Annotated in this window: 50 protein-coding genes and 1 tRNA gene (2 of these 51 only partly in view); 34 read left to right on the forward strand and 17 right to left on the reverse strand. The window is 37.9% G+C overall.

Annotated features, from left to right (window positions below):
• Together aroB and V3565_RS03585 are read right to left on the reverse strand one after the other, a co-directional pair.
• A protein-coding gene (aroB, locus tag V3565_RS03580; RefSeq protein ID WP_455477848.1) for a 3-dehydroquinate synthase crosses the window boundary here: on the reverse strand, positions 1-816 show its 5' portion. It extends 318 nt beyond the left edge of the window; 816 of the gene's 1,134 nt are visible here — the first part of the coding sequence; it begins with the start codon at positions 814-816; its stop codon lies beyond the left edge, outside the window.
• On the reverse strand, positions 806-1,423 hold the full coding sequence (locus V3565_RS03585) for a shikimate kinase (RefSeq protein WP_455477849.1): 618 nt from the start codon (positions 1,421-1,423) through the stop codon (positions 806-808). The genes aroB and V3565_RS03585 overlap by 11 nt, the downstream gene beginning before the upstream one ends.
• Positions 1,424-1,680: 257 nt before the next feature.
• On the opposite strand from V3565_RS03585, the gene V3565_RS03590 reads away from it, so the two are divergent.
• From V3565_RS03590 to V3565_RS03600, 3 genes are all read left to right on the forward strand, one after another.
• The gene (locus V3565_RS03590; protein ID WP_455477850.1) at positions 1,681-2,619 is read left to right on the forward strand and encodes a site-specific tyrosine recombinase XerD; all 939 of its coding nucleotides are present in this window, start codon (positions 1,681-1,683) and stop codon (positions 2,617-2,619) included.
• Between the two features lie 84 nt (positions 2,620-2,703).
• Positions 2,704-3,660 carry an acetyl-CoA carboxylase carboxyltransferase subunit alpha gene (locus tag V3565_RS03595; protein WP_455477851.1) on the forward strand — a complete coding sequence of 319 codons (957 nt, stop codon included), beginning with the start codon at positions 2,704-2,706 and terminating at the stop codon, positions 3,658-3,660.
• A gap of 39 nt (positions 3,661-3,699) precedes the next feature.
• A complete protein-coding gene (locus tag V3565_RS03600) occupies positions 3,700-4,446 on the forward strand; it encodes a L,D-transpeptidase family protein (protein ID WP_455477852.1) in 747 nt (248 codons plus the stop codon).
• A gap of 628 nt (positions 4,447-5,074) precedes the next feature.
• Here the strand turns inward: V3565_RS03600 and V3565_RS03605 are convergent.
• The 3 genes from V3565_RS03605 to V3565_RS03615 form a co-directional block, all read right to left on the reverse strand.
• Positions 5,075-6,178: a D-alanyl-D-alanine carboxypeptidase family protein gene (locus V3565_RS03605; protein WP_455477853.1), complete on the reverse strand. Its 1,104-nt coding sequence runs from the start codon at positions 6,176-6,178 to the stop codon at positions 5,075-5,077.
• 103 nt (positions 6,179-6,281) lie between these two features.
• Positions 6,282-7,070 (reverse strand): lysophospholipid acyltransferase family protein, encoded by a 789-nt coding sequence (locus tag V3565_RS03610; protein ID WP_455477854.1) that lies wholly within the window; start codon positions 7,068-7,070, stop codon positions 6,282-6,284.
• A 620-nt stretch (positions 7,071-7,690) separates the two neighbouring features.
• Positions 7,691-7,765, reverse strand: a tRNA-Gly gene (locus V3565_RS03615).
• A gap of 197 nt (positions 7,766-7,962) precedes the next feature.
• Between V3565_RS03615 and V3565_RS03620 the strand changes: the two genes are divergently transcribed.
• The 6 genes from V3565_RS03620 (at position 7,963) to V3565_RS03645 (ending at position 13,960) form a co-directional block, all read left to right on the forward strand.
• Positions 7,963-8,928 carry an ABC transporter substrate-binding protein gene (locus V3565_RS03620; protein WP_455477855.1) on the forward strand — a complete coding sequence of 322 codons (966 nt, stop codon included), beginning with the start codon at positions 7,963-7,965 and terminating at the stop codon, positions 8,926-8,928.
• Positions 8,929-8,982: 54 nt separating this feature from the next.
• Entirely contained in the window at positions 8,983-9,879 is an 897-nt protein-coding gene (locus tag V3565_RS03625) for an ABC transporter permease (RefSeq protein WP_455477856.1), read from the forward strand.
• Positions 9,872-10,666 carry an ABC transporter ATP-binding protein gene (locus V3565_RS03630; protein ID WP_455477857.1) on the forward strand — a complete coding sequence of 265 codons (795 nt, stop codon included), beginning with the start codon at positions 9,872-9,874 and terminating at the stop codon, positions 10,664-10,666. Before V3565_RS03625 ends, V3565_RS03630 begins: the two co-directional genes overlap by 8 nt.
• A gap of 4 nt (positions 10,667-10,670) precedes the next feature.
• Complete coding sequence (gene holA, locus V3565_RS03635; RefSeq protein ID WP_455477858.1) at positions 10,671-11,714, forward strand: DNA polymerase III subunit delta; 1,044 nt, start codon at positions 10,671-10,673, stop codon at positions 11,712-11,714.
• A gap of 313 nt (positions 11,715-12,027) precedes the next feature.
• On the forward strand, positions 12,028-12,960 hold the full coding sequence (locus V3565_RS03640) for a prephenate/arogenate dehydrogenase family protein (protein WP_455477859.1): 933 nt from the start codon (positions 12,028-12,030) through the stop codon (positions 12,958-12,960).
• Positions 12,961-13,120: 160 nt separating this feature from the next.
• Positions 13,121-13,960, forward strand: coding sequence for a YihY/virulence factor BrkB family protein (locus V3565_RS03645; protein ID WP_455477860.1), 840 nt, complete (start codon positions 13,121-13,123; stop codon positions 13,958-13,960).
• Between the two features lie 327 nt (positions 13,961-14,287).
• On the opposite strand, the gene V3565_RS03650 is transcribed toward V3565_RS03645, so the two are convergent.
• The gene (locus V3565_RS03650) at positions 14,288-14,986 is read right to left on the reverse strand and encodes a TlpA family protein disulfide reductase (protein WP_455477861.1); all 699 of its coding nucleotides are present in this window, start codon (positions 14,984-14,986) and stop codon (positions 14,288-14,290) included.
• Between the two features lie 31 nt (positions 14,987-15,017).
• Here V3565_RS03650 and argH point away from each other — a divergent pair, with 31 nt between their 5' ends.
• The 5 genes from argH (at position 15,018) to V3565_RS03675 (ending at position 21,461) form a co-directional block, all read left to right on the forward strand.
• Positions 15,018-16,418 carry an argininosuccinate lyase gene (gene argH / locus V3565_RS03655; RefSeq protein ID WP_455477862.1) on the forward strand — a complete coding sequence of 467 codons (1,401 nt, stop codon included), beginning with the start codon at positions 15,018-15,020 and terminating at the stop codon, positions 16,416-16,418.
• A gap of 61 nt (positions 16,419-16,479) precedes the next feature.
• Complete coding sequence (locus tag V3565_RS03660; RefSeq protein WP_455477863.1) at positions 16,480-16,659, forward strand: hypothetical protein; 180 nt, start codon at positions 16,480-16,482, stop codon at positions 16,657-16,659.
• Between the two features lie 8 nt (positions 16,660-16,667).
• Positions 16,668-17,942 (forward strand): diaminopimelate decarboxylase, encoded by a 1,275-nt coding sequence (lysA, locus tag V3565_RS03665; RefSeq protein ID WP_455477864.1) that lies wholly within the window; start codon positions 16,668-16,670, stop codon positions 17,940-17,942.
• Positions 17,943-18,052: 110 nt separating this feature from the next.
• Positions 18,053-20,470, forward strand: coding sequence for a TIGR02302 family protein (locus V3565_RS03670; protein WP_455478861.1), 2,418 nt, complete (start codon positions 18,053-18,055; stop codon positions 20,468-20,470).
• A 256-nt stretch (positions 20,471-20,726) separates the two neighbouring features.
• Entirely contained in the window at positions 20,727-21,461 is a 735-nt protein-coding gene (locus tag V3565_RS03675; RefSeq protein WP_455477865.1) for a class I SAM-dependent methyltransferase, read from the forward strand.
• Positions 21,462-21,719: 258 nt separating this feature from the next.
• Here V3565_RS03675 and V3565_RS03680 read toward each other — a convergent pair whose 3' ends face one another.
• Together V3565_RS03680 and tsaD are read right to left on the reverse strand one after the other, a co-directional pair.
• Entirely contained in the window at positions 21,720-22,136 is a 417-nt protein-coding gene (locus tag V3565_RS03680) for an EVE domain-containing protein (protein ID WP_455477866.1), read from the reverse strand.
• A 453-nt stretch (positions 22,137-22,589) separates the two neighbouring features.
• Complete coding sequence (gene tsaD / locus V3565_RS03685; protein ID WP_455477867.1) at positions 22,590-23,684, reverse strand: tRNA (adenosine(37)-N6)-threonylcarbamoyltransferase complex transferase subunit TsaD; 1,095 nt, start codon at positions 23,682-23,684, stop codon at positions 22,590-22,592.
• Between the two features lie 399 nt (positions 23,685-24,083).
• Between tsaD and V3565_RS03690 the strand changes: the two genes are divergently transcribed.
• From V3565_RS03690 to V3565_RS03700, 3 genes are all read left to right on the forward strand, one after another.
• The gene (locus V3565_RS03690; protein ID WP_455477868.1) at positions 24,084-25,259 is read left to right on the forward strand and encodes a COG4223 family protein; all 1,176 of its coding nucleotides are present in this window, start codon (positions 24,084-24,086) and stop codon (positions 25,257-25,259) included.
• Positions 25,260-25,270: 11 nt separating this feature from the next.
• On the forward strand, positions 25,271-26,824 hold the full coding sequence (locus V3565_RS03695; RefSeq protein ID WP_455477869.1) for a heme biosynthesis HemY N-terminal domain-containing protein: 1,554 nt from the start codon (positions 25,271-25,273) through the stop codon (positions 26,822-26,824).
• Between the two features lie 94 nt (positions 26,825-26,918).
• Positions 26,919-27,665, forward strand: coding sequence for a glutamine amidotransferase (locus tag V3565_RS03700; RefSeq protein WP_455477870.1), 747 nt, complete (start codon positions 26,919-26,921; stop codon positions 27,663-27,665).
• 433 nt (positions 27,666-28,098) lie between these two features.
• Here V3565_RS03700 and V3565_RS03705 read toward each other — a convergent pair whose 3' ends face one another.
• Positions 28,099-32,808 (reverse strand): NAD-glutamate dehydrogenase, encoded by a 4,710-nt coding sequence (locus tag V3565_RS03705; RefSeq protein ID WP_455478862.1) that lies wholly within the window; start codon positions 32,806-32,808, stop codon positions 28,099-28,101.
• Positions 32,809-33,043: 235 nt separating this feature from the next.
• Here V3565_RS03705 and V3565_RS03710 point away from each other — a divergent pair, with 235 nt between their 5' ends.
• From V3565_RS03710 to rpsP, 4 genes are all read left to right on the forward strand, one after another.
• Positions 33,044-33,703 (forward strand): carbonic anhydrase, encoded by a 660-nt coding sequence (locus V3565_RS03710; protein WP_455478863.1) that lies wholly within the window; start codon positions 33,044-33,046, stop codon positions 33,701-33,703.
• Between the two features lie 247 nt (positions 33,704-33,950).
• Complete coding sequence (gene ffh / locus V3565_RS03715; protein ID WP_455477871.1) at positions 33,951-35,510, forward strand: signal recognition particle protein; 1,560 nt, start codon at positions 33,951-33,953, stop codon at positions 35,508-35,510.
• Between the two features lie 21 nt (positions 35,511-35,531).
• Positions 35,532-35,864 carry a chorismate mutase gene (locus tag V3565_RS03720; RefSeq protein ID WP_455477872.1) on the forward strand — a complete coding sequence of 111 codons (333 nt, stop codon included), beginning with the start codon at positions 35,532-35,534 and terminating at the stop codon, positions 35,862-35,864.
• A 16-nt stretch (positions 35,865-35,880) separates the two neighbouring features.
• On the forward strand, positions 35,881-36,243 hold the full coding sequence (rpsP, locus tag V3565_RS03725; protein ID WP_455477873.1) for a 30S ribosomal protein S16: 363 nt from the start codon (positions 35,881-35,883) through the stop codon (positions 36,241-36,243).
• Positions 36,244-36,374: 131 nt separating this feature from the next.
• Here the strand turns inward: rpsP and V3565_RS03730 are convergent, their stop codons facing one another.
• Positions 36,375-36,590 carry a DUF1674 domain-containing protein gene (locus tag V3565_RS03730; protein WP_455477874.1) on the reverse strand — a complete coding sequence of 72 codons (216 nt, stop codon included), beginning with the start codon at positions 36,588-36,590 and terminating at the stop codon, positions 36,375-36,377.
• A gap of 85 nt (positions 36,591-36,675) precedes the next feature.
• Between V3565_RS03730 and htpX the strand changes: the two genes are divergently transcribed.
• From htpX to purH, 4 genes are all read left to right on the forward strand, one after another.
• Positions 36,676-37,719, forward strand: a complete 1,044-nt coding sequence (gene htpX / locus V3565_RS03735) for a zinc metalloprotease HtpX (protein WP_455477875.1) — start codon at positions 36,676-36,678, stop codon at positions 37,717-37,719.
• A 33-nt stretch (positions 37,720-37,752) separates the two neighbouring features.
• Positions 37,753-39,120, forward strand: a complete 1,368-nt coding sequence (locus V3565_RS03740) for an RsmB/NOP family class I SAM-dependent RNA methyltransferase (RefSeq protein ID WP_455477876.1) — start codon at positions 37,753-37,755, stop codon at positions 39,118-39,120.
• Positions 39,121-39,184: 64 nt separating this feature from the next.
• The gene (locus tag V3565_RS03745) at positions 39,185-40,882 is read left to right on the forward strand and encodes a heparinase II/III family protein (protein ID WP_455477877.1); all 1,698 of its coding nucleotides are present in this window, start codon (positions 39,185-39,187) and stop codon (positions 40,880-40,882) included.
• 169 nt (positions 40,883-41,051) lie between these two features.
• Positions 41,052-42,668: a bifunctional phosphoribosylaminoimidazolecarboxamide formyltransferase/IMP cyclohydrolase gene (gene purH / locus V3565_RS03750; RefSeq protein ID WP_455477878.1), complete on the forward strand. Its 1,617-nt coding sequence runs from the start codon at positions 41,052-41,054 to the stop codon at positions 42,666-42,668.
• 576 nt (positions 42,669-43,244) lie between these two features.
• Here purH and V3565_RS03755 read toward each other — a convergent pair.
• A complete protein-coding gene (locus tag V3565_RS03755) occupies positions 43,245-44,003 on the reverse strand; it encodes an SURF1 family protein (RefSeq protein WP_455477879.1) in 759 nt (252 codons plus the stop codon).
• Positions 44,004-44,271: 268 nt separating this feature from the next.
• On the opposite strand from V3565_RS03755, the gene rpmB reads away from it, so the two are divergent.
• Entirely contained in the window at positions 44,272-44,568 is a 297-nt protein-coding gene (gene rpmB, locus V3565_RS03760; protein ID WP_455477880.1) for a 50S ribosomal protein L28, read from the forward strand.
• A 548-nt stretch (positions 44,569-45,116) separates the two neighbouring features.
• Here the strand turns inward: rpmB and cobT are convergent.
• The 3 genes from cobT to V3565_RS03775 form a co-directional block, all read right to left on the reverse strand.
• Positions 45,117-47,003 (reverse strand): cobaltochelatase subunit CobT, encoded by a 1,887-nt coding sequence (gene cobT, locus V3565_RS03765; protein WP_455477881.1) that lies wholly within the window; start codon positions 47,001-47,003, stop codon positions 45,117-45,119.
• Between the two features lie 21 nt (positions 47,004-47,024).
• Positions 47,025-48,005, reverse strand: coding sequence for a cobaltochelatase subunit CobS (gene cobS, locus V3565_RS03770; protein WP_455477882.1), 981 nt, complete (start codon positions 48,003-48,005; stop codon positions 47,025-47,027).
• A 185-nt stretch (positions 48,006-48,190) separates the two neighbouring features.
• On the reverse strand, positions 48,191-48,811 hold the full coding sequence (locus V3565_RS03775) for a J domain-containing protein (RefSeq protein ID WP_455477883.1): 621 nt from the start codon (positions 48,809-48,811) through the stop codon (positions 48,191-48,193).
• A gap of 122 nt (positions 48,812-48,933) precedes the next feature.
• Between V3565_RS03775 and V3565_RS03780 the strand changes: the two genes are divergently transcribed.
• Positions 48,934-49,212: a BolA family protein gene (locus V3565_RS03780; protein WP_455477884.1), complete on the forward strand. Its 279-nt coding sequence runs from the start codon at positions 48,934-48,936 to the stop codon at positions 49,210-49,212.
• A gap of 21 nt (positions 49,213-49,233) precedes the next feature.
• Here V3565_RS03780 and V3565_RS03785 read toward each other — a convergent pair whose 3' ends face one another.
• Positions 49,234-50,202, reverse strand: coding sequence for a tyrosine recombinase XerC (locus V3565_RS03785; protein WP_455477885.1), 969 nt, complete (start codon positions 50,200-50,202; stop codon positions 49,234-49,236).
• Positions 50,203-50,204: 2 nt separating this feature from the next.
• The gene (locus V3565_RS03790; protein ID WP_455477886.1) at positions 50,205-51,035 is read right to left on the reverse strand and encodes a SapC family protein; all 831 of its coding nucleotides are present in this window, start codon (positions 51,033-51,035) and stop codon (positions 50,205-50,207) included.
• A gap of 160 nt (positions 51,036-51,195) precedes the next feature.
• Here V3565_RS03790 and rimM point away from each other — a divergent pair, with 160 nt between their 5' ends.
• The 7 genes from rimM (at position 51,196) to V3565_RS03825 (ending at position 57,085) form a co-directional block, all read left to right on the forward strand.
• Positions 51,196-51,801 (forward strand): ribosome maturation factor RimM, encoded by a 606-nt coding sequence (gene rimM, locus V3565_RS03795; RefSeq protein ID WP_455477887.1) that lies wholly within the window; start codon positions 51,196-51,198, stop codon positions 51,799-51,801.
• The gene (trmD, locus tag V3565_RS03800) at positions 51,798-52,496 is read left to right on the forward strand and encodes a tRNA (guanosine(37)-N1)-methyltransferase TrmD (RefSeq protein ID WP_455477888.1); all 699 of its coding nucleotides are present in this window, start codon (positions 51,798-51,800) and stop codon (positions 52,494-52,496) included. The genes rimM and trmD overlap by 4 nt, the downstream gene beginning before the upstream one ends.
• Positions 52,497-52,700: 204 nt before the next feature.
• Positions 52,701-53,129, forward strand: a complete 429-nt coding sequence (rplS, locus tag V3565_RS03805; RefSeq protein ID WP_455477889.1) for a 50S ribosomal protein L19 — start codon at positions 52,701-52,703, stop codon at positions 53,127-53,129.
• 505 nt (positions 53,130-53,634) lie between these two features.
• Positions 53,635-54,036: a succinate dehydrogenase, cytochrome b556 subunit gene (gene sdhC / locus V3565_RS03810; protein WP_455477890.1), complete on the forward strand. Its 402-nt coding sequence runs from the start codon at positions 53,635-53,637 to the stop codon at positions 54,034-54,036.
• 18 nt (positions 54,037-54,054) lie between these two features.
• Positions 54,055-54,441 carry a succinate dehydrogenase, hydrophobic membrane anchor protein gene (gene sdhD / locus V3565_RS03815; protein WP_455477891.1) on the forward strand — a complete coding sequence of 129 codons (387 nt, stop codon included), beginning with the start codon at positions 54,055-54,057 and terminating at the stop codon, positions 54,439-54,441.
• A 5-nt stretch (positions 54,442-54,446) separates the two neighbouring features.
• Positions 54,447-56,291: a succinate dehydrogenase flavoprotein subunit gene (gene sdhA / locus V3565_RS03820; RefSeq protein WP_455477892.1), complete on the forward strand. Its 1,845-nt coding sequence runs from the start codon at positions 54,447-54,449 to the stop codon at positions 56,289-56,291.
• A gap of 14 nt (positions 56,292-56,305) precedes the next feature.
• Complete coding sequence (locus tag V3565_RS03825) at positions 56,306-57,085, forward strand: succinate dehydrogenase iron-sulfur subunit (RefSeq protein ID WP_455477893.1); 780 nt, start codon at positions 56,306-56,308, stop codon at positions 57,083-57,085.
• 446 nt (positions 57,086-57,531) lie between these two features.
• Here V3565_RS03825 and virB11 read toward each other — a convergent pair whose 3' ends face one another.
• Positions 57,532-57,671 carry the 3' portion of a P-type DNA transfer ATPase VirB11 gene (gene virB11, locus V3565_RS03830; protein ID WP_455477894.1) on the reverse strand. It continues 922 nt past the right edge of the window, so 140 of the gene's 1,062 nt are visible here — the last part of the coding sequence; its start codon lies off the right edge, out of view; it ends in the stop codon at positions 57,532-57,534.

The raw sequence follows: 57,671 nt of genomic DNA on the forward strand, positions 1-57,671 counted from the left end.
AATTAAACGGTTCGAGTCATAATCAGTTGCTGTTTCAAGCATATGTCCAAATGTATGGCCAAGGTTTAATAATGCACGTTCACCCGTTTCATATTCATCACGTGCTACAATGTCAGCTTTAAATTGGCATGCAAGGACAATGGCTTCTGTTCGTACTGGGTCATTAGAAAAAATTTTTTTCCTGTTTTTTTCAAGCCATTCAAAAAAATCAGGTTGGTTAATGAGTCCGTATTTGACCATTTCTGCATAGCCAGCACGAAATTCACGCAACGGAAGTGTATCAAGAATACAAGTATCAGTGATCACACATTGAGGTTGATAAAAAGAACCAATAAGATTTTTACCATATTGGCTATTGATTCCTGTTTTTCCACCAATAGAAGAGTCAATTTGTGCGAGAAGTGTTGTGGGGATTTGAATAAAATTCATCCCTCGGCGTATAATGCTTGCAGCAAAACCTCCTAGGTCACCAATAACACCACCACCAAACGCAATAACGCAATCGCCTCTTTCTAGGCGAGCAGCAAGAATTTTATCAATTACAGTTTGCAGAGTGGAAAATGATTTTGATTGCTCACCTGCTTCTACTATGATTGAAACAGTATGAATTTTATTTTTTGTTAATTCTGTTTGCAGTGTTTTTAAATGCAGAGAAGCGATATTTGTGTCTGTAATAATAGCCAAACGTGGTGGATAAAGATTTTTTTTGTCAAGAGAGTGCTTAATTTGCAGAGCAATTTGCGTAATCAAACCTGATCCAATTATTATATCATAACGGTGTTTATTTAGTTTAACAGTAACTATCTTAGTTTGCATGTTTGCTATTCCTATCATTGTTTTCTGCACACAAGTAGTTCTGTACAGACCGTATGACATTTTGTGCTATGGTGTAACGGCTTTCTTCACAACTGTTAACTGTTAAGTTTGCTTGTGCATAGATAGGATTGCGTTGTTCTATAAGTTTTTGCATGGTTTCTCTAGGATTTTCTGTTTGAAGTAGAGGTCGTGTTGGTCGCTGTGAAATACGTTTCATGAGGATATTAAGATCTGCTTTAAGCCATATAGATATACCATTTTCATGAATGGCTTTTCGGATATCTTCATTTATGTAGGCACCTCCACCTGTTGCTAAAACAAGGGGATTTTTTTTTATGAGGTTGAGAATAATATTTTGTTCAAGAGAACGAAATTCTGATTCACCATAAATTTTAAAGAGTTCAATAATTTTCATTTGTGCATATTTTTCAATTTCTTGGTCAGAATCATAAAAGGGCAAATCGAGCATGGTAGCAACGCGTCTTCCTATCGCTGATTTACCTGCTCCCATAAGACCTACAAGTACAAGTGCTCGTCTATTAAGAGACGATAAGAGCTGTTTCTTGATTTGTGTCATTGGAATACGTTTAGATTGATTGTTTCTCATGGTTTTATTTCGGCATTTATCGTGTTTAAAGTCAATTCCTGTTAATCTTTGTAAGGCATGATAGGAAAATAGAATGTTTTTTAGGTAGTTTATTGTCTCATGCCAACATTAACCAGATTTTTGATAGTTCTTTTCATTTTGCTTACTGTTCTTTTCAGTATAATGGTATCACTTGTGATTTATGTTGAACCGATAACAACAGATATGTTTATCTACGTTCCCTTGGATTCATTAAATTTTGCTCCGAAAGGAAATCTATGAAAGGTGATGTTATTATAGATCGTTTTCTCGAAATGATGAGTGCTGAGCGGGGTTCTTCTCCCCACACACTTGCAGCTTATCAGCATGATTTACAGTGGGCACAAAACAAACTATCTTCACGCTTTATTTCGCTTTTTTCAGCGCAAAAAGAAGATCTAATCGACCTATTATCGCTGATGCATACTATTGGTTTTGCTGCGTCTTCGCAAGTGCGTCGTTTATCAACTTTGCGCCAGTTTTATCAGTTTCTTTATGCAGAGGGGTTAAGGGAAGATGATCCGTCTGATGATATTGATACTCCTTTGCAAGGGCGTTCTTTGCCAAAAATCATAAGTGAAGATGCAGTAATAAAATTACTTGATTTTGTTCAGCTTGAAGTAAATCAAGCAGCCTACGGAGGTAAAAAATATTTCCATGCATTGCGTCTTCAAGTGTTGGTTGAAATGTTGTACGCGACAGGATTACGTATTAGCGAATTGGTTAGTCTCCCTGTTCAGGCTGTTCGAGGGAAGGAGTATGTTATTTTTGTTCGAGGTAAAGGTAAAAAAGAACGAATAGTGTTCTTATCAAAAAAGGCACACCAAGTTCTTTTACAGTGGTTAGTTTTGCGTGATCAGGGAAAGGATGTGGCTAGCCCCTATCTTTTTCCTGCTCGTTCAGAGACAGGATATATTGCGCGCCAGCTTGTTGCTCGGGAGTTGAAAAAGCTCGCGAAAAGAGCAGGAATAAAAAGTGATACCTTCTCTCCTCATGTTCTACGTCATGCTTTTGCAAGTCATCTTTTGCAAAATGGTGCTGATTTGCGCTCAGTTCAACATTTATTAGGTCACTCTGATATTTCTACTACTCAGATTTACACACATGTATTGGAAGCAGGACTTTATCGTTTGGTTAATGAACGTCATCCACTTGCTGATGAGCAGAAGGATGAGTAAAGAAAAGACAATGTTTCAAAAAATACTTTATAAAGCAGATTATAAATTATAAGTGTGTAAATTACATCAAATAAGTTGGATACAATGCATAATTATCTTGATTTTGAAAAACCAGTTGCTGATCTTGATGGACAGATTCTTGAACTAAAAAAGATTTCTCAAGAAAAAGACAGTCTTGATATGAGTGATGAGATTGCGCGTCTTGAAATGCGTTCTCGAACAGCATTACGCGACATTTACAAAAAATTATCACCATGGCAAAAAACACAGGTAGCTCGCCATCCTGATCGTCCTCATTTTATGGATTATTCCGCACGGTTATTGAGTGATGTTACACCTCTAGCTGGTGATCGAAAATTTGCTGAAGATGAGGCTATTCAAGCTGGTTTTGCACGCTTTAAAGGTGAAGCAGTCGCATATATAGGTCAAGAAAAGGGCTATGATACCCAAACGCGTTTACGCTATAATTTTGGCTCTGCACGTCCAGAAGGGTATCGTAAAGCTGCGCGTATAATGGAAATGGCTGATCGTTTTGGTTTGCCATTATTAACTTTTGTGGATACAGCCGGCGCGTATCCTGGTGTTAGTGCTGAAGAGCGCGGACAAGCAGAGGCGATTGCTCAATCAACAGCAGCTACTTTGCGTTTAAAAGTCCCTGTTGTTTCTGTCATTATTGGGGAAGGTGGTTCAGGGGGAGCTATAGCTATCGCTGCAGCTAATAAGGTTTATATGTTGGAGCATGCAATTTATTCCGTTATTTCACCAGAAGGGGCAGCTTCTATTTTATGGCGAGATCCTAGCCGTGCAAAAGATGCCGCAATGAATATGCGCATTACCGCTCAAGATTTGTATAAGCTAAAGATTATTGATGGCATTATTCCTGAACCTTTAGGAGGAGCGCATCGGAGCAAAGAGACCGTAATTGATGCTGCGGGTGATATTATTGCAACTGCGTTAAAATCTATGGCTGGAAAAGATGGTGTAACTATTAAACAAGAGCGCTGGGAAAAATACCTTCAAATTGGTCGGTCTTTAGCATAATCACTGTTTGTGAGGAATGATGAATTGGAGTTTTATTCTATGGTATTAAACCGATTTCTCGCGGTATGTATCTTATTTGCAATTGGATTCTTGGCGGGGTGTGAAGGAAGATTACCAGCTTCTATTCGAGCTAAAGTTGAGCAGTCGTTACCACAAACAATTAAAAATAGAATGGCTTTGCACAATATCGATAAATATGCACCGATTATGATGCGATTTTTTAAAGAAGAAAATGTTGCTGAAGTTTGGAAACAGAACAATAAAGGACTCTTTGTGTTGGTCGCTCATTATGGCATTTGCAAATGGTCAGGTCAGCTTGGTCCCAAATATAAGGAAGGAGATTTTCAAACACCAGAGGGTTTTTATACTATTCGCGCAAATCAGATGAACCCTTATTCAAAATATTATCTTTCCTTTAATATAGGTTTTCCTAACTTATATGATCAAGCGCATGGTCGTACTGGTCGTCATATTATGGTTCACGGTTCTTGCACTTCTGCAGGTTGTTATTCTATGAGTGATAAAAATATGGCACAGATTTATGCTTTTGCACGGGATGCTTTTAGAGGTGGACAAAGAGAATTTCAGTTACAAGCTTTTCCTTTTCGCATGACTGATACCAATATGGAGCGCCATCGTGATGATCCACACTACCAATTTTGGATGATGCTTAAAGAAGGCTATGATTTCTTTGAAGTAAATCGTAAGCCTCCAAGGGTTGATGTTTACGAAAAACGTTATGTTTTCAATTATAATACCGGTAAAATCTCAGCTTCTTTAGAATAGTGAGTGTAATTTTATCGTAAAATACAGATTTCTTGCTTATTCCATAACACTTTATTCTAATTGATATACTGAACTTAAAAATGGCTATAGGTAGTGTTCATTATTTTGAGTGTGGTTATAAGACGAACCGAGAATATTGTGGGGACAGCAAATTCTGTATTATGAAGATAATTTTGTTAACTAATGCCAATCGTTTTTGTATTTCAGGATAGCATGTAGGTGTAAACAGCATGCTTAATATATTACATGTTGCAACAACATGAGGTGGTGAATTTTGAATTAAAAAGGGCGGATTGAAAGAACTTGTAAAATTATGTGTGGGATTAGTTAGTTTGTTGTTATCAATGATAATATGATTTAATTATTGGTAGTGCTCCACATTAATAGCATCAATTAAATTTTTTAATGTATTGAGAATATTGTTTGCAAATTGCGGTATAAACAAAGAGTTGTGTGTTTTACGATTCCTGCTGTAATTTTTTCAACTGGGAGGTATTTAGTACTCGCTTTATTAAGTTCATTGATGAAAACAGAACTATTATCCAACAATGCAGTATTCATAGTATATTGTTGAGTAAAATTTTTTGCTAAAACCTAGAAGTGGTAGTCAGAATTATAAAATTGCGTATTAATTACGGCTTACTGCTTTTGTTCTAGATTGATTTGCTTGTGTTTTATGTGGAATGTAAGATTTTTTTAAGGGTTTTTCTTTCATTTTATGTACCTGCGGTGCGCTAATGAGTTTTACGGATAACGGAAAAATAGAAGAAGGTGCAGCCGTGATAAAAGGTGAAGTGAGTATAATATTTCCTTGATTATCATAGGATTGCGCGTGCATTTTGGCTGCTTCATTAGTACACATTCGTTGTTTCATATCAGTTGCTTGTGTCATTTTGGTGCCATATGGTTCTAATGTTGCCAATGTAAATTGTAGTGATCCTTGACGTAAAAAACCTGCCTCAAGCAGTTGAGCAGCTTTTTCTTCTCTTTCACTTATGCTGTTTGATCCTAAAATGACAGAAATAATCGTGCGTCGATTACGAGTTGCTGAAGCAACAAGATTGAAGCCAGAAGCACAGATAAAGCCCGTTTTCATGCCATCTATTCCATTAAAACGGCCAATAAGGTTGTTTGAGTTTCGCTGGATTTTTCGTTTATCACCAAAATCAATGGCTGGTATAGAAAAATAATGGGCATATTGAGGAAATTCTCGACGAATTTGAACTGCTAAAAGCGCAATATCACGTGCTGTGGAGTAATTTTGTGGATCTGGTAATCCACTTGCATTGGTAAAATGAGTTCCAAACATACCTAAACGTTGCACTTCAGCATTCATTTGTTGTACAAAGGCTTCTTGTGAACCGGCAATTGCTTCACTCATGGCGATAGCCAAATCATTAGTGGACTTAACTAGAGTAATACTTAAGGCTGTATCAAGCGTAAGAACAGAACCGGCTTTATATCCTGAACGATAGGACGGAGCTTTTGCGGCATATTCACTTATGGTTATATGTTTGTTGGGTGAGATTTTTCCCGTGCTCATAGCACGAAAAATGACATAGGCTGTCATTAGCTTTGTTAATGAAGCAGGGTACCAGCGTTCAAAGGCTTGGTTGTGTTCTAAGATGTGTCCAGTTGTAACATCAACAGAGATAAAGGGATGAGCCAAAGAAAATGTACTTGTTAAACTAATAGCAAAAGACAAAAATAGTTTATAAAATAATTGGTGCATTAGGTAGATCCGGATTTTTGTTCATAATTTAGAACTACCTTAATGTAGTGCGCAAATACTTTGAGTCCATACAATAGAGGATTGATGATTATATTGTATTAGTTCATTTTTCATAATAGCCAAGTTCTTGTAATCTTTTAATTGCAGAGGGAGGCATAGGAGGAGGAACAGAGTCTTGCGCTGCTAATAAAAGTAATTCATCACAGGCTTTTTCTGTTTTTTGTATGAGTGTATCTAAGAAATCACGTTTGTTTAAGCCAGCTTCAATGGGAGGAAGGATACGAACACGAATTGTTCCTGGGTAGCGACGAAAATTATTACGTGGCCAATATAAACCAGCATTGTGAGCAATGGGCACCACGGGAATTTTTAATTCATTGTAAAGAGCGATAATTCCTGGTTTATAATCTGGTTCTTGACCGGGTTGTTGGCGGGTTCCTTCCGGAAAGATTACAATTTGGCGTCCTTGTTTTACTTTTTGTTTTGCTTTTTGCACGATGGTTCTAAGTGCTTTTACAGGGGTTGTTCTATTGATTGGAATAATTTGTGTTTTTGCCATGTACCATCCGAAAAAGGGAATCCACGTCAGTTCGCGCTTAAGAATAAGAACGGGGTCGTCAAAATATGGTATAAGACTAAATGTTTCCCATGCAGACTGGTGTTTTGGAGCAATGATATAAGCGCCACTTGGTAAATTTTCTACGCCTTCAATTTCATAATTGGTGCCAGCAATATATTTTTGCAAAAATAATGTAATATGTGCCCACACTTTAGGTACAATCCATGCTTTTTTGCGTGGCATTAAAAAATAAAAAGGTGCACAAATGATCATTTGTACAAATGTTGCTGCATAAAAAGCGAATGTAAAAAAAAGAGAACGTAGGACAAGCACTGTATTTTTCCGTTTTGTATATGCACAAAGGAATTTATGTATAATGTAATTTACGTGAAAACCATATTTATTATATGCTTTCGAACATCTCAAAATATAAAGAAATATAAAAAATAAGTCCAATTATATTATAAATTGGCAGAGATAAACTTCTGATTTCAAGGTGTTATGATATTAATTAATATTCCTATTTTTATTAAGTTGGAATACAAGCAGGTAAGTTTTTAAGAGATTTACATTAATGTAGTCAGAATTATCGTGGTCGTTAATATTTACACAATTCTAACTTATTGCAAAGAATTTAGCTGATCGTTAGATTTGTTTTACTGTATCTAATTCGGTTATTAGAGAAAAGAGTCATGATACTTTCTTCAAGCCTTATGAGATTATAGTTCTGAAGTAATGATAATATTTGATTTTGATACCTAAAATCATAAAAACGAGCAAAAAATCACAATTTTTTAGCAAATAGGGTAGGGAGTCTTTGAAGACCTTTCGAGAACTTCTTAAAAGCACTTTGAAAAAAAATAAATTGATACAAAACTGAGTAGCACGCCACAGCTACAAGAGCCATAGTCAGATTACGCAGATTACAATGCATCTGGATTTCGTACAAACCTTGGAGCGGGCGATGGGATTCGAACCCACGACCCCAACCTTGGCAAGGTTGTGCTCTACCCCTGAGCTACACCCGCTCACATATCTGAAATGTATTTCACTTCAAACGTTGTCTGTATGGCGTAGGCTTTGCAGAATTGCAACAAAAAAATAACATTTCAACGTGAATTTATTTTTTCAATCTTAAACACAGTGGAAATAAAGATTGATTGTAAAGGTATTTTTTTATAGATTACCCTTTAACGATTGCTTATGAATGAGGAGGGGAGTAATTGTGTTAAAAGCAATAAGCTTATGCGTAGCTATTACGTCTATTTTTATAGTGAGTAGTTTTGCGACAGCCGCAGATAAAATTAAAGTAGCCATTACACAGATTATGGTACACCCTGCTGCAGATGCAGTGCGCAAAGGGGTGGAGGATGTGCTTGCAGAAAACGGCTATAAAGATAGTGAAAATTTCGAGCTCATTTTTTTATCAGCGCAGGGTAATATTTCTACGGCAACGCAAATTGCACGTAAGTTTGTTAGCGATAAACCTGATGTAATTGTCGCAATTAGTACGCCTTCAGCACAAACAGTATTCGCAGCAACAAGAACAATTCCTGTTGTTTTTGGTGCGATTTCTGATCCTATCGGAGCGAAAATAGTGCCTTCGCTTACTAAGCCTAGCGGCAATGTGACAGGCGTTGCTGATCGCATAGATGTTGCAGAAAGCCTTAAACTTTTGCAAGAAGTTAAACCAGATTTGAAAAAACTTGGTTACCTTTATAATACTTCTGAAGCTAATTCAGTTTCGACACTTAAAGTGCTTAAATATGAAGCGAATAAAGCGGGAATCGAAGTTATTCCTTCATCCGCACCTAAGTCTTCTGATGTGCAGGCGGCAACTCGGGCTTTAATTGGTAAGGTGGATATCATTTTTGTTCCTAGTGATAATACGATTCTTTCTGTTTTAGAGGGAGTTGCAAAAGTTACACAAGAGACAAATACTCCCTTATTTGCAGTTGATTCTAATAGTATTGGACGGGGGCCTTTTATGACACAGGGCGTAAGTTTTTATAAGGTAGGGGTTGAGACTGGAAAGTTGGTTGTGCGTATTCTAAAGGGTGAAAAGCCTGGAGATATTGATGTGGTGCAGGCAGCCAATCATGATATCGGAATTGATATGAAGGTAGCTAAAAAAGCTGGTATTGTCATTCCACAGGAAATTATTGAGCGTGCAGTAAAAATTCTTCCATAAGCTTCCATTGACAAGATTCAAAGTACTGAAGTTTTTAAAAAAGGTGATTTTGGAGTGAGTGTATTTGCATTTTCTGGTGCTGTAGAATTAGGTTTGATTTATGCATTTGTCGCTATTGGAGTTTATTTATCATTTCGTGTTTTAGATTTTCCTGATTTAACTGTTGATGGTTCATTTCTTCTTGGGGCTTGTGTCTGTGGTGTTTTGATTCTTTTGGATTTTAATGCATGGACAGCTATGGCATGCGCTTTTTGTGCAGGTATGGCAGCCGGTTTATTAACAGCTTTGCTGAATTTGCATTTTGGCATTTTAAATCTTTTGGCATCAATTTTAACGATGTCAGCGCTTTATACGATTAATCTTCGTGTTATGGGGATTATGGGAGGATCTAATGTCAATTTAGCACTGTCTGATACGGCTCTCACTCCTTTTTATAATCTATTAGGTCTACCTGATATATTTATACGTCCTCTTTTTATTGGTTTTGTGTTGATTATTGTAGCATTGTTAGTATGGCGCTTTTTGGAAAGTGAAATGGGTCTTGCTATGCGAGCAATGGGCGCCAATCCACGTATGGCTATTGCGCAGGGGGTTCACACGTCGGCGTTGATTTATTTTGGTATGGGTCTTTCAAATGCATGCGTTGCACTGGGAGGCTCCCTTTATATTCAAACAGCAATTGCTACCGATATTACGGGGGGAACTGGTACGATTGTTTTTGGGTTAGCTGCTGTTATTATTGGTGAAACTTTATTTCGTACGCGCAGTATTTTTTGGATTATTATCAGCTGTATTGTTGGATCTGTTTTTTACCGTGTTGCAATTCAGTTTGCGTTTGAGGCACGCGGAATTGGTGTTGATACGTCGACGGATCTGCAATTGATTACTGCAGTTTTGGTTGTTGCAACCCTTATTGTGCCACGCTATTTGGGGAGGCGTAAACATGATTGAGTTTTCTCATGTTGGGGTTACTTTTAAACCTCAAACGCCTTTAGAAAAGCAGGCATTAATTGATATTAACCTTAAAATTGATCGAGGCAGTTTTGTTACCATTATTGGTTCAAATGGTGCTGGTAAATCAACTTTGCTAAGTATTTTAGCTGGTGCACTGTTTCCTACGAAAGGAAAAGTGATCATCAATGGACAAGATATTTCTCGACAATCGATAAGTACGCGATCTGGGAAAGTTGCTTGTGTTTTCCAAGATTCATTATTGGGAAGTTGCGGTTCTTTAACAATTGAAGAAAATTTAGCTCTTGCAGCCCTTCGTGGGAGTCGTCGTGGTTTGCGTTCAGCTTTAAATCGTGAAAAACGGCTATTTTTCCGAGATAAAATTGCCCAATTAGGTCTTGGTCTTGAGGAGTGTATTCATAATCCAATGGACAGTTTATCAGGTGGGCAACGTCAAGCAGTTTGTTTGATTATGGCTACTTTAGCGCATGCAGATGTTTTATTGCTTGATGAGCATACTTCAGCATTGGATCCAGGAATGGCTGATTTTGTGATGCAGTTAACCGAAAAAATTATTGAAGAGAAAAAATTAACGACTATTATGGTTACACATTCGATGCGGCAAGCTCTTGATCATGGCGATCGCACGCTTATGTTGCATGGAGGAGAAGTAATTTTAGACGTGCGTCAAGAAGAACGTAAAGGGTTGAATGTGAGTGATCTAATAGGTATGTTTCAAAAAGTTCGTGGTGAAATACTTGATAATGATGAACTCTTGATAGGCTAATGTTTTGGTTCAGAAAAAAGCACATGAAGTTGATCAATTCTTAACATGTCTTTCACGTTCTTTTCCTATCGTCCTTATTTATGGCTCTGATCGTGGTCTTGTTCGCGAACGTGTACAGCGTTTTATTAAATTGACAAAGATAGCCGTAGATGATCCTTTTTCAACCGTTCGTTTGGATGCAGATGAGGTTGATAAAGATCCTGCACGATTAGGGGATGAGGTGCATACTTTATCACTTTTTGGTAAAGATCGTTTGGTATGGATTTTTAATGGCGCTAATCAAAAAAACTTTCTTGCAGCGCTGAAGCCTTTAATTAAGCAACCAGCAGAAACAAGTTTCATTTTAATTGAGGCAGGAGATCTAAAAAAGGGAACAGAGCTTCGTAATGCTATCGAAGCGGCATCGACAGCGGTAGCTTTACCCTGTTTTGCTGATGATATTCGTTCTCTTGATACGTTAATTGATACAGTTCTAAGCCATTTTAATATGACTGTTTCTTTAGATGCACGCAAGTGGTTGGTACATCATTTGGGAGGAGATCGTCTTGTTTCACGTGGTGAACTGGAAAAGCTTTGTCTTTATACCTTAGGAAAAAAACATATTACTCTTGAAGATGTCAAAGCTGTGGTTGGTGATGTTAGTGCGCTTTCTCAAGATCAGGTAATTGATGCTGTTTTACTAGGAGATGTGGTAGGGTTTGAGGCATTTTTTAGTCGACATGCAGCTATGCAAAGCACACTTTTTTTTATTTTGAATACTGCGCAAAGGCAATTTCAGCAATTACAGCTTTTACGTTATCAGATAGATGTTGAAGGTAAAAGTGCTTTTGCAGCTATTTCTCACGCGCAACCACCGATTTTTTTTCAACGAAAAAAAACAGTTGAACGTGCTTTAAAATATTGGGGAATGGAACAAATTTCTTATGCAATGGAACAAATTCAACACGCAGTTTTAGATAGTCGTAAAAGTCCGCTTTTGGGTGAATCGATCATTCGTCAAGTTTTGTTGAGCCTAGCGATTATTGCGCAGCGTCAAATGGCTTCTTAAAATATTCAGCTGTGTTCACATCTGTTGTTTTGGATTAGAATATTGAAAGTTCCATTGTAGTCGTTCAAATATTCGAGAAAAATGGGGTAATTGTAGAATTACCGTATTATTTTTATAAAAAAATCGTACTAATTGTTGCAGACACGAGATATTTCTTGGTGTTAATCTACGATTTCTAGAAAGATTTAAGTGAAGAGATAATCCCATTAATCTATATAAGCTTGCTTGTGATAAGACCTATAATTTTTGCGTAGGCTGAATTAGGAAATAATCGTGGTCTTATTGTTGTTGAAAAGATTTTTAAAGGTAAAAAATGTTTCGTATTCGGTTTGAAAAAATAGCACTGATTGGAATCGGTTTAATTGGTTCTTCTTTAGCTAGGATTATAAAAAAAGAAAATCTTGCGAATCAGATTTCGATCGCTACGCGTAGTTCAGAAACACTAAAAAGAGCTAGTGAATTAGAGCTTGGGGATTTTTATACAACCAATAATGCACAAGCTGTAGAAGAAGCAGATTTAGTTATTATTTCTGTTCCTGTTGGAGCTAGTGCAGAGGTGGCGAAAACCATTCGTGATCATTTAAAGTCTGGAGCAATTGTGAGTGATGTTGGCTCTACGAAGGCTTTAGTTATTGCAGAAATGGCTTCTTTATTGCCAAAATCGGTTCATTTTATCCCAGGGCATCCAATTGCTGGAACTGAATATTCTGGACCAGATGCTGGGTTTTCTGATTTGTTTCTGAACCGCTGGTGTATTTTAACCCCTTTTGCAGAGAATGATGCAACGGCTGTGGCAAAATTGACTGCTTTTTGGGAGGCCTGTGGTGCACGTGTTGAGAAAATGGATCCGAAGCATCATGATCTGGTTTTGGCTATAGTTTCACATTTGCCTCATTTGATTGCGTACAATATTGTTGAGACGGCGAGTGATTTGGAAAAGGTAACTAATTCAGAGGTGATTGCTTATTCAGCTTCAGGCTTTCGTGATTTTACCCGTTTAGCATCTTCTGATCCTGTTATGTGGCGGGATATTTGTTTGCACAATAAAGATGCTATTTTGGAAATGTTGAATCGTTTTAATGAAGGTCTTGCATCTCTAGAACGAGCTATCCTCCATGGAGATGGAGAAACTTTATTTAATTTTTTTACGCGCGCGCGCGCGGTTCGACGCAGTATTATTGCTGCTGGGCAGGAAATTGATGCGCCTGATTTTGGACGCTATGCAGTTCTTAAAGAAAATACATAAAAGCTATTACGCCTGTCTAATATTAGATAAAGAATAGAGCTTATTTGTGAATGCGCTTTACCTTTATTTTGTACAGCAAGCTCTTTATTTATCTAGCATAAATAATATTTTATAAAATACGAGTAATCTAAATAAATATGTTATATGAAAGTATTCAATTTTGATAGGAAACATATTTAGATACAGTTATCACATTTTTGTGGATGCGACGAGTCATTATTTTCGTGGACATGGAAATGTTTTCGCGAGTCATGTCGCACTTTCTGGGCTTTTGTCATTTTTTCCCTTCGTTATTTTTGGAACATCTCTTGCTGGTTTTTTAGGAGTTTTTACGTACACACCACAAAAGGTTGAATCGTTTATGCAATTATTGCCGGCTGCGATTGCAGAGCCTTTATCTCAGGAAATTATCAATGTTTTAACTATTCAGCGTGGGGGGATATTAACGTTGTCTGTTGTTGGAGCGGCTTATTTTGCTTCCAATGGAGTAGAAGCTTTACGGACAGCTCTCAATCATGCTTATCGCGTTGTTGATAATCGTAGTTTGTTTTTCTGTCGTTTTCAAAGTTTGCTTTTTGTAATCATTGGGGCGATGGGTTTTGCTGTGATCAGCTTTTTATTGGTTTTGGCACCCTTGCTGATTAGAATTATGCAACATCATTCTTTTTTCATGACTGAATACATTGGTATGATCTTTCTATGGCGTTATGTGCTTGCTATGATTGTTTTATTTATAGGCCTTTTTATTGTTCATAAATGGCTACCTGCAGGACATCGGAGATTTATAGATATTTTGCCAGGAATTGTCGTGACAATGTTTATTTGGTTTTTGGCTTCGGTCACTTTTTCTCAATATTTGTCAATGTTTAACTATGTTTCCACTTATGCGGGATTAGCTTCTATCATGGTTGCCATTATTTTTCTTTATATGTTGGGTGCGATTTTTATTTTTGGAGGTGAAATAAATGCGGCGATTATATTTTATCACAATCGTTTGTAATGCGTAGATGCATGAAAGGTTTTTTATTTATTGCAAATTAAGGAATAAATACAGAGAACCTCTATCACTTTATTTTTCATTGTTGATGCTATTATCATCAGTGATATATCTTAAATTACAGGAGTTATAAGAGCTATAGGGGACTATTTTCTACCAGCGGATCATATTTTTAATTCAAGCTTAATCTTTCAATTGTTGGTGGTATGTAGTCTAACAAAAAATTTATGAAAATAAAACCATGTAAATAGGTTTCGCCTTCTCTGTTATGGCGGCCTTTCTGTTTCTCTATTGGTAAGCATATAGTGTTTCAAAATGTGAAAGTACAAGCTATTGATTTTCTTCAATAATCGCTTTTATAAGAGCTTTTGCATCGTCATTAGCCCATGGAGCAGCACCATTGAAGGAAGCAATGAGATCGCCATTTTTATCGATCAAAAATGTTATTGGCAATCCTAGAGCCAGTCCTTGTCTTTTCATGTTCTTAAAAATATCCATCGTGTTATCACGGTAGTAGACCAAATTATCTGCATGAATATTGTGTAAAAATTGCTGAATTTTTTCGGTAGAAGCCATCTTATCAATGTTAATAGCTATTACATCAAAAGTATCTCCTCCCATTTCACGTTTTAATTGTGCTAATTCTGGCATTTCTGCACGACATGGTGCACACCAAATGGCCCACAAATTGATGAGAATTATTTTACCATTGAATTCGCTGAGTTTATGTTCTTTTTCATAGGCATCTTTGAAAGAAAGATGGTTCATATTATAGGGGATATCAGCAAAACGAGTATAAGTGAAGAAGCCTTTGGCTGCTTTCTTTATTACTGTCATTTTTTCTGATCGTGTTTTGTTGGTGTTCGTTTCTTGTGCTTGTGCTGTTGAAATGAAACTGGAAAAGAAAGACCATTTTTTATTATGATTGTTTGCTATTGCGCATAAACTTAAGGCAATGATAAAAGAAGCAATGAGAGGCTGTACTTTTCTAGTATTATTTTTAGAGTTGGTCAAAATGTGAGGAATCATAGTTTTGTCCTTTTAGTAGGTACTGTTGCATATGACAGATAAAAAATTAAAAAATCAAATGTGGGGCGGCAGGTTTACAGCAGAACCTGTTGCAATTATGGAAGAAATTAACGCCTCAATTGATTTTGATCAAAAACTTTATCGGCAAGATATTGAAGGTTCACTTTCTCATGCAGCGATGTTAGCGCAAACAAAGATAATTTCACAACAAGATTATGAAAAAATTATCTATGGTTTGAAACTTATTCGTCAAGAAATTGAAGATGGCACATTCACTTTTTCGCGAAAGCTTGAAGATATTCATATGAATATTGAAGCGCGGCTAAGTGAATTGATTGGTTCTGCTGCAGGGCGTTTACATACGGCGCGTTCGCGTAATGATCAAGTTGCTGTTGATTTTCGTTTATGGGTGCGCGAAGCAACGCAAAAAATAGCACAATCTTTGAAAGGATTGATAGAACAATTGCTTATTCAAGCCGAACAACATGCTGATACTTTTATGCCAGGCTTTACACATTTACAAACTGCACAACCAGTTACTTTTGGCCATCATATGATGGCTTATGTTGAAATGTTTGGTCGAGATTTATCTCGGATGCGTGATGCAGTTGAGCGGATGAATGAATCGCCTTTAGGAGCCGTAGCTTTAGCAGGAACAAGCTTTCCGATTGATCGTTTTATGACAGCAAAAGCACTGGGTTTTCGAGAACCAACACGTAATTCGATTGATAGTGTTTCAGATCGTGATTTTGCATTGGAATTTTTGAGTGCTTGTGCACTTTGTGCACTACATCTTTCACGTTTAGCGGAAGAAATTGTTCTTTGGTCGAGTGTACAATTTGATTTTATTCGTTTATCAGATGCGTTCTCAACTGGCTCATCTATTATGCCACAAAAGAGAAATCCCGATGCTGCGGAACTTGTTCGTGCCAAAATGGGACGATTAAATGGGGCATTGATTGGATTGTTAACGGTGATGAAAGGGTTACCCCTTGCATATTCAAAAGATATGCAAGAAGATAAAGAATATGTGTTCGATGGAGCTTTGAGTTTAGAATTATCATTAGCTGCCATGACAGGGATGATTGGTGATCTTGAAGTCAATAAAGAAACTATGAAACAAGCAGCTGATTCTGGTTATGCAACCGCAACTGATTTTGCTGATTGGCTTGTGCGTGAATTGGGACTTCCTTTCCGTGAAGCACATCATATTACTGGGCGTGCTGTGGCATTGGCAGAAAAAAAACAATGTGCTCTGAGTGATTTGTTGTTGGTCGAGCTTCAAGAAATATGCCCAGATATTACTGAGGCACTTTTTGATGTTTTAACAGTCGAAAAATCAGTGAAAAGTCGCAAAAGTTTTGGGGGTACCGCACCTTCAGAAGTGCTTTATCAAATTGCCTATTGGAAAAAACGCCTTGTTACTGCTTGAGTGATTTTATTGCAAATGCCAAAAAGGTACAGAGAAACATTAATAGGAAGGGAAAGGGCGTATGAAGGTCATTTTAAAGAACTTAAAAATTGTCCTTTTAGTGAGTACTATTATTATTGGATGTGGGCGTAAAGGGTCTTTAGAATTGCCTCCTTTAACAGAAGTTGATTCTTCGCAAGGAACATTTATTTCTCAAAATAAAGTAGATAAGCCTTTTATTCTCGACTGGTTGATACAATAAGGATTTTTATGCATTTTTTTTCTTATCATCAGGATGTTTTCTACGTTGAAGATCTTTCGCTTTTGGAAATTGCGCGGGATGTTAAAACACCTTTTTACTGTTATTCAGCCAATGCGCTTATTACACGTTTTAAGGATTATCAGAATGCATTTCGAGATATGCCGAGTTTGATTGCTTACGCAGTTAAGGCTAATTCTAATCAGGCAGTTTTACGGATTTTAGCAAACAATGGAGCAGGTGCTGATGTAGTCTCAGAGGGTGAATTACGGCGTGCGCTTGCTGCTGGTATTCCTGCTAATCGTATTGTTTATTCTGGTGTGGGCAAAATGGTTGCAGAGATAGATTTTGCTCTTGCGCACGATATTTATTGTTTTAATGTTGAATCAGAACCAGAACTTGAACAATTGTCGGCACGTGCCGTTGCACTTTCAAAAATAGCACATGTTTCCTTGCGTATTAATCCGAATGTAGATGCAAAGACCCATAAAAAAATTACAACAGGTAAGTCTGAGAATAAATTTGGTATTCCATTATCTTCGGCAGGAGATGCGTATAAAAAAGCGGCGCAATTACCTGGTCTTCATGTCTGTGGTATTGATATGCATATTGGTAGTCAAATTTGTGATTTAAAGCCATTTGAAGATGCATTTCTTATTGTCTCAGATTTTGTGCGTCAGTTGTGGAATGATGGTTATGCGATAACTCATGTTGATATTGGAGGTGGTCTTGGTATTCCTTATCACTATGGGAAATATCATGTGCCATCACCTTTTGATTATGCTGCATTGGTAAAGAAATATATTGAGCCCTTAGGAGTTAATATTATTGTAGAACCTGGGCGCAGTATTGTTGGTGAATCTGGTGTGTTGGTGACATCTGTTATATATTTGAAAAGAGGAAAGGAGCGGAATTTTGTTATTGTTGATGCAGCAATGAATGACTTTATTCGCCCAACACTTTATGATGCGTATCAAAATATCATACCTGTAAAGAAAACTCCAGAGGGTGCTCCGTTAATCAGTGTAGATGTTGTTGGTCCTGTTTGTGAAACCGGTGATTATTTAGGTTTGAATCGTTTTTTGCCAGTAGTGGAAGCAGGTGATCTTTTGGCAATTACAGAAGCGGGTGCTTATGGTGCGGTGATGGCGAGTGCTTATAATAGTCGGCTTTTGGTACCGGAAGTTTTGGTTCAAAATTCACGTTATGCAGTTATTCGTCCGCGTTCTAATTATGAACAATTGATTGGCTTAGATCATATTCCAGATTGGATTGAGAGTGGTTGAGTACAATGTATTTATTAAAATTCATTGCGGTAAATTTTTTTATAAAAATTGTTTTATATTATGTTTTGTGATTTTCGCTTACCTCTATAAAGAAGGACAAATGCTTGTCTATGAGAAATGACAACATAACAAGTTTTGTAATAGTAAAGCTTTTTTGTATGCGCATTTTGGCTTGGTGTATCTTATCTTTTGAGAGGATATGGTTACGGCTGCTGCCTTTTTTTATGGTTCTCAGTCTTTTTTGTTCGCTAAGTTGGTTTGGTATTTTTGGTATTCTCAGCTATTGGTTACATTTGTTGTTGCTTGGGCTTGTGTTTTTTGCTGCTCTAGGAAGTTTGTTCTTTCTTTCTGGTTTTCGCTTTCCTACGATTAAAGATATTGATCATCATATTGAAGAGGTAAATGGTCTTAAAAATCAGCCTCTAAGTGTTCAAAAGGATCGTTTATGTTGTCACGATGATGAAGGTTTTTATGCAGCTGTTTGGCATGAACATCAGCGCCGGATGGCACAGAAATTGCGGCATTTGAAGATCAAATTTGTCTATCCTAGTAGTGCTACTCATGATCCTATGGCGCTTAGAGCTCTATTTGTTTTGCTTTGTGTGTGTGCTTTTAGTTTTTCTTTTGGCTCTATGGGTGGGCGGTTAACAGATGCGTTTAATCTGAGTCCTATGGTTGATGAAACATCAATACGGATTGATGCTTGGGTAACACCACCTGCTTATACTGGTGTTGCACCCATTTATTTAACACAAGGTGATGCAATGCAGTTTGCAGTTCCTGAAGGAAGTGATGTAGTTGTGCGTGTTATCAATGGTGCAGGTGTTACGGTCAAAGGGATATCTGAAGAGAATACGCATGAAGTTTTATTTTCTAAGAAAAGTGAGACAACAGATTTGAATGATTCAATCGTGCATTTTGAAACGCGTTTAGAACGTTCAATGAATTTGTTCATATCATCGCGCTATAAACGGCAGCAGTGGCATTTGCAAATGATTAAAGATCGCTTTCCTACAATTCGTTGGTTGAACAAACCAGGACGTATTTTATCTGGTGCGTTAGAGTTGCAGTATGAGATGGATGACGATTATGGAGTTACAAAGGCTTTTGTTGAAATAGAGCCTCTTCTCAACCAGTACAAAAATGCCGCTGCTCTTTATAAGGCACCTGAAATACAGCTTCTTTTGGCACGTGGTGGAAAAGGTAAAATGCGGATGGTACAAGATGTATCAGGCCATCCATGGGCTGGTTCAGAAGTTAAAATTACTTTAATAGCAGAGGATGGTGCTGGGCAAAAAGGTCGTAGCAAAACTTTTGTGATGACATTACCGCAGCGTATTTTTTCAAATCCTGTTGCTCGTGCAGTGAGTGAATTGCGTCGTTTATTGGCTCTTGATGCTTCTGCGCAAAAGCGTGTACTTGATATGCTTTCTGCTTTGCTTGTGCGTCCAGAAGATGGTCTTCAAAATGCAATACATTTTCTTGTTTTACAAAGTGCGTGGACAAGACTTTTTATTGCAGAAACAGAAGATCAGTTGCGCGATGTTGTCGATTATTTATGGCAGATTGCTTTAAGTATTGAAGGTGATCAGCTTGATTCCGTTCAAAAAGAATTAAAACAAGCTCAAGCTGCTTTACGTGATGCGTTGCGCTATGGTGCTCCATATAAAGAAATTGAAAGACTTATGGACAATTTACGCCAAGCTATGAATAATTATATTCATGCTTTAGCCGAAAAAGCACAAGCAAATAATACTTCTAATAGCCCTAATCTTTCTGAAGATACATTACAGAAAAAGCTGAATTTGATTGAAGAAATGGCTAAAATGGGTTCTTCTTCTGCAGCTGAACAGATGTTGGCTGAAGTTGAACAGATTCTAGATCACTTGCAGATTAACAAAGGTCATCCAAGTGAAGAAAAAATGAATAGTCAAACAGGGCAGATGAAAGAAAAGGTTGATCAGCTTAGTGATTTGATGCGTCGTCAGCAAGAAATTCTTAATGAGACACACCAGTTGGAAATGAAACAACAACGCGGGGAGAATATTTTAAAAAAACAAAGCGAATCTTTAAAAAAACGTCAAACTGAGTTGCAATCTGAGTTATCACTTTTGGAAAAAGAATTATCTGCACAGGGTTATGAGCACAATGATATGTTGCAAGAGGCAGAAGAAAAAATGAATTCTGCAGGAGTTGCTCTTGATTTTGGAAATCATAAAATGTCTATACAAAATCAATTAGATGCTCTAGAATCTTTAAGGCAAGGGGCACAAGATGTTTTTAACAAAATGCGTGAAGTGTTTCAAAATACGCAAGACAATAAAAATCCTATTCCTAGTCGTCATGATCCATTAGGGCGTCCGCTTTCTTCAAAAACCGATCAAGAACAAGAAGGTATGTCAATGCCACGGGAAAATGATCAAATGCGCGCACGACAAATTTTGGAAGAAATTCGCAAACGCCTTAGTAAAGAAAATATTCCAGAAGTAGAAAAAAACTATCTTGAAAGATTACTTTATTTTCATTAGTTGCTTGGCGTTTTTCTTCGTTGATACTAGAAAAAATGCATTAGACATCCTTTTGGAATGTAAGGTATGAATATGAGACATACTCAAAGTGCTTGTAAAGCTACTATAGAAGTGTTTTGCATTATTTTTTATCATTTGTGTTCAAAATATGGGATATATGCGTTTTTTTCATTGCGAAAAAAATGCGGAAATCCATATAAGTTAGGTATATGAAGATTTGTGATATCTGGAATTTGTCTTTGCATGGTATGTTGAATTGGATATAGTTACACTTAGAGATTTTTATGCTTCTACACTTGGTATGCGTGTACAGGAGACGCTGTGTAATCAATTAAATTTGTATTGGCCAGATCTTACTGGTAAACGAATAATGGGTCTTGGTTATACACTTCCTTATCTTTCTATTTTACGTCAACGTGCACAACAATGTTTTGCTTTTATGCCTGCTTGTCAAGGTGCTTTGCCTTGGCCTTGTGCAGATGAGGTTGCTACAGTACTTGTTTTTGAAGAAGATTTGCCTCTTCCTGATGCTTCGATTGATTGTATTTTATTGGTACATGCACTTGAGTATACAGAGAATTCATTGGAAACGCTGAATGAAATATGGCGTGTTTTAGTCCCTAATGGTCATTTGATTGTTGTTGTTCCTAATCGCTCTAGTTTTTGGGCACGTAACGGTTGTACACCATTTGGATATGGTGAACCTTATAGTAGACAACAAATCACTCGTTTATTTGAAAAAACAAATTTTATCTCTGGACCAGTGCAAGAAGTCGTACACTACACTCCTTCATCGGGATATGTTTCACGGTTATTCTCATTTTTTTATGAGCCGTTTGCACGCTACCTTTTACCCTATTTTGGTGGGCTCTTAATGTGTCAGGCTCAGAAACGCGTTTATCAGGGTTTACTCGTACAACCACGACAGTCGCGGCGTATTTTTATTCCTGCATTGTCACCACAAGCGCGTGAAAGCACTTTATCATATTAGTTTCATTACTGCCATTTTAACTTTAGCAGTGTCTCATAGGTTATGATTTTATCATTGGTTTAGTCGTATTATGTATTTAAAAGATTTTTTTCCTTTTTTGTTAGGAAAATTTCATTGCTATATTAAGCAATGCGGTGTTTTTACCCAAGCTTAATATGTAAACAAATGTAAAAATTGTTCTTCATCTCTCTCATGTTGTCATAAGTAGTCATAGAATTGCACTAACAGCACTGCAAAAGACAAGTTTTAAGTTTTTTATTACTTAAGGGAACCCATTAAGCAGATTTCTTTCCACTCATCCTCTGTGACAGGTTGAACTGATAAGCGACTAGCTTTGATTAGTACCATATTTTTCAGCTTTGGATTGGCTTTAATCTGCTGTAATGAAACAGGGATTGGCATATCGCAGAGGGCACGGATATCTACACATTCCCAGCGTGGATCAGTTGTTGTAGAATCTGGGTGTGCTTCGGCACATACTTCTACAATTCCTACGATTTCTAATCCTTTATTTGAGTGATAAAAGAAACCTTTATCACCATATTTCATGGCGCGCATATTGTTGCGTGCTTGATAGTTGCGTACACCGTCCCATTGTTCTCCGTTGGTTCCTTTTTGCTTTTGCATATTCCATGACCATTTATTGGGTTCAGATTTAAAAAGCCAATAAGCCATAAATTCTCCTTTTAGTAGATTGTGTTGTCTTCACAAGCTATGCTTACTAGGTGCATTTGTATAGCACTATCAAGAATGATTTTTGATTTACAATGGTATAAAGATTTCTCATAATTGATCTGTTTTTTTGGAAATAATAAAATTGTTGTGTAGGAGTAACCATATCTTTTACATGTTGCATTAGAGAATTTAGTTCATTGCTAGCACGAAATATTGGCAAGCAGGGAGAGGAGTCATCTTACAGTAAACCGCTTAATATAGGTAGCTTAACTATTCTTTTGATGTTATTCTGAACAGCCATGCTGAAATATTTTATCATTGATTTGGGAAAAACATTGTAGAATAGCTAGTCTTTGAAAACTTAAATGTTACAATGATAATAACAATAAACAAGGTATAAAATCATTGTGATTTATCTCGTCGTTCATGGATAATGCAGATATCATTTTATTTTTATGCTTTTATTCCACGGCGTCCCATTCCTATTAAAGGGGTAGCTTTTTCATCTAATGGCCAGCGTGAGCGAGGGGAAATATCAAAGGAGCTTGTTTCTCCCCGTACGATTCGTTCTGCACCAGCAAAAGCGATCATTGCAGCATTATCGGTACATAAAGAAAGTGGAGGAGCTATAAATTCAAAACCGTGTTGATGTGCAAGTTTTTGTAACATAGATCGAATGGCTTGGTTTGCGGCTACTCCGCCTGCAACAACTAAAGCAGGAGGGCGTCGTCCTTGATAGTCAGATAGGGGGTATTGATGCGTAAAGTGTTGTAAAGCTAAACAAATACGATCGTAAACTGTATCAATAACTGCTTCTTGAAAGCTTGCTGCAATGTCAGAGACATCGCTCTCTGTGAGAGGAGCCATAGCTGCTGCAGCTCTCCAAACGGCGGTTTTAAGGCCGGAAAAAGAAAAATCTAGTCGTTTTTCACCTTTTAAAGGCCGCGGAAGAGGAATACGATTTTTATTGCCCAATAGAGCTGCTTTTTCGAGTGCTGGGCCACCAGGGTAAGAAAGCCCTAAAATCTTTGCAGTTTTATCAAAAGCCTCCCCTAATGCGTCATCAATAGTGGTTCCTAATCTCTGATAATTACCTACTCCGTGAACAAGGATTATTTGCGTGTGACCGCCTGAAACTAACAGCAATAAATAGGGAAAATTGACATTATGTGTTAGAACAGCTGTCAAAGCATGTCCTTCTAGGTGATTTACGGCGATAAAAGGTTTTCCAGTAGCAAGAGACAGAGCTTTTGCACTCATAACTCCTACCAAAAGTCCCCCTATCAAACCAGGGCCACTTGTGACTGCAATAGCATCAATATCTTTTAATTTTATATTGGCTTCTGCAAGTGCTTGCAGGATCAAATTATCAAGAATTTCAACATGGGCACGAGCAGCAATTTCAGGAACAACACCACCGTAAGGGGCATGATGATCAATCTGGCTCCAAACAATATTGGAAAGAATTTGGCTATTTCCTTGATTATTGTGTTTGATTACTGCAGCGGCAGTTTCATCGCAACTTGTTTCTATTCCTAACAGGAGCATTTCAGATAAAACCTATATGTTAAAAGATTCTTTCATGTGTGGGTATCACGAACAAGAAAAGATACAAAGGACTTCTCTTCAAATTGATTTCTATATAAAAAATAAATTTTAGCTTTTACTTTTAATATAAATGCTGTGTTGATTAAAAATTAAGATATATTTTTCAGTATAGAGTACTGATGTGTTTTCAAAAATTAGTTTATCTTTGCTAAAAGATAAAATTACAAGTGAATTCGAAGAGAATAAAGTGTTGAAAATTTCTGCCGAGTATATCTTCTTAGTGATAAGAGTGCAGAATAATAGAATAAGAGGTGTTGGGCAAGAACTATTTAATTTTTAAAGGTTTTTTCATTTTGTTATTTTATCTTCAATTAAAGAGATATAAAAAACGTGGTAAATATGGCAGATTTTTCAAAACAAAAAGCTAAACCGCATTATACTGGTGTTCGCCGTAAAAAAACTGTGATTGAGCATGAGGCTTTGAGCCATAGTTCGGCGACAGAAACACAAGATTCAGCAAAGTCGGATACTATTGCAATAGAGGAACAGAATAAACAAAGTACGCATAATAAATATGTGTCTTGGCTTTTTTCGCTAATTTCAGGAATTGTTGGTGGCCTTATTGCTATTGGTTTTTGGATAGGATTCTTTCCTTCTTTTTTTCCGGATAATCTTTCTGGAGGGAAGGAAACTTTACAGATTGCTGCAAATGCAAAAAATCAGGCAGAAGAAACTGTGAGACAATTAGAGCATGTTCTTCAGGAAATTGATGCATTGAAGGCAGAATTTTCTTCTTTTTCATCACAACGCGTTGAAATTATTCAAAGCGATGAAACAACTCAGGAACAAAGCAGAAAAATTTTTGAGACTTTAGAAAAAAAAGTGGATGATCTTGAACAGTATGTAAAAACTTTGGTTGAAGTATCAAAAGATATGAAAATGGCTTTGTTTGTTGGACAGAGCAATGCACAAGATATTTCCGTATTAAAGCAGCAGTTAGAGATTATGCAGGGGAAAGTTGCAACTAAAAGCAATGAAAAAGAAGAAATAAATACTGCGCTGTTTGTAGCAGTTAGTTCGTTGAAAAATGCTGTGGAACGTGGCGGTTCTTATATCAATGAATTAAAATTATTACAGCAATTATCCCCTTCGATTGATGGGCTTGAGATGTTACAAAAAACAGCTGCTACAGGTTTTCCAAGTCCAGCTCAATTTTCTGTTGATTTTGCTCATGTTGCGGATGCCATAGTTGGTACGCAAAATGTTGTTGCAGAAGATGCTGGTTTTTTTGAGCGGATTTTAGCATCGATAAAAGGCCTTATTATTTCGCGGCCAGTTGGAAATGTAGAGGGTATGACACTAGGGGCGATTGCAGCACGGATGGAAATTGCGATTAAAATGGGTGACTATGAGAAGGCTTTAGCCGAGTGGCAAACATTACCACAAAGGGCAAAAGATATTTCGGTGAATTTTGTTCATCAACTTGAAACATACATTTCTATTCGTCATCTCCTTCATCAGCTATTGGTATCTATACAACAAGGATCCATTGAGGCGACAAAGACAAAGATGTAAATAGGCTCAAGATGATACGTATTTTCGTTTATACTTTTGTTGTATGTGTTCTTGGTATCGCCTTTGGGTGGATTGCTAATCACAATAGTATTTTTGTGATAACATTTTTGCATTTGCGGTTTTCTACTTCATTGCTGACAGTTTTAATTATACTGATTTTTCTCTGCGGAGCGTTGGCGTTTTTATGGTGGCTCGTCTATATTGTTTTTTCCATACCTAGTGCCATATCCAATTATTTTTATAAACGCCACCAAAAGCGTGGTTATGAAGCTCTTTCACAGGGGATTCTTGCAGTTTTTGCCGGTGATAGTATCTCAGCAAAAAAGATGGAGGAACGTGTTGTAAAATATCTTACGGGTCATCATGAGCCGTTAGTAAAACTTTTCCAAGCTCAGACACTATCTTTACAAAATAATTCTGCATGTGCCATTGCTCTTTATGAAGAGATGAGGAAAGAAGCATCAACAAGACTAGCTGGACTTTATGGTTTATTTCGTGAAGCTATGAATACCAAAGCTTATGATGCGGCGCAGCAATATGCGGAAGAAGCATTAATGTTATCGCCTGCGCTGTCATGGGCTAATCAAGTTGTGCTTGATCATCTTAGTGCTAGCGAACGCTGGGACGAAGCACTTTATGTTTTTGAACGGGCGCAAAACGCTTTACCACGCTCTGTTCGTTCAACTGTGGAGCGTCGTCATATACAGGCTCTGTTGTTAAGTGGGCAGGCACTTCATCTGTTTGAGACGCACCCTATGGCAGCACGGACAGCAATTTTAAAAGCACATAAATTAGCACTTGAATTATCGCTTGATTCTATACCAATAACAGCTATTGCTGCTGATATTCTTTATAAATTAAATGAAACGCGTAAAGCTGATAAAATGATTATTGCAGCTTGGCAGAAAAATCCTCATCCTGATTTGGGAGCGCTTTATCTTGAAAGAGAAAAAGGAGCAGTGGGTAAGCTGAAAAAGGCTAAGACACTAGCTGCTTATAATAAAGATACATTTGAATCTGCTTTTTTAATCGCTAAAGCTGCTCTAGATGCGGGTGAAGTAACATTAGCAAGAAAATATGCACAGAAAGCGCTTCAATATCATCCGCGGGAGAGCGTTTACTTATTGCTGGCAGATATTGAAGAAGCACAGGGAAATAATCAAGTGAAGGCGCGTCAATGGCTTTCTCTAGCTTTGCATGCTGAACGTGATCCAGTATGGATGTGTGATGATACTGTTTTTTCTTCTTGGTCAGCAGTTTCTCCAATCAGTGGACGCTTGGGCTGTTTCGAATGGAAGGTGCCCCCCAGCAAACCTCCCTTGACATTAGAAGCTGATAGTATTGCATTGAAACAAGATGATACAGAAGACAAAAAAGATACCGTGAAAAAAAATTCTTTTAGTGAAGACAAATTGCTACCCATAAAGGATGATCTAAATCACACTCATATAAGGAAAAAAGATACACAGGTATCTAACCAAACGTACTTAAATGTTGATGATCCAGGAATTCAACAAAATGAAGGGGATGTATCTTTTTCAAAAAAGAAATTTCGATTGTTTTAGAAATATGCTGTAACAAATATTTTTGATGAATATTGTGCTTTTAAGTCTAAAAGTTTAGACTTTCTTTAGCTATAAAAATGGTTGGTGAGAAAAAATGTTTTTGGTAAAAAAGTGTCTTGGTAAACAGCAAAAAAGTGACAAACCAAGAATTGCAGTAGTTATGCATCGCCAATCTAGATATACTGGCCGTCTGGGAAAATTTTTGCAACAAAGTGGTTTTGTCATTGATATTTATCGACCTATTTTGGGGCAAAAACTTCCCCATACATTGGAATGTTATGCCGGTGTTGTTATTTTGGGAGGACAAATGAGTGTGAACGATAGGGATTCATATATTGGTGAAGAAATTGACTGGATCTCTTTGTCGCTGAAAGAAAATAAGCCTTTTTTAGGTATTTGTCTTGGAGCACAAATGTTAGCACGAAATTTGGGAGGGCGTGTTGGTGCAAGAAGCGATGGAGCTGTTGAGGTTGGCTGGTACCCACTAGAAGCTACTTCTAAAGGTAAGGCTATTATGGATTGGCCAAAAATGGTTTACCATTTTCATAACGAAGGTATTTATGATTTACCTAAAGAGGCAGTTCTTTTAGCAACAGGGCAGACATATCCGACACAAGCCTTCCGCTATGGAAACAATGCGTGGGGTTTGCAATTTCATGCTGAATTTACACGTTCTATGATACGGCGTTTGGTGGTAGATTCGGCACAAAAATTAACCGAAAAAGGTGCTCAGCCTGCTTCTGAGCATTTAAAAGGTCGTTTAGTTTACGATAAGGCTTTGAGCCAATGGTTTGAAAATGCGTTACAACAGATTTTTTGTGTACCTGTCGCATTCGCATAAATATTAAGAATTTATGATTATGTTTCTACTGATTCTCTGGAAGAGAATGTGTTCGTTTCATCGATGTGTTGTTAATTGATATCATGATGGACGCACTTGTATTTGAGTTATCTTCTTTATGCTTTTTCTGATACTCTTTATACAGATCAATATGATTTTTTTTCACCTAAAATAGAAATTATGTTTTCGATATGTTTGCAGGTGCATCCTTTTATAACAACATAATAGCTATATGCGAAGAGATAAGCAAAAATGGTTATACGTTACGCATCAGTGTTGCTCATAATGAATTTTAGTTTTCTTAGCTTTCGACAGTTTTTCTTTGTCAATTCAGAGTGTGACTGTTGATACATTAATTGATATACCTCATTGATTATCCATGGTTTGGGTAGAATTAGGATTTTTAGATTGGCCATCTTGCGCTGTTTTAAGTCTACAAGGCAGTATTTTGAAGTTGGGCGATCATACTTGCAGCGAAGGTAAAGCGAGAAATGTTAAGATCATTTTCGATAAGAGCACTGATTCGATTCGTGACATTGTGAATGTGATCTTTTTCTGCTTTGCTCCAAGCTACAAATGGATCATCTTCTTCTCCGTAATTTTTTAGGATTTTTACAGTGATTTGTCGTAAGCTTTCAGTAATATTTTCTTTAGTTTGATTTAAAGCCATACTATCATAATAATCAAGGACAGGAATTGTTCGACTAGCTTCATTAATGCGGTTCATGCGAATGATTTGGGCAAGTGAAGAGTAGATTTTTGTCGTTGTAACAAGATCGCTGTTGCTTTGTTTGGCAATCAAAAAAATATCACAAATTATTGGAGCAGCTTCCAAAAGAGATAATCGCTTTGCTAAGGTTTTTGGTGCTCCTTCTTCGCTATAATATATCACTTTTTCTTTAATTTTTTGATGAATATCCTTACCGTTTGGATGCATAAGCTGTTTTTCTACAACAGTACGAGCTTGCTTAATTGTTTCAACCAGTTCTTCTAATGGAATAGAAAGATCCATATTGCGCAATCCCCAATTGGTTGTCTCAAAGAGCATTGAGGTAATTGCTGCGTAGAATTTATTTTGAACAATACCGGGTATTGCATTATCAAGGTTATCAATTTGGTGAGATAATTGAGGAATTTCAAAGCCATCACGCAGTGCAATGAAAACTCGAATAATATTTTCAGTCTTTTGTTCTGTCGTATCTTGTAGACTATTAACAAAAGTAGGCCCCCCACGATTTACAATATCATTGGCAATAAGAGTTGCAATAATATCACGACGTAATTGATGGTTAATGATTTCCTTTTCAAAGTTTTTCTGAATTTGTGTTGGAAAATAATTCAATAAAGTAGTATTGAAATAACTGTCATTAACAATAGGGCTGCGAGCAACTTCTTCTTGCAGAGTTAATTTGGCGTAAGCCAAAATAACCGCGAGTTCTGGGCGTACAAGACCTAGTCCTTGAGTCATTCTTTGACGTAAAGTTTGCTCGTCAGGTAGAATTTCTACTCTACGATCTAGAAGTTTTTTCTGTTCTAGATCATGCATAAATCGTATTTGATAAGGCAAATCAACGACACTTCTGGTTTCTGCCAAGGACAGGGCAAGTGGTTGCAAGTAATTATTACGCAGAACCAATTTCTCAACTTGTGGAGTCATTATTTTTAAAAGCTCATCACGTGCTTGTCGAGTAAGCGTTTTTGCACGCAGTGCTGACGCAAGAACAATTTTGATATTGACTTCAACATCGGAACAATTAACTCCTGCAGAGTTATCAATAGCATCGGTATTGCATCGCCCACCATTTAAGATATATTCAATACGACCACGTTGTGTAAGACCGAGGTTTGCTCCTTCACCGATAACTTTTGCACGCACTTGTTTACCCGTAATACGCAGTGCATCATTTGTGCGATCTCCTGCTTGCATATCTGTCTCTGTTGTCGATCGTATATAAGTGCCAATCCCACCAAACCACAAAAGATCTACAGGTGCTTTGAGAATAGCAGAGATAATTTCAAATGGTGTTCCTGTTTGCTTTTCAAAGTCAATAGCTTTTGCGGCTTCAGGTGAGAGAGTAATAGTTTTTGCTGTTCTTGAGAAGATTCCACCACCTTTTGACAATTTTGTTTGATTATAATCTTGCCAACTTGAGCGAGGAAGCTGAAAAAGCCGCATACGCTCTGCGTAGCTTTCAGTTGTGTTTGGGTCTGGGTCGATAAAGATATCTCTGTGATCAAAGGCGGCAATAAGTTTTGTTTGTTTGGAAAGTAACATCCCATTTCCAAAAACGTCTCCAGACATATCACCAACGCCAACACAAGTGAAAGGGGTTGTTTGGATATCGTGATTGAATGATTCTCGGAAATGCCTTTTAACAGCTTCCCATGCGCCTTTAGCGGTAATTCCTACGGCTTTGTGGTCGTAGCCTGCAGATCCTCCAGAGGCGAAAGCATCATCGAGCCAAAAATGACCGGCTTGGCTAATAGCGTTTGCAGTATCAGAAAATGTTGCAGTGCCTTTGTCTGCAGCGACAACAAAATAAGGATCATTATCATCATGGCAAATGATATTGTTTGGTGCACTTATTTTGTCATTGATTAGATTATCTGTAATGGAAAGCAAAGCTGTGATAAAGCCAATATAGGCTTGTCGTGCAGCTTCTGTTACTTCGGCACGATCGTTAGTTTGGGGAAGATTATGAGGATAAAATCCACCTTTTGCACCTACAGGGACAATGACGGCGTTTTTGACCTGCTGGGCTTTAACTAAGTCTAGCACTTCAGTACGATAATCCAATGCACGATCTGACCAACGAATTCCTCCGCGAGCGATAGGACCAAAGCGCAAGTGAACTCCTTCCACTTCTGGTCCATAAACGAAAATTTCTCGATAAGGGCGCGGTTCAGGTAAACCTTCAATTTTGCGTGGATTCAATTTTGTTGCTAAAATACGACGCGGACTCCCATCTTGAAGAGGGGTAAAGGCATTAGTTCTTAAACTTGCTTCAATGAGATTACGATAACGGCGTAAAATGAGATCGTCATCTAAACCTGGTACATTCTGTAATTTTTCTTCAATGCGTTGTTGAATAATTTGTTCGTTTTTTTCTCTCTCTTTTTGTGTGTAGCTTTGATGAAATTTTAAATGAAATAAAGCGTAAAGATCTTGAGTAATATCAGGATATGTGTTTAAAGCCTGAGCAACCCGTTTTTGTGAATAAGGGATTCCAGTTTGTTGCAGATAGCGTCCATAATGTCGTAGAATAACGATTTCACGCCAATTAAGGTGGGCAGTTTGGGTTAAAGCATTAAAGGCGTCGTTATCAGCATTTTGCGCCCAAACAGCTTCAAATGTTTCGGCGTGTTTTGCTCCATTTTTATCAAAATCAATACAGAGTTGAAAAGCACTTTCTAGTTGCATATCATGAAGATATACAGAGTTTCTATTGCCGTCTGGCAATTCCAGTGTTTGTTCTGCGATAACCCGAAACCCCATATTTTCAAGGAGTGGAACGCGTTTGGAAAGGGCAAGTGCTTCATAGCGGTTAAAGAGCCTAAGAGAAATTGTTTGTTTCTCTTTATTATGATTTTGAATATGAGAAAATGTAACGAAAAGCGGTCTTTTTTCGTTGAGACTTAAAATATGCCCTGCATCTTTAATGGCATTTTCAGCTGAAAATAAGTCACGGTAGCTGTTAGGAAATTGACTTGCTAAACATACTTGTTCTGTTGTTGCTTTGTGGGCAAGAGCTATGGTTTGAATACTGCCCTCCCAGCTTTGTGTTATGGATTGTACATTTTGTTCAAGCGTTGTACGATCGATAATAGGAGCGCTTTCGCTCCCTTTTCTGTGGATAATATAATGGACACGGATGAGCGTACTTTCTAAGAAAAGAGGATAAGATTCAAAAAAATCGCCTTGGTAAAGGTCGACAAAATATTTACCAATTTTTTCACGAATATTACTGCTATATTGGTCACGTGGGATATAGACAAGTGTAGAAACAAAGCGTCCAAAAGTATCGATATGAGCCAGCACTCGTAAACGTGGACGTTCGTCTAATCTCATGATGAGTTTGGAGTTTTCTGTTAATGTATCAATATCAGATCGAAACATTTCATCTCTTGGATAAGTTTCTAAAACATCGATAAGAGCTTTTCCAGAATAGTCAGTAAGATTATAGCCAAGGCGTTGAATAATGGTTTTTGCTTTCTCTTTTAAAAAGGGGATTTGCAAAATGGAGTGCGTATAAGCTGAAGAGGTAAATAATCCTACAATGCGCAATTCTCCACACAGCTGATTTTCTTTATTAAAGATTTTCAGACCAATATAATCGAGCCAAACAGGACGGTGGATTTTTGAGCGGCTGTTGGCTTTTGTTACGATCAACAGGTTATCACTTTCCATAAAGGATAGAATTTCTTGTGGAGGTTCTTCTACGCGAGCATCACCAATAATACGAATGGAAGCATCAGTGAGAATACCGAGTTTGATTCCACTGGCTACAAAAGCTTTTGTTGGTTCTTGATTTTTGATAAAGTTATAAGCGCGCATTCCTAGGAAGATGAAATTATTGTCCATAAGCCATTTAAGAAATTCAATAGCTTTTTCACCTTCTTCTTGATATCTTTCTGGAAGGTTTGTTTTATAGGCGTGGATATGCTTTTCAACTTCTGCAAGCATAGGCTTCCAGCTTTGTACAGCTGCATTAACTTGTTCAAGAACTAGGGAAATTTCATCTTTGAGCTTTTGTATTTGCTGTTCGTGTAGTGATTCGATATGAATTTGCATTAGACTGATGCGTTGTCCAGAATCACAATCAAGGATCGGATGCGCAATCAAGTAAATGTTGTTTGTATATTGGTTGAATACATTTAAAATGGAATCAAGAAGGAAGGGTTTGTTGTCATTGACGAGTGTGATAACAGTTATTGGTTTGTTATTACGAGTTAAATTTTGTTCAAAGCAGATGGTGCTTTTTCCTATTTTATGCAGATTGAAAGCCTCAATAGCAGTGGTTATAGCTTTTTGGAGTTCGTTATCTTTGTAATAAACAATATCTTCTCTGTCGGTGTGGGCAAAAAGAACTTGTTTTATTTTATCTTGATGATTTTTTATTTCTGATGCTTTTTGTTTTGACACAATAACTTTCCCTTTTTGACTCCTAGTAATCCCTTCTTTTGCAAGAGCAGATTTGTACACCATTCTTTGTAGTGTAGCACCTTCTTTTTACAGGAAGTAGTTATTTATTGGTTTCGTGATATAAAATTATTTTTTCTATTTCAGAAAATATCTTGCGTTAAAGGGGAGACGTTTTTAGTGTCCTTGCATGTAACAGCTTGTTTTTAAAACATATAAAATGAAAGTAAATATAGCAATGACGCGTTTACCAGAAAGACTTTTAAGTGGTTACCAGTCTTTTATAAGAAATAATTTTTCATATAAGACAACACATTATCAACAATTGGCAGAGGAAGGACAAAAACCTGAAATTTTGGTAATCGCTTGTTGCGATTCGCGAGCGATACCAGAAGCGATTTTTAATGCTAAACCGGGTGAAATTTTTGTATTACGCAATGTGGCAAATTTGGTACCTCCTTTTTCTCCTGATAGGCAATATCATGCAACATCAGCAGCTATTGAATTCGCAGTACAATTACTTGAAGTTAAGCATATTGTCATTTTAGGACATGCTCACTGTGGGGGAGTTGGTACTGTTCTCAAGGAATCATGGAAATCTTTAACATCAGATGATTTTATTGGTCAATGGATGGGTCTTTTAGCACCTGCGGCAAAAACAGTTGTCAGTGATAACTTGCTAACCGCATTAGAGAAACAGACCGCATTAGAGCAGCTTTCGATTCGTAATTCTTTGAAAAATCTAGAGACATTTCCGTGGATAAAGTTACGCAAAGATAAGGGAATTTTAATGCTGCATGGGGCTTGGTTTGATATATCCAGTGGTGGATTATGGAGTATGGAACATAAAACAGGACATTTTGTGCGTGTTGACGGTGAAAATGATAAGCAGCTATAAAATATTAGGATCAAAATATTTTCTGCTTTGATGCTCTCATGTACAAGGGAAGTGTATGATAAATCTTGACAAAGTGGGGATTTTGTTGTTTGAAGAGCGAAGCATTCAGTAATTAAGAATTAACTTGGAGCCACTGACTGGGACCCTGCTTGTTGGTATAAAGAGATCCCAGAGGTCAACATCTGACGACGCGATGCGTTCTCGGGTGCTATTTTGGTTTGTTTATTATGTGGCAATGAGGTCAATAATGTTTGAGTCTTTGCAAGAGCGACTTGGTTCTATTTTGTCTAATTTAACAGGGCGCGGTGTTCTGTCAGATCAGGATGTATCGGCAGCACTCCGCGAGATTCGTCGTGCTTTGTTGGAAGCTGATGTAGCTCTCGATGTTGCTCGTTCTTTTACTGATAAAGTTCGTGAAAAAGCTGTTGGTTCTGCAATTGTTAAATCAATTAAACCTGGTCAGATGGTTGTTAAGATTGTTCATGACGAACTTGTTAATATACTCGGAAGTGAAGGTGTATTAAGTGATTTAAATGCTCCTGCCCCTGTTGTTATCATGATGATTGGTTTGCAAGGTTCTGGAAAAACAACGACAACAGCAAAGCTTGCAAAGCGCTTAACCAACAAACACAATAAAAAAGTTTTAATGGCGTCGTTAGATACACGCCGTCCTGCAGCACAGGAACAATTGCGTCAATTAGGAGAACAGGCAGAAATTGCAAGTTTACCTATTGTAGAAGGTCAATCTCCCATAGATATTGCATCACGTGCAGTACAAGCAGCTAAATTGGGTGGTTATGATATACTCATTCTTGATACGGCAGGTCGTAATCATATTGATGAAGCTTTAATGCTTGAATTGACTGAAATTAAAGCCTCTTCTCTTCCCCATGAAATTATGTTGGTTGCTGATAGTTTGACTGGTCAAGATGCTGTTCATCTTGCGCGTTCTTTTGATGAGCGTGTGGGGATTACAGGAATTATTTTAACACGTATGGATAGTGACGGTCGCGGTGGTGCTGCTCTTTCAATGCGTGCTGTTACAGGTAAGCCGATTAAGGCAATCGGAATTGGTGAAAAAATAGATGCTCTGGAAGAGTTTCATCCTCGTCGTATTGCAGATCGTATTCTAGGAATGGGTGATATTGTTTCTTTGGTTGAAAAAGCTGCTGAAACACTTGATCATGAGAAAGCTTCCGCTTTTGCTAAAAAGATACAGGCTGGAAAATTTGATTTGAATGATCTTGCAGAGCAATTGCAGAAAATGAAAAAACTTGGAGGCATAGGAGGTATCATGGGAATGCTGCCGGGTTTGGGGAAGGCAAAAGATCAAATTGCAGCTGCGGGTCTTGACGACCGTTTATTTAATCGTCAATTGGCTATTATTTCATCAATGACCCCTCTAGAGCGTACTAATCCTGAACTTTTGAAACATAGCCGTAAGCAGCGGATTGCTAAGGGATCCGGTACAAGCGCTGCAGATATTAATAAACTTTTAAAAATGCATCGCCAAATGGCTGATATGGTGAAGGCTATGGGAGGTAAGGGCAAAAGTGGCTTAATGGGCAAAATGTTAGGGGGGTTGAGCTCTAAAATGGGGTTTAGTAGTGCAGGCGCTTTTGGTAAAGATTCTGGTTCTATGCCAGATTTATCAGGGTTTGATCCAAATCAATTATCAGTACTACAAAAGCAGGTTGAAAATGGTAATTTAGGAGGAAAATTGCCAGGTCTTCCTGGGCGTGGACCTATACTTCCTGATTTTTCTAAAAATGAGAGAAAATTTCCTAACTATCCCAAGAAAAAGTAAGATGAAGAGTAGGAAGGAAGTATGACGCAGAAAAAAATATTGGATGAATTAACGAATTTACGAACATCTGTTGATAATTTTGATGCAATGTTAGTTCATGTTTTAGCAGAGCGTTTTCGTTGTACACAGGCAATTGGGCGTTTAAAAGCCCGTTATGATTTGCCCACAGTAGATCCTCTGCGTGAGAAATATCAGATAGAACGTTTACGGCAATTGGCTGTAGATAGCTGTCTTGACCCTGATTTTGCTGAGTTATTTTTAAAATTTATCATTAAGGAAGTTGTGCGTCATCATGAAATGATTGCTGAAGAGCTAAAAATAGAACAAGTAAATTTAAACGAAGTCCAGAGCTGACAATAGGAGATAAAATATGGCATTGAAAATTCGTTTGTCCCGTGGAGGTTCAAAAAAACGTCCTTACTATCATATTGTCGTTGCAGACGCACGTAGCCCACGCGATGGTCGATTTCTTGAGCGTGTTGGTGCATGGGATCCCATGTTACCTAAAGAGGGGCTGCGTGTAAAGCTTAACGAAGAACGTATTCAGTATTGGCTTGGTCAAGGTGCTCAGCCAACAGATCGTGTTTTACGATTTTTGGATGCTGCTGGTTTAAAAAAGCGCCCTGTGCGCAATAATCCGCGCAAAGGTGAGCCTGGAAAAAAGGCGCAAGAACGCATAGCTGCAGCAAAACAAGCCGCTGAAGAAGCATCTGCGTCGGCATTAGAGGCATAGTTATTCCAAAATGTCATCTAGTATATTTTTAGAAGATTTAATGTAGAGTAGCGGTTGTTATTTATTTTGGTTTGAAAAATAACTCCTCTGTAAAGAAGGGCGTAGTTTTTTAGAAATCAAAAGTAAGTCTTTCAAAAGTCAATGGCGCGGCCTTTAATTTCCCAATCTCCATAGCGTGAAGGGTCTTTGCCGCCGCGTCCACCGTTTTCTAAAGGTTTATTTTCATTTGTTTCACTTTTTCGCCTTTCAGCAGCTTCGTTTAGGGCACGTTGTGCTTCTGGAGAAAATGACCGCTGTTTGTAGGTTATTGTGTGCTGTTTACCTATTTTTGTGTTTTTTTTGTCCATTTTATATCTCAATTCCATTGAATAAGCAGTAAAAAAGTCCCATCATATAGTATTAGTTATATTTTATCATGGAGTTTTTTTAGTAATGAACATAATGCGTACAGCAATACTTTTAGCTTTTATGACTGCTCTTTTTATGGCTGTTGGTTATTTAGTTGGAGGTAGTAATGGTATGGTTGTGGCATTTTTGATGGCAGGAGGGATAAACTTTTTTTCTTATTGGAATTCAGATAAAATCGTTCTACGAATGTATGGTGCTCGTGAGGTTGATCAGCATTCGTCGCCGATTTATTATAAAATTGTAAGCGAATTGACTAGAAAAGCCTCTCTTCCTCAACCGAAGGTTTACGTTATTGAGAGCGAACAACCAAATGCTTTTGCTACGGGTCGTAATCCTCAAAACGCTGCTGTTGCTGCAAGTACTGGGTTATTAGAACAGTTGAGTCCGGAGGAAATTTCTGGTGTTATGGCTCATGAGTTGGCTCATATTGAGCATCGTGATACGTTAATAATGACTCTGACTGCAACGATTGCAGGAGCGATTTCGATGCTTGGTAATTTAGCTTTTTTTATGGGAGGGCATCGGAATTCTTCAGAAAATTCTCATGGTTCTGGAATGCTTGGGAGTGTTGTTGCTTTATTTGTAGCGCCTTTTGCAGCTATGTTGGTACAAATGGCTATTAGTCGTACGCGTGAATATGCTGCTGATCGTCGTGGTGCTGAAATATGTGGTAATCCTCTATGGTTGGCTTCTGCTTTAAGCAAGATTGCAGGTGGTGGACATACAGTATATAACGAAAATGCGGAGTATAATCCGGCAACAGCGCATATGTTTATTATCAATCCTTTGAGCGGTGAAGGAGCCGATAGCCTTTTTTCTACTCATCCAGCGACTGCGAATCGTATCGCAGCTCTTCATCGGCAAGCAGAAGAGATGAAAGGATTGGTAGCCACAAGCATGGAGTGGGGAGAAAAAGTTGGGATTTATGAAAACAGCAGCAACTTAAACTACGATAACCCAAACTGTAATGCTAAAACTAGTACACTGAGTGATAAAGAAAAAAGTTCTTTTCAACGAGTTACAAAGCGTCCTTCTTGGCTTCGTTATGAAAATTCAAAGAAGTTTTAATCATAAGGCTCTTACAAAGGTGAAGGCATTATTTTGAAACACAAAAAAGCGGGGTATGTGTCCGAAACCAGTATTCTAGGATTAGGTGTTAGGAGAGTGTGTGTTCGTCTTTTGGGGGCGGTAATTGATAAGCATACGCCTCTTTCTGGTGTAACAGATAATGAACATGGACACCCACAGTATTTGGAGCTTTCACCTCGAGATCGCTTGTTGTGTCGGGCTATTTTGGGAGCATCTTTGCGTCATCGTGGGCAGATTACAGCTGCTTTATTGCGTTTTTTGACTCGGCCTTTGCCTTCAAAAGCGTTATCACTTCAGCATCTTTTACACATCAGTGTAGCACAAATTCTTTATCTTAATATCCCTGATCATGCTGCTATTGATTTAGCTGTACATGTGGCAAAAACTGATCCCCGTATGTATCGTTTTTCAGGATTCGTGAATGCGATTTTACGTAATATTGCACGTGAAGCAGTGTTTTTACGCCAACAAATTTTTACTACTGAAGAGGTTCCAACATGGTTTGGACAGCTTTTGATTTCAGCTTATGGAATAGAAAAAGCCAATCAGATTTTAGAAATTCAAAGCACTGAGCCTCCCTTAGACTTAACCGTAAAATCCGATAGTATTGGATGGGCAGAACGACTTGGTGGTGTTGTTTTACCCAATGGTTCAGTGCGGCTTAATAGTTTGGATGGTTCTATCTCTGATTTACCGGGGTATGCAGAAGGTGATTGGTGGGTTCAAGATTTTGCAGCAGCATTGCCTGCTTGTTTACTTGGGGATATTCGTGGCAAACAGGTTGCTGATCTTTGTGCAAGTCCTGGGGGAAAAACAGCACAATTAGCTTTAAAAGGAGCTGATGTGATGGCAGTTGATATGTCTGCAAATCGGTTGAAGCGTTTAAAAGCTAATATGGATCGTCTTCATTTTTCAGTCCGCTATTGGAAGGGTGATGTCAAAAATTTTCATCCTGACCAGCTGTTTGATGCTGTTCTTCTTGATGCTCCTTGTTCTTCAACAGGCACAATACGTCGTCATCCAGATATTTTATGGACTAAATCAGCAAATGATATCGTTAAATTAGCCGCATTGCAATATGACTTAGTTTTGGCGGCAATTGCTTTGGTGAAAAAAGACGGTTTCCTTGTTTTTTCCAACTGCTCACTGGCAAAAGAAGAAGGTGAAGATCTTATTGAGAAAATTTTATCGACATGCAGTGACATTGTTTTAGATCCTATTTGTAAAGAAGAGATGGGTGCTATGGCGCATTTACTTTCTGTTCAGGGTACTTTGCGCACAACGCCTGCCGATTTTTGCCATGAAAATTTTGATGCTGAAAGAAAAGTGTTTTTAGGAATGGATGGTTTTTTTGCAGCGCGCTTTCGGAAAGTTTCTTAATTAACGGTTCATTTACTAAAATGGCTGAAATTGTGCTCAATTACGCATATACGGAGATAAAATTGTGGCGATTGCAGTCAAATATCCTCAGATAAGGTTGTCAGCTTTTATATATACAGCACACCAATGGATACGTCGTTTATGGGTTGGGCCACTGTTTCATTGGCGGTTTTCAGGGTTTAGTCCCCATAAAATTTTAGCACATCCTATTGATTTGTATTTAGCTGACCCAGTTAAGGTACCTGAATTTTACCATGGTCGTTTTACTTTTGCTGGCCATGTTGTTCATTCTGGTGCTGTTTCTCCCTTTTCGTTAATTCCGCCAACACCGGAATGGGAGGTGGCTCTCCATAATTTTCATTGGCTGAGACATATGACGGCAGCAGATAGTAATTTAGCTGCAGCGCATTCTCGCTCTCTTGTTGATGATTGGCTTGATCATAGTGGTAACAGCGTAAAAGGGATTCCTTGGAGTGAGCCAGTTGTAGCACGGCGTTTAATTTCGTGGATTTGTCATTCGCAAATGCTATTGAAAGGGGCAAGTGAGCGGTTTGCAAAGCGTTTCTTGCGTGCGCTTGGCTTTCAATTTCGTTATTTGCGCGTAACGATTTGCAGTATGGAAAACAACGATCAACGTTTACAAGCAGCAGTGGCTTTGACATTTGCATCACTCGCTTTGCCTGTTTCTGCAGCAATGAAGAAAAAAGTACAAACCTATCTAATAGAGGAACTTTCACGTCAGATTTTGGTTGATGGTGGACATATTTCGCGTAGTCCTGCTATTTTGCTGGATTTATTATCAGATTTATTATCTTTACGTCATCTTTTTATGCATAGTAATGAAACAGCGCCGCGCATTTTAATTGATTCTGTTGAGCGTATGTTACCAGCTTTGCGGTTTTTTATCCATGAAGATCAAACATTGGCGCATTTTAATGGGGTTGGAGCTATAGCACCTGAACGATTATCAGCACTTTTAAAGTTTGATGAAACAGTGGGTAGCCCTTTTAGTTATGCACGTTATTCAGGATTTCAACGTTTACAGGCTAATCAAACAACAGTGCTTGCAGATACAGGAAAGTTCCCACCTCGCTCTGCTTCAGAGCATGCTTGTTCTGGGTGTTTATCTTTTGAAATGTCTTCCCAGGGGCATCGCTTTGTTATCAATACAGGTGTTAATTCTGATGGGCGTGAGGAGTATCGACATTTTGGTCGGGTTACTGCAGCACATTCAACGGCGACAGTTAATAATTGTTCAGTAGGTATTTTTCATAAAAAAAATAGGTGTGATACCTCTTTTTTACTTGAGGGACCCACAGATGTTAAAGTGCAGCGTATAGAGGATTCAGAGAAGATAGGTTTTATTGCTAGTCATAATGGTTATTTGCGGCCTTTTAATCTTGTTTATGAGCGGGGTCTTATTTTAGCGACAAATGGAGCAATGATTGAAGGTTTTGATCGCTTTTTTACACCAAATAAAAAGCAATTTGCCGGACAAAAGATGGTTCATAATGAAAAAAATAACGTTTCTGTTAGATTTCATCTTCATCCGCATGTTAAGGTTAGTTACGATGGAAATTCCGTATGTTTAGCAGTAGAGGATGGGCAGTCATGGTATTTCATATCGCCTGATGCTGATATTTATCTTGAAGATTCAATTGATTTTGCCGAATTAACAGGTCCACAGCGCACACAACAGATAGTTTTATATTTTCGTCCTGCAGTCCAAGAAAAAGTTCGTTGGCGTTTTGTTCGTCGTTAGTTGAAACAATGTTCTTTTCTCTAATAATATGGATAAAGATAGCGCTATTTCCTGTTTGATATGCTAAAAGGACGTTATTCTATTTTTGTATTTGATAAAGTTGCACGCTACAAATACATAAGTTTGTTTTATGTGAATGTTAGGCACTTTAATTTTTAGGATTCCTGTTATGGGTGTTGTGGTAAAAAATTTTTCCATACCTGATCTTCATCGGGTTCGTCGTGTTCTTATTTCTGTTTCTAATAAAACAGGGTTGGTTGCGTTTGTACAAGCGCTTCATGCTTATGGTGTTGAGTTGATTTCGACAGGTGGAACAGCTAAAGTATTAATGGCCGCTGGTTTACCCGTAAAAGATGTTGCCGAGGTTACAGGTTTTCCAGAAATAATGGATGGGCGTGTTAAAACACTCCATCCTTTGATTCATGGTGCTTTATTAGGAGTAAGACAAAATCCTGATCATGCGGCTGCGATGGAGCAGCATGGTATCAATGGAATTGATCTTGTTGTTGTAAATCTTTACCCTTTTGAAGAAACTTCTCAATCTGAGGCTGATCAACAAACAATTCTTGAAAATATTGATATCGGTGGACCAGCAATGATTCGCGCTGCGGCGAAGAATCACGCTTATACCGGCGTTGTGACAACAGTGAGTGATTATGATTCAGTTTTGGCTGAATTAAAGCAACATGATGGATGTTTAAGCTTTTTTATGCGGCGTCAGTTAGCAATGCGTGCTTATGAGCATACGGCTGCTTATGATGCAGCGATAGCGGCATGGTTTGCAAAAGATCTAAAAATTAAAACACCATCTTGGCAAAGTTTTTCTGGTCATCTTGAAAATGTTATGCGCTATGGAGAGAATCCACATCAACAGGCTGCATTTTACCGCAGTGGTGATAAGCGTGTTGGTGTCGCAACAGCAAAACTTTTGCAAGGTAAAGAACTATCTTATAACAATATAAATGATACAGATGCAGCGTTTGAGCTTGTAGCGGAATTTGATCCGCAAAGAGCTTCTGCTGTTGCCCTTGTAAAACATGCAAATCCTTGCGGTGTTGCGGAAGGACAAAGTTTAAAAGAGGCTTATTTGAAAGCTCTCATGTGTGATAATGTGTCAGCATTTGGAGGAATTGTTGCTTTAAATCAGCCTCTTGATGAAGAATGTGCTGAAGAAATTGTCAAGATTTTCACCGAAGTGGTTATTGCTCCTGATGCAACAATGGCTGCACGTGAAATTATTGCACAGAAAAAAAATCTTCGTTTACTGATTACAGGTGGTTTACCTGATCCTCGTTGCGGGGGAATTATTTCCAAAACAGTTGCAGGGGGAATCTTAGTGCAGTCGCGTGATAATGTGGTTATTGATGATTTGAAACTGAAAGTGGTGACAAAGAGGGCACCAAGTCAAGATGAAATGCGCGACCTTCAATTTGCTTTTCGTGTGGTAAAGCATACCAAATCAAATGCTATTGTTTATGCAAAAAATAGTGCAACAGTTGGAATTGGTGCTGGTCAAATGAGCCGTATTGATTCGGCTAAAATTGCTGCATATAAAGCTGAAAAAAGTGCACAAAGAGTAGGTTTAACAGAATCTCCCACGAAGGGGTCAGTGGTTGCATCGGATGCATTTTTTCCTTTTGCGGATGGTCTGTTAATAGCTGCTGAAGCTGGTGCAACAGCAGTTATTCAACCAGGAGGATCAATACGTGATGAAGAGGTCATTGCTGCAGCAGACGCGCATGGTTTAGCTATGGTTTTCACAGATATCCGGCATTTCCGTCATTAGCAGTTTTATTTTTAGTGATTATCTTATTGCAACATATAATTCTAGCAATGCTTTTCATGTTTTAGGTGCATGTTAATTATGCAACTAATTATGCAATTAATTATGCAATTAATTATATGTAGTATTTTCTGAATAATAAAGTTTTTCTAAATATCAAGTATTATGACAATAATCATGCTTTATGAGCATGATTATTGTCATTCATTCCTGATTTTCGATTACAAGAATTATTTTAACTGCTATTGATTAGCATTATGGATTTATCCGTTATGATATACTATACCGATCAGTATCTATGATGGGATAAAATTCTTACATGTTTTTAGGCGTTTTAATATTAGATAAAATATTTTGATGGAGATAGTTTTAGATAATAAGCTATAGCTTATAAGCTCATGAAATGTGGTGAGATAAAGCGCTTTCCTTTTTGATAAGTTCTCGATTGTTGTGCACAGAAGTAGCTTCTTTTGCGTGTTTTCGTTAGCTATGCACCTTCATGCTAAGCGTCATCTTTAAAAGAGGAGGTGTCTTTATACCTACCTCCTGACTGCTGTTTAATATGTAGGTATGTTGTTTTCATCTTTTTTGTCGTAGCAGGAAGATAGATGCACCTAAAGCGCCAGCAGCTAGGATAAACCATGTGATAGCATAGACAAGATGATTGTTTTGAAAATTTATAACAGTTAGACCAGCAATGGGGAACGCTTCTTGTGCAGCTGTTTTTTTTCCTGCATCTATAAAATAAGGTGCAACAGGGGATAAGCCAAGTTTTTGTGCCATGGCAGGAATATCGCGTGTATACCACAAATCCTTATCAGGATTATTTTTGCGTGGAAAGAAACCATTTTTTTCACTCATGCGTAAAAGACCTATAATTGTCGTTTGCTCTGCATCTGTGGTAGAATATTTATTGGCTGAATCATTTGTGTGTGATTTTTCAGGATATTGAAAGTGATGGCGTGCATCCATGGGGATAAAGCCACGATTCACAAAGGTCAGTGCATTATCGGCTGTTTGCAAAGGTGTTAAAACCCAGTAACCACTAGTGTTTTGGGCAACAGCGGTGACGAAAATATTTTTATCTTGTAGGAATTTTCCCTTGATGATTACAGGCCGATATTCATCTTTTTCAAAAGTAATATGCATCCATTGATTTTGGGGTGGCGCTTTTATGGGAGGTAAATGAACGCGTTGATCAACACTGGTGATAAGATTTATTTTCCAGTTCAATCGTTGTATTTGCCATACACTTAATGCACTAAAAAGTAGAAAAAAACACAAGCAAAAAAAACTGAACAGAAGCGAAGAAAAACTAAAGCGTTTGTGTTCTGTCATAGGGTAACCCGCACTATGGAGTAATCCATTCTCCTCATGGTAGGTTTTTTTTAGCATAGTGAGTGTTAAAAATAAATATATAGATTAGAGAATTCATCGGTAGAGGTCTCAAAAGCTTTACAAAAGACTTGACCTTTTGTTGTCTACACCCTATTAGAGACAAAGCTTCCCAACGGCATCCGTCCAAGGCGGTGGTGTATTGCTTTGCATTCATTCTGTTTTGCTGGGTTGGGATTTAAGGATTTCTTAGAGTTTAAAGGTGAAGTTTATGTCTCGTGCCTGCGAATTGACGGGAAAAACAGTTCAGTATGGTAATAGTGTTAGCCATGCAAACAACAAGACCCGTCGTCGTTTTTTACCAAATCTTTGCAATGTGACATTGATTTCGGAAGTGTTGCAGCAAAGTTATCGTTTACGTGTTTCAGCAAATGCTTTGCGTTCTGTTGAGCATCGTGGTGGTCTTGATGGTTTTCTGATTAAAGCTGATGATAGAGAGTTATCGCAACGTGCACGTTTGTTAAAGCGTCAGGTTGTTAAGAAAAAAGCTGAACAAGCGTCATCATAATCAAAGGCGATTGCGATCTTGATCGTTTTCGCTGATTTCAGAGGATGTTTTGTTTTACTTTGTGCTGTTTTTTCTAGCTTTGATATAAATATTTTGAATTTTTGATTCAGTATTTTGTTTACTGTTGTAGTCGCGTTTTTGTCTACCTGTTCGATTTTAAGCAATGAATGCAATAATCGCTTTATGCAGTGGTTGCATAGGGGCATTAGGAATGGCTAACGATAGCTACCGCATAGGCTATCTTGGTTGTTTTCATGCATGTGTCAGTTGTTATTTTCAATAAAGATTTATGATTGGTCTATTTTTGTTCATTCTTTATGGAGTGATTCTTAGTAGTTTTTATACCTTCTTTTAAAGCGGTACAAAAGAATGGTGTATCTTTCGTTTGTAACAAACAATGATATTTATCTTATCATTATGATGTGTCAGTGTGCGGTTGTGCTTTAAAATTTGTGTTTTATTACAAGTATTTTTTACGGGTTAGTGTATTGGAATTGATGTGTGTTAATTAGTTGATTTGAGTGCTTGTCGCTCTAAATTTTTTTAAGTTAGGCTCTTGCTCTTTTACTACTAAAGAGTGCTGTTAGTTGCTCTGTTATGGCATTGGCCAATTCTTCAGCATTCATAATTGTTACAGCGCGTTGATAATAGCGTGTGACATCATGACCAATTCCAATAGCAATGAGTTCTACAGGGGAATGTGTTTGGATTTCTTGAATTACGGTACGTAAATGTTTTTCGAGATAATTGCTGCAATTCACCGACAGTGTTGAATCGTCAACAGGTGCGCCATCAGAAATAACCATGAGTATACGACGCTGTTCATGCCGTGATAAAAGACGCTGATGAGCCCAAATAAGTGCTTCACCATCGATATTTTCTTTTAGCAGCCCTTCTTGCATCATCAAACCTAAATTGCGTCGAGCACGACGCCATGGTATATCAGCACTTTTATAGATAATATGGCACAAATCATTCAGGCGTCCTGGATGATAAGGTTTGTTTTGGTTTATCCATTCTTCACGCGATTTCCCACCTTTCCAAGTTTTTGTTGTGAAGCCCAAAATTTCAACTTTGACTCCACAACGTTCAAGAGTTTGCGCTAAAATATCTGCACAGCTTGCTGCAACAGTAATAGGTCTTCCTCTCATTGATCCTGAATTATCAATGAGTAATGAAACGACTGTGTCACGAAATTGGGTATTTCTTTCCATTTTGAAGGATAAGGATTGCATGGGATCAATAATAAGACGCGGTAGCCGTGCTGTATCAAGATATCCTTCTTCGAGATCAAAATTCCAAGCACGATTTTGTTGTGCCATGAGGCGGCGTTGTAGGCGGTTCGCTAAACGTCCGACAATTTTTTGAAGATGGTTCAGTTGCTGATCAAGGTTACGGCGCAAATGATCTAATTCACGTTCAGTGCAAAAATCAGTTGCTTCTAAAATTTCATCAAATTGACGGGTAAAAACTTTATAATCGTTCAGTTCTTCCATTGAGTCTGAAACTGCAAGAAAACGTTTTGATTTACTATGCTTTTCTTGCCAAGCTTTTTTTTGCTTTTTCTCCGTTTCGGTATCATTATCTAATTGAGTAGTTTGCGTTTTTCCTCTGTCTTGCGCATCATTTTCTTGTTTTGTTGTTGTTTGTTCTTCACTTTGGGGGTGTTTTTTATTTTTTTCTTCTTTTTTATTTTGTTCTCTATTCCTATTTACGGATTTTTTGTTATTGACACTGTCATTATCTGTATTTGCTTCTAATTGAGCTGCCATTTTGAGTGTACAAAGCATTTTACGGACAATTTGTGCGAAAGTATATTGGTTGTGAATATGATGTGTAAGTTCATTAAGTTCTTCAGCAGCTTTTTGTTCAATTGAATGACGCCACAATTCCAATATAGGCTCAGCTTCTTTTGGGGGAGGACGTTTTGTTATCTTTTCGCGCAACAAAAGTGCGATTGCTTCTTGTATAGGAGCCTCACTTTGTGTGTTAACTTTTTTATAATGAGCCTTTTGGTATTTATCAGACAGCATTGCATCAAGGTTTTGTGCAATTCCTTTCATGGCTAAAGTACCTATTGCTTCAACACGTGTTTGTTCGAGGGTATCGAAGACGGCAAGTGCTTCTGATTCTATTGGGGCAAAGAGCTTGTGGATATGGTTGTCATGCCATGCTTTGCGCAATGCTATGGAATCACCTAGTCCACGGGTGATGGCTATGTCCTTATCTGTCGTAGGTTGTGGTAATTTTGGTAAATGCGCATAATTTCCATTCAGCAATGGCTTGCTGTGATCAAAGGAAACTTCAAGATTGTTTGTGCAAGCAATGGCGCGTATACAGGTGGAAATTGCTTTTTTAAAAGATTCAATACCATGGGAATTTATGAGAGAGTTGTTTGTCATATTTTGGCTGTTGTTGCTGTTTTCTATAGCCATGATTGACGGTATTCCTCAAGGTTAGATACCATGAATGCACGATTCAGGAAGATCTTGTCCAAAAGCACGTTGATAAAATTCTGTGACAATGGTGCGTTCAAGTTCATCACATTTATTCAAAAAGGTTAATCTAAAGGCAAGGCCAACATCTTGGAAAATTGTGGTATTTTCTGCCCAAGTAATGACAGTACGCGGACTCATGACAGTCGAGAGATCCCCATTGGTAAATGATTGACGTATCATATTAGCAACATGCACCATTTGTGAAATTGTCTTTTTGCCTTCGGTTGTTTGAAAAGATTTAACCTGTGAACAAATAATGTCCACTTCTTTATCATGGGGTAAATAATTAAGTATCGTTACGATAGACCAGCGATCCATTTGGGCTTGATTGATTTGTTGTGTTCCGTGATAGAGTCCTGTTGTATCACCAAGGCCAATAGTGTTTGCGGTTGCAAAAAGACGAAATGCTGGATGAGGCGTTATGACACGGCTTTGATCAAGCAAGCTGAGTCGTCCAGAGGTTTCAAGAACACGTTGAATGACAAACATAACATCAGGTCGACCCGCATCATATTCATCGAAAACAAGAGCAATATTATTTTGATAAGCCCATGGCAAAATTCCCTCTTTAAATTCTGTAACTTGCAGTCCATTTTCCAAGACGATTGCGTCTTTTCCGATTAAATCGATTCGGCTGACATGGCTGTCGAGATTAATTCGAATGCAAGGCCAGTTGAGGCGTGCAGCAATTTGTTCAATATGTGTTGATTTACCTGTGCCGTGATAACCAGAAACCATAACACGGCGGTTAAATGCAAAGCCTGCTAAAATTGCTAAAGTTGTTTGCTGATCAAAAAGATAGTCGGTATCTACATCAGGAACATGGGGAGTTTTTGTGCTAAAAGCGGGCACTTTTATGTCTGTATCAATATTAAATAGATCGCGCGCGCAGATTGTGATATCAGGTACATTTTTGATTGTAAGCTTTGTTTTTGCCATTGTTGTTCTGGAACGAGGTTTGCTGTTTATTTTTATTAGTTAGAAAACGATACAAGAGTTAGACTACTTATGCAATGATCTATAAAGCATGGTCTTTGGTATAAAAAGGGGAGTCCAACATATGTTCTACAATCCTATAAACAATTATAGTTTAGATAAAATATGTGCTCGTAAATGCATGTTTCTTAGCACAGGCCAGATTTTTTTAGCAAATTATAAGCATGTAAAACATCACGGAAGCGCTCTTCTGAAGAGCGATTGCCACCATTAGAATCAGGATGATGTTTTTTAACCAGCTCTTTATATTTCATTTTGATGTCTTCAGCTGAAGCATTTGCTTGTAGCCCCAATGTATCAAAAGCTTTAGATTCTAAAGGTTTTAGTTTTCGTGAAGGAGTATTGGATGAATGACGTTGGGTAAACATAGTGAATGGATCGCGCATACGGTTTTGATAAGCTGCTGTTCCAGAGCGGATTTCGGAATAGCCTGCAGCTGTCTTTTTTGATACGCTTTTGTTCAGATCAGTAGGCCATGTTGGGCGATGTCCTATGATGGCATCCTTTTGAAATTTCGCTATATCTTTATCACTAAGGCCAGAGAAGTAATTAAAATTTTTATTATAGGCACGCACATGATCAATACAAAAATACAAATACTTTCCTTCATGATTTCTGCCTGCCGGTGCTTTGTGTGTTCCCGCTTTTTCACAATCTTGCCACTGGCACTGCTGTGTTTGCAATTCAGCTTGTTCTTTTTTATTAGAGCTGATTCTAATTGAGTCGAATAATTTAGATGTTATTGCCATGTCTTTGATTTATGCAAAATCAATCAATTTGACAAGAATTGACTTTTAAAAAATTTATTTTCATATTTAAACTTGTTGACTAAAAAATTCATTGCATTGTTCATTTTGTGAAGGAACAAAAAATGTCTACAGTTGTTCAAACAATTATCAGGACAAAGCTTCAGGATGCTTTTTGTCCACAAAAGCTTGATGTGATTAATGAAAGTCATCTTCATGCCGGACATCCTCATGATGAATATGCTTTTGATGGTAAAGGGGAAACACATTTTCGGATAAAAATTCTGTCTTCTTCCTTTGCAGGTATGACACGAGTAGAGATCCATCGGGCAATTTATAAAGCGCTACAGAAAGAGTTAGCAACATGTGTTCATGCGTTAACACTTGAAGTTGAATCTTTTTAATATATTTTTTGTGCAAAAATTTCAGGTACGGGGATGTGCTTTTTGATAAACTTCTAACAAGTGATCTGTATCGACGTGGGTGTAGATTTGAGTAGTGGATAGACAGGCGTGTCCAAGAAGTTCTTGAATGGTACGTAAATCTCCTCCACGCGATAAGAGATGGGTAGCGAAAGAGTGACGCAAGGTGTGAGGTGTAGTGGTGTCTGGTAAACCAAGATTGGTACGTAAGATGCGAATAGCACGTTGAACAATGGATGGCTGTAAAACACCGCCTCGGGCACCACGGAACATCGGTTCATTATCAATTAAAGGATATGGGCAGCATTTAAGGTAATTTTGTACAGCTTTATAAACAATTGGAATTAGAGGAACAAGGCGTTCTTTTCCACCTTTTCCAACCACGGATATGCTTGTTTTTTCAGGATTAGAGAATTGTTCTGGTGTTAGCGATAGGGCTTCAGATATTCGCATTCCACAGCCATAAAGGAGTATTAAGATAGCAGCGTTGCGAGCAGTGATCCATACTGCATTTTCCTGTTGATTTTCTTGTTTAACTATATGAAGGGCAGATTTTATAGTTAGCGGTCTTGGTAGTGATTGTGGTTTTTTTGGTGTTTTGACCAGCTTAGCAGCTGGGACACAGACGATCTTTTCACGGGATAAGTAGTTAAAAAAAGAGCGTAAACCCGCCATACCCCTGCTTAAAGAGCGTGCGCCTATATTGTTTGTGCGACGATAAGCAAGATAAGCACGAAAGTCAGCTACACGCAAATTAGCAAGATCATCAAAAGTTGTTTCATGCCCAAGATGTCGACAGAGAAAAAGCAAAAACTGCCGCGTATCACGTTCATAAGCTTGTGTTGTCTGTGTAGCCATGCGACGTGATCGGGTAAGATTATCCAACCAATTTTTTCTTACTTCCAAAACAGCATAATCGGCTGGAACTAAAAAGTTGTTTTTGTCTTTTTTTCTGTCATATTTCATGGACATCTTTAGTTGATTGTTTCTTTCTTTTTAGATTTTGCTTCTTTTGCTTCGTTAGAGTTAGCTTTCTCTTTTTGTGATTTATCTCCAGCGTTGGTAATATGTTTTTCACCTTTCAGAGATAGTATTTTTAAAAGATTGTTCATTGACATGAGATGCGCAAAAATCAATCCTAGGAAGCCATTTTTATGTAATTTTGAAAGTTGATGAGCATAGAGAGTATTTAGTTTCTCTTCATCAACTATCCAGAAATGTTCTAGTTGTGCTGAAAGTCCTTGATCGTTTTTTACACTAATTGATTTTTGGCTCAAAAGATCCATATCTACAAGAGTCTTAATGAATTCAGAGGTTGTGTCCATGGCGTTTTTAAAGTTTTCAAGAAAATGGATTCGTTCTTCCGTAAAGGGTGAAATAGATCCATCTGAATTGAAAAGTTCTATGCCTGTCACTTCATTAAACATGCCAGATTTTTGATCAAAGCAAACAGACAATTCTTTTTCGTTGCTAGTTTGTGCAAGAACAAAAGGGTAACGACGCACAAAAGCAGGAATATAGGTACGCCGTTCCCAATTTTTATCGGAAGTAATATAATCATTTTCATCGTTAGAAAGACCGACGAGAGCAATGGATGTATAGTGTTTTTTCTTTTGTTCGTCTTCTGCACACATAAACAAGATTGGATAGTCTAGAGCAGCTTGAAAATATTCACTACTTGCTAAAGGAACCCAGTGGGTGTCCTTGGCAAAGGACATATCATTTATAGGAGAAAATTTTAAATTTTTATGAATTATTTTGTCAATTGGGGTAATATTTTTATAGAAGAGCATAATATTTGCCATAAGATTTTTCCTTAATTATTAATTCAATTTTTTGTTACCAAGATGGTTCTTTAGAAAGATTTTTTATATAGCAACAAGACTCAATAAAAGATTGTAGGATTTAGGGGTTTGTTTATACTTATTTGCACCGGCTCACTATTTAATAGACGATAATTTTTGCATGGAACATAATAGAAAAAATCTTAAAAATAAAGTCTACCTTGCCATTATTGGTTCGGCTCATGGTATAAAAGGGGATGTTTTTGTTAAGATCTTGAGTGATGAACCATGGCGTTTAAAGAGTTATGGCACCCTTTATGATGATATAGGACATACTTATGAAATCACTTCTCTTCGCGTGCAAAAGGGTAACGCGATTGTGCATTTTAAAGGGATTGAAGACCGCAGTATTGCGGAAACTTTAAAAGGGGTTCACCTTTATATCATGCGTGATCAGTTAGCTAATAATTTGGCTGAAGATGAATTTTATCAAATAGATTTAATTGGGCTGCGTGTTCAAGATTGTGTTGGTAAAGTTTTAGGAGAAGTCAGTGGCTTTTTTAATTTCGGTGCTGGCGATTTGCTTGAAGTGTGCTTGGATACGCGTAAAACTGTACTTATTCCGTTTAATAAGGTAGCGGTTCCAGAGATTTATGTTGCTTCTGGTTTTATTGTTGTTGATCCTTTAGCAGCTGGTTTAAGCGAAGAGGAAAGGAATAGTAAGAGTGGTAAAAAAAGAAGAATGATCCTAAACGTAAAAAATAAAAATGAAGGAATGCAAGAATGAAATTTCAAGCACGTGTTTTAACACTTTATCCTGAAATTTTTCCTAGTTTTTTAGGGTATTCTTTAGCGGGGAATGCTTTAGAGCGGGGGGTATGGTCTTTAGATACAGTGCAGATTAGGGATTTTGCTTTGGATAAACACCGCAGTGTTGACGATACGCCAGCTGGAGGGGGAGCCGGTATGGTAATGCGGGCGGATATATTGGCAGCGGCACTTGATAGTTTACCTAATGATTCGCCAAGATTGTTGATGAGTCCGCGTGGGCGGACTTTTAACCAAGCCTATGCACGTTCTTTGGCGTGTGGTTCAGGGGTGACATTGGTTTGTGGTCGCTTTGAAGGAGTAGATGAACGGGTAATTGAAGCACGAAAATTGGAAGAAGTATCTATTGGAGACTATATTCTTTCAGGTGGTGAAACGGCTGCGTTAGTTCTTTTGGATGCAGTTGTGCGTCTTTTACCGGGCGTTATGGGAAATAAAGTTTCTGGGGAATGTGAAAGTTTTGAAAATGGCTTACTTGAATACCCCCAATATACGCGTCCTTCTGTTTTTGAAGGGCGTGGTATTCCACCGGTATTGACATCTGGACATCATAAAGCTATCGCCGATTGGCGTCAGCAGCAGGCTGAATTGTTAACGAGTCAACGTCGCCCTGACCTTTATGCCCTTTATAATAAAAGTCGTCAGAAAACTTGATTCATTTTACAAGATAGTGTATTGCCCAACGTGCTTTTTAAAGAATTATTCCTAACAATGGGCGTTCTGTGGATCCGAAATTAAGGGATGGTGTATTCGCTCCTGTTTTGAAGCATAGCTTGGAGAATTTCTGTTTTGTATAAAATTTTTCCGGCGAGAGGTGAGCGCTCTGGCTGTTCGATAAAAACGTAAAGGATAAGAGAAATGAATATTATCGCGCAGCTTGAAGCTGAACAATGCGCAAAGATTGAAGAAAAACGTAAATTACCAGCATTTCAAGCGGGAGATACGGTGCGTGTTATGGTGCGTGTGACAGAGGGTACACGGACACGTGTGCAGGCATATGAAGGGATTTGTATTGCACGTTCTGGAGGCAGTGTGAATGAAACCTTTACAGTACGGAAAATTTCTTATGGTGAAGGCGTTGAACGCGTATTTCCAGTTTATTCTCCTTTGATTGAAGGCGTTGAGCTTATTCGTAAAGGTAAGGTACGTCGTGCAAAGCTTTATTACCTTCGTGGTTTAAGAGGTAAAGCTGCGCGCATTGCAGAGAAGAGAGATCATCGAAAAAAAGGTGTGAATATTGTTGGAAAAGTAAGCGAACAAAATGTTAAAACAGGTGTTGAGAAGTAAACTAGCTAAAAAGTGTTATTGCTGTGAGAATTCATAAAAAAGCAGCTTTTATGCTGCTTTTTTTATGTCATGAAAGATTCATATTAAAGGATCAAGAAGTTATTTACGATTAATCAAAGATATTGCAGTTATCAAAAATACCCAAAATGTATGAATATTGTTTTTCTTATAATGACTGAATATTAAAGAAATCACGGAGTATATCGCTGATGGTTTAAAACAAAGCTAGGTATAGTGAAAAAAAATGCGCATTTATATCTAAGAAACGTTGTTAGACCTTTGACGTGAAGATAAAATTGTACTAAATTAAGGCGAGTTTTATGGTTTATGTCTGTAAAAACAATCGGTTTTTTTATGCGCGACTTTTAATCCGTTATTTGAGACAACCGACCTGTAATATTGGCATTTTTAGATGCAAGATGAGAAGAAACGGTGATGTTTTGGTCGTTTGATGCGAATCTTCGCTTATGATGCGATTGCAGTGGAAACCAGGTCAGGATATTTTATGATAGAGACAACTAGGATGAAAGAGCGCCCTCGTTCTCCCCATGTGACTATTTATCGTTGGTCAATTACTATGGCGATGTCAATCGCACACCGCATTACCGGCATAGCACTTTATTTCGGAATGGTGTTTTTTACGATTTGGTTGATTTCAGTGGCTTGTGGAGCTGAAGCATTTAGAGCAGTTAATAAGATTTATAGCTCATTTCCTGGACTTTGTATTTTGTTTCTTTATACACTTGCTGGGATTCATCACATGGTTGGTGGTATTCGCCACATCGTTTGGGACATGAAACCTTGTCTTTTGGCAAAAGAAAAGGCAACATTAACAGCTTGGGCAACTGTTTTTATTTCTCTTATTGTAACTCTTACGATTTGGATTATTGGATATAGTATTATCTAACTAAGGGTGGAGAAAACTATGAAAAAAGATTTTCGAACAGAACTCGGGAAGGTACGCGGGCTTGGGTCGGCGCATGAAGGAACAGAGCATTTTTGGTTACAGCGTCTGACTGGTTTTATTAATCTACCGTTTTTGGTATTTTTTATTGTTCTTATGCTTTCTCTTGTTGGAAAAGATTACAGTATTGTGCGAGCACGGCTTTCGCACCCCGTTGTTACTGTTTTGATGGGATTACTGATGGTTTCTGTCGTTTATCATATGAAGCTTGGAATGCAGGTTGTTATTGAAGATTATATTCATCATGAGGGTATGCGGATATTATTTTTGGTGTTGAATATTTTGTTTTGTTTTATTTTGGGTGGTGTGATTATTTTTACTCTTTTAAAAATTGCATTAGGAGTTTGAGCGATATGGTGAGTACAGGACTATCTCTGGGCGCTAGAGTAGGTAATGAACCTTATCGCTACGTAGACCACAAATTTGATGTTGTTGTTATTGGAGCGGGTGGTGCTGGTTTGCGTGCGACGCTTGGTATGGCTGAGCAAGGATTAAGAACAGCATGTGTCACAAAGGTTTTTCCAACTAGGTCACATACAGTTGCAGCCCAAGGCGGTATTGCAGCATCACTTTCAAATATGGGGCCTGATAATTGGCAATGGCATTTGTACGATACAGTAAAGGGATCTGACTGGTTGGGCGATACCGATGCAATGGAGTACTTAGTACGTAATGCACCTGCTGCTGTATACGAATTGGAACATTATGGAGTGCCTTTTTCACGTACACAAGAAGGTAAAATTTATCAACGGCCTTTTGGGGGGCATACAACGGAGTTTGGGGAAGGTCCACCAGTTCAACGCACTTGTGCAGCAGCAGATCGTACTGGGCATGCAATTTTGCATACACTTTATGGACAAAGTTTAAAGCATAATGCACAATTTTTTATTGAATATTTTGCACTTGATTTAATAATGACGGATGGTGTGTGTACGGGTGTTGTGGCGTGGAATCTTGATGATGGTACGATACACCGTTTTTCTGCCAAGATGGTTGTTCTTGCAACTGGTGGTTATGGACGTGCTTATTTTTCTGCGACATCTGCTCATACATGTACGGGTGATGGTGGTGGAATGATTGTGCGTGCTGGGTTACCAATGCAAGATATGGAATTTGTGCAATTTCATCCTACGGGTATTTATGGTTCTGGTTGCTTAATTACAGAAGGAGCACGTGGTGAAGGAGGCTATCTAGTAAATTCTGAAGGTGAACGTTTTATGGAGCGTTATGCTCCTTCCTTTAAGGATTTAGCTTCACGTGATCTGGTTTCTCGTTGTATAACGCTTGAAATTCGTGAAGGACGTGGTGTTGGTCCGAAGAAGGATCACATTCATTTGGTTCTTAATCATATCGATCCTGCTATTTTGCATGAGCGTTTGCCTGGGATTTCTGAGTCGGCCAAGATTTTTGCAGGTGTTGATGTTACAAAGGAGCCTATCCCTATCCTTCCAACAGTTCATTACAATATGGGTGGTATTCCCACAAATTATTATGGAGAAGTTTTAAATCCAACAGCGGATTCACCTGATCGTGTTCAACCAGGGTTAATGGCTGTTGGTGAGGCAGGATGTGCCTCTGTTCATGGAGCTAACCGTTTGGGTTCAAACTCATTGATTGACCTCGTCGTGTTTGGGCGTGCAGCAGCAATTAGGGCAGGGGAAGTGGTTGATCGCAATGAGGAAATTCCACCTATTAATGAGGCTGCTGTTGACCAAATTATGGCGCGTTTTGATCGTTTGCGCTTTGCTCAAGGAAGAGTTCCAACGGCTATATTGCGTGAAAAAATGCAACGAACTATGCAGGAAGATGCTGCTGTATTTCGTACTGCAGATTCTTTGCAACAAGGGTGTCAGAGGATGAGCCAAATATGGGGTGAGCTTTCTGATCTCAAAGTTACAGATCGTTCGTTGATATGGAATTCTGATTTGGTCGAAACATTAGAGCTTGAAAATTTGATGATTAATGCAATCATGACTGTTTATTCAGCTGAAGCGCGTTTGGAAAGTCGAGGAGCTCATGCTCGTGAAGATTATCCAGAGCGTGATGATACAAATTGGCGTCGTCATACGCTCTCATATTTATCCAAGGATGGTAAGGTGACATTATCATATAGGCCTGTTCATGTTGATCCATTAACATCTGAAGAAGAAGGTGGTATAGACTTGAAGCGTATAGCACCTAAAAAACGTGTTTACTAAGGGGAGAATGAGTTATGGTACAAATTAAGCTTCCCAAAAATTCTCAAGTTAAAGCTGGGCAAATTTGGCCTAAGCCTGAAGGTGTTACGAATTTAACAGAGTTTCATGTTTATCGCTGGTCACCTGATGATGAGGAAAATCCTCATCTGGATACATATTATGTGGATCGTTCTGCTTGTGGTCCGATGATTCTTGATGGACTTTTATTTATTAAGAATCATATTGATCCAACTTTAACATTTCGTCGATCATGTCGTGAGGGCATTTGTGGCTCTTGTGCAATGAATATTGATGGGACGAATACACTAGCTTGTACCAAAGGTATGGACGATGTGAAGCATCCGATTAAAGTGTATCCTCTTCCTTCTATGCCAGTCGTTAAAGATTTGGTTCCTGATTTGAAGCATTTTTATGCGCAGCACCGCGTCATTGAACCTTGGTTACAAACTGTTTCGCCTGAGCCTGCAAAAGAGTGGTTGCAAAGTTATTCTGATCGTCAAAAAATCGATGGTCTTTATGAATGTATTTTGTGTGCATGTTGTCAGACATCATGTCCGAGTTATTGGTGGAACGGTGATCGTTATTTGGGACCAGCTATTTTACTCCAAGCTTATCGTTGGATTGCTGATTCACGTGATGAAAGATGTGGTGAGCGGCTTGATAATTTAGAGGATCCTTTTCGACTTTATAGGTGCCATACCATTATGAATTGTGCGCAAACTTGTCCTAAGGGGTTAAATCCAGCCAAGGCAATTGCTGAAATTAAGAAACTTATGGTTGAGCGCCGCCTTTAAGAATTTGTTGGTGAAACAGGGTTACAGTTAAGAGTTATGGGGCGTTGGGGTGTTTTTTTTGCTTTTTGGTATGTTCTGCAGATTAAGAAGTTACTTTTTGATTGTGAAAGAACTGGAGTAATCTATCTATAACAATAGAAAAACTAATAAAGATAGTTTTATTTTAAGGATCAATCCATTCTTTTAATGAAATTTCATAGATTTGTATTCTTTTATCCACGAAATATAAAAGTTTCTGCTTTTATTAGACTGTATTTTAGTTGTTATTTTTATTCTTTTTTTGTGTTCAAGCTTATGTATTTATTTAAGTAATACAAAATTGCTTGTTGATCATATTGTTAGAAAAGTAGGGTAGGAATATTGTTTCCAAAAGGTTAAATTAAGAAAAAAGCCGTAACAATTATTACGGCTATTATTGGTTTTGCGATGTTGCCAAAAAATTCAGCTTAAACTATTTTTGATTTAGAAAAAATTGGATCATAAAAAATTTCAGAAAGCTTTCTATCTTTGAAGAATAACACGACATCAACGGTAGTATATAGCACCATTTTTATTACTTGCAGATCAAGTTGACGACCAATTTCTG

The sequence above is a fragment of the Bartonella sp. B10 genome, from assembly GCF_053794435.1.

Bases quoted from the DNA above. Each gene is read 5' to 3' on its own strand.
- V3565_RS03585 (WP_455477849.1), bottom strand. From the start codon at position 1,423: ATGAGAAACAATCAATCTAAACGTATTCCAATGACACAAATCAAGAAA.
- V3565_RS03590 (WP_455477850.1), top strand. From the start codon at position 1,681: ATGAAAGGTGATGTTATTATAGATCGTTTTCTCGAAATGATGAGTGCT.
- V3565_RS03595 (WP_455477851.1), top strand. From the start codon at position 2,704: ATGCATAATTATCTTGATTTTGAAAAACCAGTTGCTGATCTTGATGGA.
- V3565_RS03600 (WP_455477852.1), top strand. From the start codon at position 3,700: ATGGTATTAAACCGATTTCTCGCGGTATGTATCTTATTTGCAATTGGA.
- V3565_RS03605 (WP_455477853.1), bottom strand. From the start codon at position 6,178: ATGCACCAATTATTTTATAAACTATTTTTGTCTTTTGCTATTAGTTTA.
- V3565_RS03630 (WP_455477857.1), top strand. From the start codon at position 9,872: ATGATTGAGTTTTCTCATGTTGGGGTTACTTTTAAACCTCAAACGCCT.
- V3565_RS03640 (WP_455477859.1), top strand. From the start codon at position 12,028: ATGTTTCGTATTCGGTTTGAAAAAATAGCACTGATTGGAATCGGTTTA.
- V3565_RS03650 (WP_455477861.1), bottom strand. From the start codon at position 14,986: ATGATTCCTCACATTTTGACCAACTCTAAAAATAATACTAGAAAAGTA.
- argH (WP_455477862.1), top strand. From the start codon at position 15,018: ATGACAGATAAAAAATTAAAAAATCAAATGTGGGGCGGCAGGTTTACA.
- V3565_RS03660 (WP_455477863.1), top strand. From the start codon at position 16,480: ATGAAGGTCATTTTAAAGAACTTAAAAATTGTCCTTTTAGTGAGTACT.
- lysA (WP_455477864.1), top strand. From the start codon at position 16,668: ATGCATTTTTTTTCTTATCATCAGGATGTTTTCTACGTTGAAGATCTT.
- V3565_RS03670 (WP_455478861.1), top strand. From the start codon at position 18,053: ATGAGAAATGACAACATAACAAGTTTTGTAATAGTAAAGCTTTTTTGT.
- V3565_RS03680 (WP_455477866.1), bottom strand. From the start codon at position 22,136: ATGGCTTATTGGCTTTTTAAATCTGAACCCAATAAATGGTCATGGAAT.
- tsaD (WP_455477867.1), bottom strand. From the start codon at position 23,684: ATGCTCCTGTTAGGAATAGAAACAAGTTGCGATGAAACTGCCGCTGCA.
- V3565_RS03690 (WP_455477868.1), top strand. From the start codon at position 24,084: ATGGCAGATTTTTCAAAACAAAAAGCTAAACCGCATTATACTGGTGTT.
- V3565_RS03695 (WP_455477869.1), top strand. From the start codon at position 25,271: ATGATACGTATTTTCGTTTATACTTTTGTTGTATGTGTTCTTGGTATC.
- V3565_RS03700 (WP_455477870.1), top strand. From the start codon at position 26,919: ATGTTTTTGGTAAAAAAGTGTCTTGGTAAACAGCAAAAAAGTGACAAA.
- V3565_RS03710 (WP_455478863.1), top strand. From the start codon at position 33,044: ATGACGCGTTTACCAGAAAGACTTTTAAGTGGTTACCAGTCTTTTATA.
- ffh (WP_455477871.1), top strand. From the start codon at position 33,951: ATGTTTGAGTCTTTGCAAGAGCGACTTGGTTCTATTTTGTCTAATTTA.
- V3565_RS03720 (WP_455477872.1), top strand. From the start codon at position 35,532: ATGACGCAGAAAAAAATATTGGATGAATTAACGAATTTACGAACATCT.
- rpsP (WP_455477873.1), top strand. From the start codon at position 35,881: ATGGCATTGAAAATTCGTTTGTCCCGTGGAGGTTCAAAAAAACGTCCT.
- V3565_RS03730 (WP_455477874.1), bottom strand. From the start codon at position 36,590: ATGGACAAAAAAAACACAAAAATAGGTAAACAGCACACAATAACCTAC.
- htpX (WP_455477875.1), top strand. From the start codon at position 36,676: ATGAACATAATGCGTACAGCAATACTTTTAGCTTTTATGACTGCTCTT.
- purH (WP_455477878.1), top strand. From the start codon at position 41,052: ATGGGTGTTGTGGTAAAAAATTTTTCCATACCTGATCTTCATCGGGTT.
- V3565_RS03755 (WP_455477879.1), bottom strand. From the start codon at position 44,003: ATGACAGAACACAAACGCTTTAGTTTTTCTTCGCTTCTGTTCAGTTTT.
- rpmB (WP_455477880.1), top strand. From the start codon at position 44,272: ATGTCTCGTGCCTGCGAATTGACGGGAAAAACAGTTCAGTATGGTAAT.
- cobT (WP_455477881.1), bottom strand. From the start codon at position 47,003: ATGGCTATAGAAAACAGCAACAACAGCCAAAATATGACAAACAACTCT.
- cobS (WP_455477882.1), bottom strand. From the start codon at position 48,005: ATGGCAAAAACAAAGCTTACAATCAAAAATGTACCTGATATCACAATC.
- V3565_RS03775 (WP_455477883.1), bottom strand. From the start codon at position 48,811: ATGGCAATAACATCTAAATTATTCGACTCAATTAGAATCAGCTCTAAT.
- V3565_RS03780 (WP_455477884.1), top strand. From the start codon at position 48,934: ATGTCTACAGTTGTTCAAACAATTATCAGGACAAAGCTTCAGGATGCT.
- V3565_RS03785 (WP_455477885.1), bottom strand. From the start codon at position 50,202: ATGTCCATGAAATATGACAGAAAAAAAGACAAAAACAACTTTTTAGTT.
- V3565_RS03790 (WP_455477886.1), bottom strand. From the start codon at position 51,035: ATGGCAAATATTATGCTCTTCTATAAAAATATTACCCCAATTGACAAA.
- rimM (WP_455477887.1), top strand. From the start codon at position 51,196: ATGGAACATAATAGAAAAAATCTTAAAAATAAAGTCTACCTTGCCATT.
- trmD (WP_455477888.1), top strand. From the start codon at position 51,798: ATGAAATTTCAAGCACGTGTTTTAACACTTTATCCTGAAATTTTTCCT.
- rplS (WP_455477889.1), top strand. From the start codon at position 52,701: ATGAATATTATCGCGCAGCTTGAAGCTGAACAATGCGCAAAGATTGAA.
- sdhC (WP_455477890.1), top strand. From the start codon at position 53,635: ATGATAGAGACAACTAGGATGAAAGAGCGCCCTCGTTCTCCCCATGTG.
- sdhD (WP_455477891.1), top strand. From the start codon at position 54,055: ATGAAAAAAGATTTTCGAACAGAACTCGGGAAGGTACGCGGGCTTGGG.
- sdhA (WP_455477892.1), top strand. From the start codon at position 54,447: ATGGTGAGTACAGGACTATCTCTGGGCGCTAGAGTAGGTAATGAACCT.
- V3565_RS03825 (WP_455477893.1), top strand. From the start codon at position 56,306: ATGGTACAAATTAAGCTTCCCAAAAATTCTCAAGTTAAAGCTGGGCAA.